General features: G+C 60.6%; 51 protein-coding genes (2 of these 51 only partly in view). 33 read left to right on the forward strand and 18 right to left on the reverse strand.

Translation table 11 applies throughout. From position 1 onward, the window contains the following. A protein-coding gene (locus PW792_02600; GenBank protein MDE1160817.1) for a glycoside hydrolase family 75 protein crosses the window boundary here: on the forward strand, positions 1–451 show its 3' portion. It extends 233 nt beyond the left edge of the window; the window shows 451 of its 684 coding nt (coding positions 234–684); its start codon lies off the left edge, out of view; its stop codon occupies positions 449–451. A gap of 114 nt (positions 452–565) precedes the next feature. Further along, positions 566–1,615 (forward strand): aldo/keto reductase, encoded by a 1,050-nt coding sequence (locus PW792_02605; protein ID MDE1160818.1) that lies wholly within the window; start codon positions 566–568, stop codon positions 1,613–1,615. Positions 1,616–1,844: 229 nt separating this feature from the next. Here PW792_02605 and PW792_02610 read toward each other — a convergent pair whose 3' ends face one another. Beyond that, complete coding sequence (locus PW792_02610; GenBank protein ID MDE1160819.1) at positions 1,845–3,083, reverse strand: MFS transporter; 1,239 nt, start codon at positions 3,081–3,083, stop codon at positions 1,845–1,847. Between the two features lie 281 nt (positions 3,084–3,364). Here PW792_02610 and PW792_02615 point away from each other — a divergent pair, with 281 nt between their 5' ends. Then, positions 3,365–7,069: an alpha-amylase family glycosyl hydrolase gene (locus tag PW792_02615; GenBank protein MDE1160820.1), complete on the forward strand. Its 3,705-nt coding sequence runs from the start codon at positions 3,365–3,367 to the stop codon at positions 7,067–7,069. 75 nt (positions 7,070–7,144) lie between these two features. Here PW792_02615 and PW792_02620 read toward each other — a convergent pair whose 3' ends face one another. Together PW792_02620 and PW792_02625 are read right to left on the reverse strand one after the other, a co-directional pair. Next, positions 7,145–7,903: an SIMPL domain-containing protein gene (locus PW792_02620; protein MDE1160821.1), complete on the reverse strand. Its 759-nt coding sequence runs from the start codon at positions 7,901–7,903 to the stop codon at positions 7,145–7,147. Between the two features lie 4 nt (positions 7,904–7,907). Next, complete coding sequence (locus PW792_02625; protein ID MDE1160822.1) at positions 7,908–8,093, reverse strand: hypothetical protein; 186 nt, start codon at positions 8,091–8,093, stop codon at positions 7,908–7,910. Between the two features lie 80 nt (positions 8,094–8,173). On the opposite strand from PW792_02625, the gene PW792_02630 reads away from it, so the two are divergent. The 4 genes from PW792_02630 to PW792_02645 all read left to right on the forward strand — a co-directional run bounded on the left by PW792_02630 (position 8,174) and on the right by PW792_02645 (position 12,323). Beyond that, positions 8,174–8,524 carry a hypothetical protein gene (locus PW792_02630; GenBank protein ID MDE1160823.1) on the forward strand — a complete coding sequence of 117 codons (351 nt, stop codon included), beginning with the start codon at positions 8,174–8,176 and terminating at the stop codon, positions 8,522–8,524. Between the two features lie 163 nt (positions 8,525–8,687). Continuing rightward, on the forward strand, positions 8,688–8,972 hold the full coding sequence (locus tag PW792_02635; protein MDE1160824.1) for a hypothetical protein: 285 nt from the start codon (positions 8,688–8,690) through the stop codon (positions 8,970–8,972). Between the two features lie 130 nt (positions 8,973–9,102). Next, the gene (locus tag PW792_02640) at positions 9,103–9,474 is read left to right on the forward strand and encodes a hypothetical protein (GenBank protein ID MDE1160825.1); all 372 of its coding nucleotides are present in this window, start codon (positions 9,103–9,105) and stop codon (positions 9,472–9,474) included. A 158-nt stretch (positions 9,475–9,632) separates the two neighbouring features. Next, positions 9,633–12,323: a TonB-dependent receptor gene (locus tag PW792_02645; GenBank protein MDE1160826.1), complete on the forward strand. Its 2,691-nt coding sequence runs from the start codon at positions 9,633–9,635 to the stop codon at positions 12,321–12,323. Between the two features lie 49 nt (positions 12,324–12,372). On the opposite strand, the gene PW792_02650 is transcribed toward PW792_02645, so the two are convergent. After that, complete coding sequence (locus tag PW792_02650; GenBank protein ID MDE1160827.1) at positions 12,373–13,647, reverse strand: hypothetical protein; 1,275 nt, start codon at positions 13,645–13,647, stop codon at positions 12,373–12,375. Positions 13,648–13,702: 55 nt separating this feature from the next. On the opposite strand from PW792_02650, the gene PW792_02655 reads away from it, so the two are divergent. Then, positions 13,703–14,305, forward strand: a complete 603-nt coding sequence (locus tag PW792_02655; protein ID MDE1160828.1) for a cupin domain-containing protein — start codon at positions 13,703–13,705, stop codon at positions 14,303–14,305. 67 nt (positions 14,306–14,372) lie between these two features. Here PW792_02655 and cysS read toward each other — a convergent pair whose 3' ends face one another. Both cysS and PW792_02665 read right to left on the reverse strand, forming a co-directional pair. Further along, positions 14,373–15,866, reverse strand: a complete 1,494-nt coding sequence (gene cysS / locus PW792_02660) for a cysteine--tRNA ligase (GenBank protein MDE1160829.1) — start codon at positions 15,864–15,866, stop codon at positions 14,373–14,375. Positions 15,867–16,039: 173 nt separating this feature from the next. After that, positions 16,040–17,212 carry a tRNA (adenosine(37)-N6)-threonylcarbamoyltransferase complex transferase subunit TsaD gene (locus PW792_02665; protein ID MDE1160830.1) on the reverse strand — a complete coding sequence of 391 codons (1,173 nt, stop codon included), beginning with the start codon at positions 17,210–17,212 and terminating at the stop codon, positions 16,040–16,042. Positions 17,213–17,253: 41 nt separating this feature from the next. Here PW792_02665 and PW792_02670 point away from each other — a divergent pair, with 41 nt between their 5' ends. From PW792_02670 to PW792_02695, 6 genes are all read left to right on the forward strand, one after another. Continuing rightward, on the forward strand, positions 17,254–18,645 hold the full coding sequence (locus PW792_02670; protein MDE1160831.1) for a CCA tRNA nucleotidyltransferase: 1,392 nt from the start codon (positions 17,254–17,256) through the stop codon (positions 18,643–18,645). Next, positions 18,642–19,988 carry a pectate lyase gene (gene pelA, locus PW792_02675; protein MDE1160832.1) on the forward strand — a complete coding sequence of 449 codons (1,347 nt, stop codon included), beginning with the start codon at positions 18,642–18,644 and terminating at the stop codon, positions 19,986–19,988. Before PW792_02670 ends, pelA begins: the two co-directional genes overlap by 4 nt. Then, positions 19,985–21,295 carry an NAD(P)/FAD-dependent oxidoreductase gene (locus PW792_02680; GenBank protein ID MDE1160833.1) on the forward strand — a complete coding sequence of 437 codons (1,311 nt, stop codon included), beginning with the start codon at positions 19,985–19,987 and terminating at the stop codon, positions 21,293–21,295. The genes pelA and PW792_02680 overlap by 4 nt, the downstream gene beginning before the upstream one ends. Positions 21,296–21,438: 143 nt before the next feature. Next, a complete protein-coding gene (gene fdhF, locus PW792_02685) occupies positions 21,439–24,486 on the forward strand; it encodes a formate dehydrogenase subunit alpha (GenBank protein MDE1160834.1) in 3,048 nt (1,015 codons plus the stop codon). A gap of 9 nt (positions 24,487–24,495) precedes the next feature. Next, on the forward strand, positions 24,496–24,969 hold the full coding sequence (locus PW792_02690; GenBank protein MDE1160835.1) for a DUF1641 domain-containing protein: 474 nt from the start codon (positions 24,496–24,498) through the stop codon (positions 24,967–24,969). A gap of 113 nt (positions 24,970–25,082) precedes the next feature. Beyond that, positions 25,083–26,099: a radical SAM protein gene (locus PW792_02695; GenBank protein MDE1160836.1), complete on the forward strand. Its 1,017-nt coding sequence runs from the start codon at positions 25,083–25,085 to the stop codon at positions 26,097–26,099. A gap of 53 nt (positions 26,100–26,152) precedes the next feature. Here PW792_02695 and PW792_02700 read toward each other — a convergent pair whose 3' ends face one another. Then, positions 26,153–27,679, reverse strand: a complete 1,527-nt coding sequence (locus tag PW792_02700) for an ankyrin repeat domain-containing protein (GenBank protein MDE1160837.1) — start codon at positions 27,677–27,679, stop codon at positions 26,153–26,155. 212 nt (positions 27,680–27,891) lie between these two features. Between PW792_02700 and PW792_02705 the strand changes: the two genes are divergently transcribed. Continuing rightward, positions 27,892–28,317 carry a hypothetical protein gene (locus tag PW792_02705; protein ID MDE1160838.1) on the forward strand — a complete coding sequence of 142 codons (426 nt, stop codon included), beginning with the start codon at positions 27,892–27,894 and terminating at the stop codon, positions 28,315–28,317. 2 nt (positions 28,318–28,319) lie between these two features. Here the strand turns inward: PW792_02705 and PW792_02710 are convergent, their stop codons facing one another. Both PW792_02710 and PW792_02715 read right to left on the reverse strand, forming a co-directional pair. Further along, entirely contained in the window at positions 28,320–28,694 is a 375-nt protein-coding gene (locus tag PW792_02710) for a hypothetical protein (GenBank protein ID MDE1160839.1), read from the reverse strand. Between the two features lie 86 nt (positions 28,695–28,780). Beyond that, complete coding sequence (locus PW792_02715; GenBank protein ID MDE1160840.1) at positions 28,781–29,449, reverse strand: thioredoxin domain-containing protein; 669 nt, start codon at positions 29,447–29,449, stop codon at positions 28,781–28,783. A 119-nt stretch (positions 29,450–29,568) separates the two neighbouring features. Here PW792_02715 and rmuC point away from each other — a divergent pair, with 119 nt between their 5' ends. From rmuC to PW792_02745, 6 genes are all read left to right on the forward strand, one after another. Continuing rightward, positions 29,569–31,107, forward strand: coding sequence for a DNA recombination protein RmuC (gene rmuC, locus PW792_02720; GenBank protein ID MDE1160841.1), 1,539 nt, complete (start codon positions 29,569–29,571; stop codon positions 31,105–31,107). 421 nt (positions 31,108–31,528) lie between these two features. Beyond that, positions 31,529–31,765, forward strand: coding sequence for an acyl carrier protein (locus PW792_02725; protein MDE1160842.1), 237 nt, complete (start codon positions 31,529–31,531; stop codon positions 31,763–31,765). A gap of 33 nt (positions 31,766–31,798) precedes the next feature. Beyond that, positions 31,799–33,049 carry a beta-ketoacyl-ACP synthase II gene (gene fabF / locus PW792_02730; protein MDE1160843.1) on the forward strand — a complete coding sequence of 417 codons (1,251 nt, stop codon included), beginning with the start codon at positions 31,799–31,801 and terminating at the stop codon, positions 33,047–33,049. 70 nt (positions 33,050–33,119) lie between these two features. Continuing rightward, positions 33,120–33,392: a nucleotidyltransferase domain-containing protein gene (locus PW792_02735; GenBank protein ID MDE1160844.1), complete on the forward strand. Its 273-nt coding sequence runs from the start codon at positions 33,120–33,122 to the stop codon at positions 33,390–33,392. Beyond that, positions 33,389–33,613, forward strand: a complete 225-nt coding sequence (locus tag PW792_02740) for a DUF86 domain-containing protein (GenBank protein MDE1160845.1) — start codon at positions 33,389–33,391, stop codon at positions 33,611–33,613. Before PW792_02735 ends, PW792_02740 begins: the two co-directional genes overlap by 4 nt. A 137-nt stretch (positions 33,614–33,750) precedes the next feature. After that, on the forward strand, positions 33,751–34,584 hold the full coding sequence (locus tag PW792_02745; GenBank protein ID MDE1160846.1) for an alpha/beta hydrolase: 834 nt from the start codon (positions 33,751–33,753) through the stop codon (positions 34,582–34,584). Positions 34,585–34,669: 85 nt separating this feature from the next. Here the strand turns inward: PW792_02745 and PW792_02750 are convergent, their stop codons facing one another. Beyond that, positions 34,670–35,425 carry a YIP1 family protein gene (locus PW792_02750; protein ID MDE1160847.1) on the reverse strand — a complete coding sequence of 252 codons (756 nt, stop codon included), beginning with the start codon at positions 35,423–35,425 and terminating at the stop codon, positions 34,670–34,672. A 90-nt stretch (positions 35,426–35,515) separates the two neighbouring features. Between PW792_02750 and iscX the strand changes: the two genes are divergently transcribed. Both iscX and PW792_02760 read left to right on the forward strand, forming a co-directional pair. After that, the gene (gene iscX, locus PW792_02755) at positions 35,516–35,737 is read left to right on the forward strand and encodes a Fe-S cluster assembly protein IscX (protein MDE1160848.1); all 222 of its coding nucleotides are present in this window, start codon (positions 35,516–35,518) and stop codon (positions 35,735–35,737) included. Between the two features lie 109 nt (positions 35,738–35,846). Continuing rightward, entirely contained in the window at positions 35,847–37,514 is a 1,668-nt protein-coding gene (locus PW792_02760) for a lipid II flippase MurJ (protein ID MDE1160849.1), read from the forward strand. Between the two features lie 19 nt (positions 37,515–37,533). On the opposite strand, the gene PW792_02765 is transcribed toward PW792_02760, so the two are convergent. Next, positions 37,534–38,640, reverse strand: coding sequence for an FtsX-like permease family protein (locus PW792_02765; GenBank protein ID MDE1160850.1), 1,107 nt, complete (start codon positions 38,638–38,640; stop codon positions 37,534–37,536). 63 nt (positions 38,641–38,703) lie between these two features. After that, positions 38,704–40,194: a hypothetical protein gene (locus PW792_02770; GenBank protein ID MDE1160851.1), complete on the reverse strand. Its 1,491-nt coding sequence runs from the start codon at positions 40,192–40,194 to the stop codon at positions 38,704–38,706. A 135-nt stretch (positions 40,195–40,329) separates the two neighbouring features. Between PW792_02770 and PW792_02775 the strand changes: the two genes are divergently transcribed. From PW792_02775 to metK, 3 genes are all read left to right on the forward strand, one after another. Beyond that, complete coding sequence (locus PW792_02775) at positions 40,330–41,367, forward strand: hypothetical protein (GenBank protein ID MDE1160852.1); 1,038 nt, start codon at positions 40,330–40,332, stop codon at positions 41,365–41,367. Positions 41,368–41,453: 86 nt separating this feature from the next. Further along, positions 41,454–41,903 carry a helix-turn-helix domain-containing protein gene (locus tag PW792_02780; GenBank protein ID MDE1160853.1) on the forward strand — a complete coding sequence of 150 codons (450 nt, stop codon included), beginning with the start codon at positions 41,454–41,456 and terminating at the stop codon, positions 41,901–41,903. 290 nt (positions 41,904–42,193) lie between these two features. Beyond that, positions 42,194–43,363, forward strand: a complete 1,170-nt coding sequence (gene metK / locus PW792_02785; GenBank protein ID MDE1160854.1) for a methionine adenosyltransferase — start codon at positions 42,194–42,196, stop codon at positions 43,361–43,363. A 244-nt stretch (positions 43,364–43,607) separates the two neighbouring features. Here the strand turns inward: metK and PW792_02790 are convergent, their stop codons facing one another. Both PW792_02790 and PW792_02795 read right to left on the reverse strand, forming a co-directional pair. Continuing rightward, positions 43,608–44,774, reverse strand: coding sequence for a peptidylprolyl isomerase (locus tag PW792_02790; GenBank protein MDE1160855.1), 1,167 nt, complete (start codon positions 44,772–44,774; stop codon positions 43,608–43,610). A 24-nt stretch (positions 44,775–44,798) separates the two neighbouring features. Next, complete coding sequence (locus tag PW792_02795) at positions 44,799–45,989, reverse strand: GGDEF domain-containing protein (protein ID MDE1160856.1); 1,191 nt, start codon at positions 45,987–45,989, stop codon at positions 44,799–44,801. A gap of 364 nt (positions 45,990–46,353) precedes the next feature. Between PW792_02795 and PW792_02800 the strand changes: the two genes are divergently transcribed. The 3 genes from PW792_02800 (at position 46,354) to PW792_02810 (ending at position 50,125) form a co-directional block, all read left to right on the forward strand. Further along, the gene (locus PW792_02800; protein MDE1160857.1) at positions 46,354–47,262 is read left to right on the forward strand and encodes a transglutaminase family protein; all 909 of its coding nucleotides are present in this window, start codon (positions 46,354–46,356) and stop codon (positions 47,260–47,262) included. 461 nt (positions 47,263–47,723) lie between these two features. Further along, positions 47,724–48,818, forward strand: coding sequence for a bifunctional DNA-binding transcriptional regulator/O6-methylguanine-DNA methyltransferase Ada (gene ada / locus PW792_02805; protein MDE1160858.1), 1,095 nt, complete (start codon positions 47,724–47,726; stop codon positions 48,816–48,818). Between the two features lie 92 nt (positions 48,819–48,910). Continuing rightward, a complete protein-coding gene (locus PW792_02810; GenBank protein MDE1160859.1) occupies positions 48,911–50,125 on the forward strand; it encodes a trypsin-like peptidase domain-containing protein in 1,215 nt (404 codons plus the stop codon). Positions 50,126–50,255: 130 nt separating this feature from the next. On the opposite strand, the gene PW792_02815 is transcribed toward PW792_02810, so the two are convergent. Together PW792_02815 and PW792_02820 are read right to left on the reverse strand one after the other, a co-directional pair. After that, positions 50,256–51,026, reverse strand: a complete 771-nt coding sequence (locus PW792_02815; protein ID MDE1160860.1) for a TIGR00266 family protein — start codon at positions 51,024–51,026, stop codon at positions 50,256–50,258. Between the two features lie 79 nt (positions 51,027–51,105). Continuing rightward, positions 51,106–52,449 carry a S41 family peptidase gene (locus PW792_02820; GenBank protein MDE1160861.1) on the reverse strand — a complete coding sequence of 448 codons (1,344 nt, stop codon included), beginning with the start codon at positions 52,447–52,449 and terminating at the stop codon, positions 51,106–51,108. Between the two features lie 93 nt (positions 52,450–52,542). On the opposite strand from PW792_02820, the gene PW792_02825 reads away from it, so the two are divergent. From PW792_02825 to PW792_02835, 3 genes are read left to right on the forward strand one after another with little or no spacing between them, the layout of a single operon-like run. Further along, positions 52,543–53,151 (forward strand): cytochrome c, encoded by a 609-nt coding sequence (locus PW792_02825; GenBank protein ID MDE1160862.1) that lies wholly within the window; start codon positions 52,543–52,545, stop codon positions 53,149–53,151. A gap of 23 nt (positions 53,152–53,174) precedes the next feature. Beyond that, on the forward strand, positions 53,175–53,882 hold the full coding sequence (gene pyrH, locus PW792_02830) for a UMP kinase (protein MDE1160863.1): 708 nt from the start codon (positions 53,175–53,177) through the stop codon (positions 53,880–53,882). Between the two features lie 28 nt (positions 53,883–53,910). Beyond that, positions 53,911–55,182, forward strand: a complete 1,272-nt coding sequence (locus PW792_02835; GenBank protein MDE1160864.1) for a glycoside hydrolase family 88 protein — start codon at positions 53,911–53,913, stop codon at positions 55,180–55,182. Here PW792_02835 and PW792_02840 read toward each other — a convergent pair. Continuing rightward, positions 55,100–56,329 carry an acyltransferase gene (locus PW792_02840; protein ID MDE1160865.1) on the reverse strand — a complete coding sequence of 410 codons (1,230 nt, stop codon included), beginning with the start codon at positions 56,327–56,329 and terminating at the stop codon, positions 55,100–55,102. The two genes, PW792_02835 and PW792_02840, sit on opposite strands and share 83 nt — an antisense overlap. 151 nt (positions 56,330–56,480) lie before the next feature. Next, on the reverse strand, positions 56,481–57,218 hold the full coding sequence (locus tag PW792_02845) for a DUF4230 domain-containing protein (GenBank protein MDE1160866.1): 738 nt from the start codon (positions 57,216–57,218) through the stop codon (positions 56,481–56,483). A gap of 27 nt (positions 57,219–57,245) precedes the next feature. Between PW792_02845 and PW792_02850 the strand changes: the two genes are divergently transcribed. Next, on the forward strand, positions 57,246–57,671 hold part of the coding region annotated (locus PW792_02850; GenBank protein ID MDE1160867.1) for an aldo/keto reductase (this coding region is incomplete at its 3' end). Its footprint extends 194 nt past the window's final position; 426 of 620 annotated nt are visible.

Genomic DNA, 57,671 nt, shown 5'->3' on the forward strand with positions numbered 1-57,671 from the left:
GCAGGGGCCGAAGGATCCAGCGCCAGGCTTTTATGTTTCGCAGACGACGTTTGAGGATGAGACGCGCGCCGAGCATGACCCGACGCGGTATGTCGATGCAACGCGTATCAGCTACGTCGTTTTAGGCGATGAAGCTCGTCGGCGCGGCGCGAGGATCGGCGACTTTGTTGCGGTGTATTCACGACGCAAGAAGACGTGCGCGTATGGCGTTGTAGGGGATGCGGGGAACCCGTCGGGCGATGAAGGGTCGTTACATTTACTGCGGTCGCTGGGCTATGCGTTTCATGATGGGCGTAATGAGTCGGTGGAGGGGCGGGATATTCTGATCCGCTTTTATCCGCGATCGAATGCGAAGAGCGTATTCTTTCGCCAGCAGTCGATGCTGGATGCAGCGGCGAAGAAACGCGGTGTGAGCTGCGACTTCTCGGCGGTCATTGCATCGAAGAGGTAATCGCCCGTTGTGTTGGCGCGGAGCGTTCGTATACATCGTTGATCTTGTCATTGTTGCCTGCACGCTATGGGCGTGTGCTGAAGGCACGGAACCGACGCAAGGAGAATCCTACTCATGGAATATCGTCAACTTGGCCGCTCTGGCCTTACCGTTCCCGAACTCTGCTTTGGTACAGGAACGTTTGGTGGAAGCAATGAGTTCTTCAAGGCATGGGGAACGACGCAGGACAAAGAGGCCGCGCGGCTGATCGATGTCTGCATGGAAGCGGGTTGCAACTTCTTCGATACCGCGGATGGCTACTCGGAAGGCAACAGCGAGATTGTTCTGGGGAAGGCGATCTCGCATTTGAACCGCGAGGATGTGCTGATCTCGACGAAGGCAACGTTCCGCCAGGGACCGCAGTTGAACAACGTGGGTAGCTCGCGCTATCACCTGGTGCAGTCGCTGGAGAAGTCGTTGAAGCGGCTGAATACGGATTACGTGGATGTGTATCACATGCATGCGTTCGATGCGTTGACGCCGCCGGATGAGATGCTTTCGACGCTGGACAACTTTGTGAAGTCGGGGAAGGTCCGCTACATTGCGTGCTCGAATTACTCGGGCTGGCACCTGATGAAGTCGTTGAGCGTGAGCGAGCGTTATGGCTGGTCGAAGTATGTCGGGCACCAGGTGTACTACTCGCTTGTAGGCCGCGATTATGAGTGGGAGTTGATGCCGTTGGCGCAGGCTGAAGGTGTGGGCGCGCTGGTGTGGTCGCCGCTTGGCTGGGGACGTTTGACGGGCAAGATTCGTCGCGGACAGCCGCTGCCAGAGGGTAGCCGCCTGCAGAGCAAGATGGCGCATGACGCAGGTCCGACGCCGGACTGGGAACTGGTCTATCGTGTGGTGGATGCGCTGGACGAAGTGGCGAAGGAGACGGGCAAGACGGTTCCACAGATTGCGCTGAACTGGCTGCTTGGGAAGCCGACGATCTCGACGCTGATCATTGGTGCTCGCAATGAGGACCAGTTGAAGGCGAACCTTGCCTCGGTGGGCTGGAAGCTGACGCCGGAGCAAACGGAGAAGCTCGATGTGGCGAGCCGCGTGCCGTTGGCGTATCCGTATTGGCACCAGGTGCAGCTGAAGGAGCGGAATCCGTTTCCGGTGGAGCAGGTGTTGGTTTAAAGGGAGTAGGAAGTAGGGCGAGGCGAGGCTCAAAAGCCTCGCCTCTTTGTTTTGCTTGCTTGAAAAGGTGAGATGGTCAGTATCTTCTATCTCTGCGGTGGATACCACACCAGACCTCGGGGCCTGAAGGCCTGAAGATTTGCAGTCTAACGGCAGGGCTGAAGCCCTGCCCTACCGGTTGTGCCTTTCCGTGTTTCCCCTTGCCTAGCCTTTCCGTGGTTTCCGCCGTCTAGCCTTCGTGCAGATTCTTGCCGTGGTTCTCCGGGCCAAAGATCATGAGGACGAAGAGGGCGGTGATTACCGTGAGCTCGAAGCCTGCGAGTGCCCAGGAATAGCCGAAGTGTTCGCGCAGGAAGTTTTGTAGCGGGGATACCGGCGATGAGAGCAGAACGCCGAGTTGGTAGACGAAGCCTGCGAAGAGGCCGCGGATCGCGCTTGGCGAGAGCTCGTTCAGATGGGCAGGGATGACGCCGAACGCGCCTTGTACGCCAGCCTGCATCAGGATGGCTCCAAGGGTGATCGCGAAGACCGTTCCGCCAAACGCCCAGGAGTGCATCGCGAGCAAGCAGAGTACGAGCGCGACCATGATGCCGTAGCGGCGGCCGATGCGTTGCGAGAGCTGCCCGATGATGAGCGCGCCGACGATCGCGCCGAGGTTGTAGAGGACAGGGATGCCGAGCGAGGCCTTCATCCCCATGAGCGTCATGCCGTGCATGAAGGGCAGCGTGCGCAGGAAGTCGGGGTAGAGGTCCTGCGTGCCGTGCGAGAGCGAGGTCATGCAGGCCATGAGGAGGAGCAGGTAGGTGAAGCGTTTGCCGTTGCTTGCCAGTGCGCGGAAGATATGGCCCATCGAAGGCATCTTCGTGCGTTCCCAGGCGTTGGACTCCGGCGCGAAGAGCGTGAGCAGCACGATGAGCGCGGCGAGGACTGTGCCGACGAAGAACATGGCGTGCCAGCCAAAGCTCGGTGCGACGAACTGCATGGCTAAGGCGGCCAGCAGGTAGCCGGAAGGGTAACCTGCCTGCATGAGGCCGCTGAGGACGCCGCGTTTGGCGCGTGGGGCTGACTCCATGGCGTAGGACGCGCCGATGCCCCAGTAGCCGCCCATGCCGATGCCGTAAAGGCAGCGGCAGAGGAGGAAGAGCACGTAGGTGGGCGCGAGGCCGGAGCAGACGGTGATGGCGGAGAAGTAGATGACGCAGGCGATGAGCGGGCGTTTGCGACCGAACTTGTCGGCCAGCGCGCCGAAGAGCAGTGCCCCGACGGGACGCATGGCGAGCGTGAGTGTCATGGTCCAGAGGATGGCGCCTTTGGAGACGCCGTAGCGGGCCATGAGTTCGGGGAAGAGGAAAACGACGACGAAGAAGTCGAAGGCGTCGAGAATCCAGCCGAGGATGCCGGAGGCGACGGCGAAGGGCCAGCCGGGGGTGGTGATTTCAGGAGCGTTCGAGTCGTCGGCGAGATGCATGTGCGGAAGGGTATCGCATGGATGCAACGATGCGCAGCAGGAAAGCTTTAGAGCGAAACGTAGCTGGAGGCATCCCCGAACGGCGTAGTGTGAGTCTGAAGATCAGAAGGACGCTTTAGGATGTTGTGAAAGCGGAATCATCCTTTGCACGTGTTTTGCAGTCGTTAGCTCGCAAGCTCTGCACCCTTGTTGTGTCGACCTGTTTGTGTCGAAATGGACCGCGGCCTCTAACAGGCGCCTGTACCGTGGTCTTTCGTAATAAAAGCGCCGAGGCTTTCTTGATGGAATTTCATATTCGCCGGGATTTGCGTGACAGGCTTGCGCTGGACGACGTGTTGTTTGGCTATACGGGCAATGTAGTGTTTGCCAACGTTGCCGCGAGCCGCAAGCTGGCGCAGCAACTGAACACGGTGCGCGATGCGGAGAATGATCCTGACCGGCTGGTGAACGCGGGTGCTCTGTTTGCAATGGGGCTGATCGATGAGTTGAACCACGCGCTGATTGCGAAGTACCGGCGTGAGATGGACCCGCAGGTGTTGCGCGATGCGCTGGTGTGGCTGGCGGGCAAGATCGAAAAGACGTCTTCGCAGTCGCTGGAGAGGCTGCTGCTGAAGTTTACGGAGATCTTTCCGGGCGTCAGTGTGTATCGCGGCGAGCAGACGGCGGCGGAGTGGTTGAGCAAGGCCACGGAAGGAATGCCGAACCGTGAAGCGGCGCTCGAAGAGTTGCTGCTGCTCTGGCTGGCGAATCAGAATCCGGCGCTGAAGAGCTTCAAAGAGCTGTTTGCGGACGGCGATCTAGGGCAGGGCACGGCGTATACGCAGGTGACGGGTGGGTTCCCGGATTACTTCAAGACGCGCCCACCGGTGGCGGCGGAGCTGGGTTCCCTGCTGGATGTGCTGCGCGCGCCGATGCTGGCTTCGCCGGAGTCGCTGACAGGGCAGTTGGATTACATCCGCACGCATTGGTCGGATGTGCTGGGCGCGGATTTGAAGCGCGTGCTGCTGGCGATCGACACGCTGCGCGAAGAGGACATCGCGATCTGGATGCGGTTCAACCCGGCCAAGCCGGATTGGTATCGGCATGGTGCTCCGGGGCGTGGTGGTGAGGGCTTCGTTGGAGATGAGTACGTTGGCTTTGAAGACGAGTGGACGACGGATGCGCAGGGGCGGCGGGTGCGTCGCTACGCCGCCGGGTACCAGGCTCCGCTGAATGAGTACGAGGCGTTCTCGGCTGACCAGGCGTGGATGCCGAACGTGGTGATGATGGCGAAGAGCACCTATGTGTGGCTCGAGCAGCTATCGAAGAAGTACGGTCGGCATATTCATCGGCTGGACCATGTGCCGGAGGAAGAGCTGGCACTGATGGCCGATCAGGGCATCACGTCGTTGTGGCTGATTGGCCTGTGGGAGCGTTCGATTGCTTCGCGCACGATCAAGCATCTGCGTGGGCACACGGACGCGGTGGCGTCGGCGTACTCGCTGAAGGACTACACGATTGCGGGTGATCTGGGTGGCTATGAAGCGTACGAGCGGTTGAAGCAGGCTGCGGCGCGGCATCGGATTCGGCTGGCGAGCGACATGGTGCCAAACCACATGGGCATCGATTCACCGTGGGTGATTGAGAACCCGGAGGCGTTTCTCTATCGTTGGGAGTCGCCGTATCCGAGCTACAGCTTCAACGGGCCGGACCTTTCGACGGACTCGCGCGTGGAGATCAAGCTCGAAGACCACTACTACGACCAGTCCGACGCGGCGGTTGTGTTTCGGATTCATCACCATGGTGATGGCGCGACGCGGTATATGTACCACGGCAACGATGGCACAACGTTTGCGTGGAACGATACGGCGCAGTTGGACTACTCGAAGGCCTGGGTGCGCGAGCAGGTGATGCAGACGATTCTGCATGTGGCTCGCATGTTCCCGATCATTCGCTTCGACGCCGCGATGGTGTTGGCGAAGCGACATGTGCAGCGGCTGTGGTTCCCACTGCCGGGTGCGGGTGGGTCGATTCCTTCGCGTGCTGAGAGTGCGATGAGCGACGAAGAGTTCAACGCTCTGATGCCGCATGAGTTCTGGCGCGAGGTGGTGGACCGCGTCGCGGTGGAAGTGCCCGGAACTCTGCTGCTGGCGGAAGCGTTCTGGATGCTCGAAGGCTACTTTGTGCGCACGCTGGGGATGCATCGTGTGTACAACTCGGCGTTCATGAACATGCTGCGCGATGAAGAGAACGCGAAGTATCGCAGCTATCTGAAGAAGACGATTGAGTTCGATCCGGACATTCTGAAGCGGTATGTGAACTTCATGTCGAATCCGGATGAGCGCACGACGATCGACCAGTTTGGATCGGGCGACAAGTGCTTTGGTGTGGCGACGTTGATGTCCACGCTGCCGGGGTTGCCGATGTTTGGGCACGGGCAGATTGAAGGCTATGGCGAGCGCTATGGCATGGAGTTCAAGCAGGCCAAGATGGACGAGCGGCCGAATGAAGGGCTGGTCGCGCGACACCAGGCAGAGATTGCGCCACTGCTGAAGAAGCGTTACATCTTCGCGGAGAGCGCGAACTTTGTACTGTATGACTTCTGGGGCGATAACGGCGCGGTGGACGAGAACGTCTTTGCGTACTCAAACAATTTTTATGGTGAGCGGTCGCTGATTTTTTACAACAACAGCTATGGTTCGCGACGCGGAACGATTCACAACTCGGCAGCGTCAATGGATAAGGGGTCGGGGCAGTTGCGACAGCGGTCGCTGGCGGATGGGCTGGCGTTGCCATGGGACGATGCGTTGTTTGTGGCGTATCGCGATCATACGAACGGCCTGGAGTACATCCGCCGTGCCAATGATTTTCATCGCAATGGTATGACGCTGGATCTGCGCGGCTATCAGTATGCCGTGTTGCTGGATTGGCGTGAGCTGCGGTCGACGGCGGAGTATCCGTGGGAGCCGCTGTGCGATTCGCTGAACGGTGCGGGCGTGTACTCGCTGGATGAGTCGCTGAAGCGGCTGCGGCTGCGGCCGTTGCATGAGGCGATGCGTGCGGTGCTGGCTCCGACGGAGCTTGAAGCACTGGGGATGCTGGCAGAAGAAGAGTGCGCGAAGCCGATGAGCGGTGAGTTAGAGAAGGATGTTCGTGTGGTGGCGTTTGCTGCGCGCGCTAAGGCGTTCTTCGAGCAGGTGAAGGTGTATCTGCCGGGCGCAAGTGTGGCGAAGGGCGAGAGCTGTGAGGCCTTGCTGGCTGCGGCATTACGTTTGCCGACGCTGGAGCGCGGCTTCTCGACGGCGTGGCCGAGCGTGACGCGTAAGGTAGTGCCTTCGGAAGAGCGCAGCGTGCTCGCATGGGCACCGGTTCTGGCATGGGTGCTGCTGCATAGTGCTCCGCTGGGGGCAAGCCCTGTGGTGGCGTTCGATTCGCTGGGGCTGCGAGAGGCGTTGGCTGAGGTATTCACCGCAGTTGGGCTGGAAGGTGAACGCGTCTGGCAGGCGGCGGCGATGGTTCGGTTGCTCCTTGCGACGAAAGCCAATGCGGTTGCAAGCGAGACGTTCTGGCAGGATGGCGATGTGCGTTGGCTGGTCGGTGCGAATGAGCACGACGGCGTGACGTATGTGAACCAGGAGCGCTTTGAAGAAGTCTTGTGCTGGCTTGCTGTGCCAGAGCTTGTTGCTGGACAGGTCGCCGCTGCGGAGACGTTTGTTACCGGTGCGGCAAAGGCGATGAACGCCGCTGGCTACGACGCCAAGGCGTTCCTGCGAGGGGAGGCTGTGGCTGTGCCGGTGACGTCGGTTGCGAAGAAAGCGGTTGCGAAATCAGCGGCGAAGAAGGCTCCGGCAAAGCGTTCGACGAAGGTGGCTTCAACAGACGTTGGGACGACGAGCGAAGACCCAAAGGCAGAGACGCTCGCAGCGAAGAAGCCTGCGGCGAAGAAGACCGCAACGAAGAAAAGCGTGGCAAAGAAAGCTGCCGTGAAGAAGCCGAAGACGAGTTAGGGCGGATGCTTTCGCTGAAGAAATGGAACGGGGCGCAGCATATTGCTGCGCCCCGCTCCATTTCTCGGTCGAGGGTTAGTTGATTTCGAAGACAGCGTAGACCGTGGCTGAGGTTTCGATCTGACGCGGGTTGATCGCGAGTGGAGCGGGGGCTGCGGCGAAGGAGCGACTGGCCATTGCGAGGTTCATGACCTTGGGCATCGGACGAACGGGCTCGGCGTCGACAGAGTTGTTGGCATAGAGCAGCACGCCGAGTTTTACGTTGAGGCCGGTCGCCATCGCTTCGGCTTGCGAGTGCGCTTGCTGCAAGGCCTTTGTGGCGGCTGCGGCCTGCGCCGCGTTTGGGTCGCGGAGGCTCCAGTCGATGCTGCCACCTTCGTTGGCCCCTGCCTTGGTAGCGAGATCGAGCACGCGGGCCCCATCGTCGGCTTTGGCGCGCACGGTCCAGCTTTGGGTGACCTGCCAGGCGCGGGCGAGCTTCTCGGTGGGAGAGAGTTTTTCCAGTTGGTAGGGCTGTGTTTCGGCTACCTGCTGGTTCGCGCTTTCGATGTCTGCGGAAGCGACACCGGCCTTCTTCAGCGCGTCGATGATGGCGTTTGAGGTGCGCGAGGCGCTGGCGTAGGCGGCGTCCTTGTCCGGGCCGTAGGCGATGAAGCCGATGTGGACGGTGGCGACGTCGGCCATCTGCATGACTTTCGCCGTGGAGTTGATGGCGATGGAGCGTGTGGTGCGGTCGAGCTTGAACTCCGGCTGTTGCGCGGCGAGCGGAAGCGCGACGGCGACTGAGAGTGCGATGGTGGCGAGTGTGGCGCGGAGTGTCTGCGTGAGCTTCATGGGGTTAGTCCTCCCGGCTCGCTTTTTCAAGAATGTTGGCGAGCGTTTGCTTGTGCTTCGGTTGCTGAGACTCTTTGTCGCGGGTGTTGGGAAGCACGCGTTCGGAGGGCGGGGTGCCGAGTCGTTCGCGGGCGTTGGCCTTTACAGCTTTGACCGCGGTAAATTGTGCGGGACGTTTGCGTTTCGCCATAGCGTGCTTGAGGGTATCGCGAATTGTGTTGAGGCGACAGGCGTATTCTGGGTTCGACGAAGAGAAGAGGGCCTGCTCGCATGGATGAACGCGGATTTTTTGACGAAAAGCTGATGCCCAAGAACCATGTGCTGACCTGTCCGCACTGCCTGCAGCAGGAGGAGTACCAGGTGACGTGGCTGGTTCGGCGCAAGCGCCAGCAGCCACCGCAGGGGGCAGATTCCGAGACGATGGCGAAGTTTCGGAAGGCGCAAAGCTACATGGTGCGGCGTGATGACGTGATCGGCTGCAAGAATGTGCGCTGTCGTAAGCGCTTTGAAATCGAAGGGATACAGTCCGTGGCCTACATGCAGGAGGCTGCGACGGGGACCGTGGAAGACCGTGCGGCGAGGCTGAAGGCCGCGTTCGGCCGACGGAACGCCGGGGGCTGAGCGGGGGAACCACGATAGTAAACATCCGGATGAAGTGCTGGTTGAAGTGTTAGGGAAGAGTAAACAGCGTTTCGGTCCGGGCCGGTGAGTGTGGTGTAATGGAGAGGTCGAGGCTGCGCCGAGCGCGTGCCTCATTCGAACGCACAGGAGCATTTGCAGACCGATGGCCAATCTGAACATTCCCGCCGAAGAGCGCAACCTGGTCCCCGCAGAAGTGGCGCAGCTTGATCGTCGCCGCCGTCGCGGACAGCTTCTGCTGGTGATGGGCTTCCAGTTCGCACTGGTTACCATCTTCCTGACGCTGTGGAGCGGACAGGATCTGACGTACTCGCCGGGCTGGGTTCACCCGATGTTTTATTGGAACTGCATCGTAGGGATTGCGTCGGCGACGTGCCTGATCTCGGGCATCAAAATGCGCCGCGGCCTTCCGGAGTTCTTCAGCTACTAAGCCGCAGGAGGCGTTTGCCTCTGAAGCTTCAAGAAAAGCTCGCCCTCACTCCGGCGGGCTTTTGTTTTACAGAAATTGCGACTTTCTCCAGCCACGGAACGTCTGTGTCTGGAACGAGCTTTTTATTTCTATGCAGCGATATCTCTTTCAGCAGGGCGAACTTCGGACGCCGCAGCCCATGTGGCTACGGTGCCTGACGATGTTTGCGCTGGTGATGATCGCTGTCATTGGTACGGTGCAGGCTGTACATATCCACGGCGATCTGTTGCCACACGCCAAGGCGGAGCTTCATGCTCCGGCGCTTTCGTCGCAGATGCTTGGCGGCGAAGAGCGCTGCCCGTTGTGCGTGGGTATGCACATGACGATGCCGACTCGCGCTATCCAGTACATGGTGGTGGAGTTGCTGGCACCGACGCTGCTGGTGGAGCAGGCGACGATTCGCCGCGCGACGCTGTGGCATTCTGCGTGGTGGAGTCGGCCTCCACCTGTGCAGGCAAGCTAACGCTTCAACGAAGGGTTCTATATAGACATCAAGCCGTTGCGTTTTGCAACGACGTGGTGGTGCACCCTTTGCTTCACGCAGTTCCTGCGCGGTCGTTTGCCGACGCCATGAATGCTGCTCGCGTTTTCTCTTTTTGCCCGTACATAGTGAGGCTTTCCATGCATCTTCCTTCGCAGAAGACGATCTTTCGTATCGTCTCCGCAATGTTTCTTTTCTTCATCGCCATCGTTGGCGTCCAGGCGCAGGGCAACTCCGGCAGCCTGAACGGAACGGTTGTGGACCCGAGCGGCGCAGTTGTTCCCGGCGCGACCGTTACGTTGCAAAACACTGTTACCGGCTACTCCCGCAAGACGACCTCGGATGCTTCGGGCTCGTTCCTGCTGACGAACATCCCGTTCAACTCCTACATCGTGTTGGCGAAGGAAGCGGGCTTTTCTGCTGGCCGCGAAGAGGTGCAGATCAACTCGGCCGTGCCGAAGTCGTTGAAGGTAACGCTGCTGGTGGCATCGGACACGACGACCGTAACGGTGGACGCACCGGTGGATCTGGTGGAGAACGATCCTCACTTCCACACGGACATCGATCGCTCGATGCTGGAGCGTATGCCGATTGAAAGCGCGACGTCTGGTTTGAGCGCGATTGTGACGCAGGCGTCGCCGGGTGTGGCTGCGGATTCAAACGGCCTGATGCACGGGCTTGGCGACCATGCTGAGAACTCGTTTTCGATTGATGGACAGCCGATTACGGACCAGCAGAGCAAGGTGTTCTCGAACCAGGTTCCGGCAGCGGCGATTCAGTCGCTGGAAGTGATTGGTGGTGCGCCTCCCGCAGAGTACGGCGATAAGACATCGCTGGTTGTGAAGGCAACGACGCGCTCGGGACAGGGTGTTACCACGCCAACCGGTAGTGCAACGCTGGGCTATGGTTCGTTCGGTTCCAGCAGTGCGGCGTTCGATGTGTCTTACGGCGGCAAGAAGTGGGGCGAGTTCTTTGCGGTGGACGGTCAGCAGACCGGACGCTTCCTGGATGCGCCAGAGTTTGCCGTGATGCACGACAAGGGCAACGAAGCGAACGTCTTCGATCGCTACGACTACCAGTTCAATAACAACGACTCTATCCACATCAACTTCCAGTACACGCGCTCGTGGTTCCAGACGCCGAACTCGTTTGCAAATCTGAATGTGCTGGATGCGAATGGTAACAACGTAGGCGACACGGATCAGAAGTCCAAGATCGGCACGATCAACTTCTCGCCGACGTGGACGCATGTGATCAACAACGATAGCGTGTTCAACCTGGGTGTGTATGTCCGTCGTGACTCGTACAACTACTACGGCAGCAAGAACCCGTTGGCGGATTATGCCGAGGACCAGCAGCAGGAGGCCGTAAATCAGGCTCGCTCGTTGCTGAACTGGGGGACGCATGGCGATGTCTCCTATGTGCACGGTGTTCACAATGCGAAGATCGGCGTGTCGTATACACAGACCTTGCTGGATGAGCACGACAACCTCGGCATCGTTGATCCGACGTTGAATGATCCGACGAGCTCGACGTATAACCCCGACCTTGCGGGCTATGACCTTACGCGTGGTGGAGGGTTTTACAACTGGAACGGCCACACGGTCGTAAAGCAGTTCGCGGCCTATGCTCAGGACGCGATCACGCTGCGCGACTGGCAGTTCAACTTCGGCATTCGTGGCGATGTGTACAACGGCCTGACGATTCAGCGTATGCCTGAGCCGCGCGCGGGCTTGTCGTACACGTTCAAGAAGTCCGGCACGGTGCTGCGTGCAAGCTATGCGCGTACGCAGGAGACACCGTTCAACGAGAACCTTGTGTTGTCGTCGAAGGGCTGCGCCGATCCGGTGATCTACGGCATCTTCCAGACGATCAGCGGTTGCAACTCTCAGAGCGTGACACCGTTCAACCCTGGCTTCCGCAACGAGTTCCACGCAGGTCTGCAGCAGGCTATCGGCAGGCACTTTGTGATGAACGCCGAGTACATCTGGAAGTACACGCACAACGCGTATGACTTCAGTGTGCTGGGTGCGACGCCGATTACGTTCCCGATCGAATGGCACAACTCGAAGATCCCGGGCGTTGCTCTTTCGGCAACTCTCACGGATGTGAAGGGTATCAGTGTTCGCTTCAACGCTTCGAGCGTGGCTGCGCGCTTCTTCAACCCGCAGATCGGTGGCGTGGGTGCAACGCCGGTGAGCACGAACGTGGGCATCTCCAATGGCTTTGCTCCGTTCCGCATCGACCATGATGAGAAGTTCAACCAGACGACGAATATCCAATACAACATGCCGTTCCGCAAGAGCCTTTGGTACTCCATGAACTGGAAGTACGATTCGGGTCTGGTGGCTGGCGCAACACCTTGCTACAACCCCAACGGCGTGAACACGGACTGCGATCCGTCGACGGCGATTACGATCAATGGCCAGCCGGGCATTGATCTGAGCGGGCTTTCGGCTGATCAGCAGTTCCAGGCTGGGCTGTCGTGCAATGGTGTTGCGGCTACACCGACACAAGGCATCATGACGAACGGTCTGGCGCAGTGCCCGGTGGCTGAGTTGAAGTCGTCGCTGCTGAAGCTGCCGGCGATCAACACGGAGGATGCGGACCACAATCCTTCGCGTGTGCAGTCGCGCAACCTCTTTGACATGGCGCTGGGCGATGACGATATCGCTCACTTCGGCAAGGGCGCGCGCTACAAGATTGCAGGGCACGTTACTGCGATCAATGTCACGAACAAGTATGCGCTGTACAACTTCCTCTCAACGTTCTCGGGCACGCACTACGTGACACCGCGAACGGTGACGGGTGAGTTGTCACTCCGCTTCTAACGCTGAGAGAACACCAACAACAAAGCCCGCCAGTGATGGCGGGCTTTGTTTATTGGGGGGCCGCTATGAGGTCGGGGGCGACGAGGGGAATCCCAAGCCCGCGGTCGAAGCTGACGGGGGATTGTTCGAGGGCGCGGATGATCTCTGGCGAGTTGGAGGTGAACTGCCAGCAGACGGCGTCGCTGGCAACGACGGTGCAGACGGTGGCGAGTTCCATCTCATGGCCGCGGAAGTCGCCTTTGCGAAGCTGGCCCTGGAGGAGAAATGCGTCACGCGCACCGATTTTGTACGCGATGGGTTTCCTTGTTTTGCCGCCGCGTTTTTTGTAGCCTTTGCCGATGCCTTCGATGAGTCCGTGCAGGGTCGCGGTTGTGGGTTCCAGGTGGCTGCACTGAAGGTCGATGGCGAAGACAAAGAGGTTGGAGTGGGAGTCATCTTCCAGGTCGTCGGCGCCAAGTAGCGAGTGCATGCAGTGGAGCGCTTGCTTGTCTTTCTCCTCTGCGATATCGGTGTTGGTTTGCAGGATGGCTTCAACGCGTGGCTGCGCTTTGGCGAAGGTGCCGGGGTAGGTGTACTCGATGTGCCGCTTGTCGTCGTGGAAGGTGATGGAGGGCAACAGGTTGAAGCGGCTGACGTCTTCGGGGATGGCTGCGGTGGGGGCGTCTTTGCCGAAGGTGAGGGGAAGGGCTGCGAGCCGACGGACCTTGCTGGCGCTGGACGATATGAAGACCATGCAGGTGAGGTCGAGGTTTGTGGGCAGGCACATGGCTTCGCCGAAGAGGATGCCGTGGTTGGCCTGCGAGTAGACGTTGCCCGTGGTGATGCCCGCGGTGCGTGTGCCGAGGGTGTAGTCCATCGGCGAGGCCATGGTCTCTTTGCCGTTGCCGTGCAGCATGTTTTTGAGCAACATGCCGCTGGTGGAGCGAACACGATCCTGTGTGAGGGGATGCTGCTCGAAGCACTCGCCGTTGTAGCGATAGAGGAAGATGCGGCGAACGGAGATGGCGTCGAAGGCGTAGAGCTGCAGTTGGACACAGGGCTTGCCTGCGGCGGATTTGCTCTTGCTGTTGCTGTTGATCCTGGCGAGCAGGTCGGTGCGCGAGCGAATGCCGTCGGGCAGGTCGAAGCTGAGGTCGGCTTCAGGGAGCACGACGTGGCTGGGACCGAAGGTTGGTTCGGTCACCTCGTCCAGCTTGTCGTCGTGCTTTTCTGCTGGAGCCTGGATTGCCGGGGTCTGGATCGCCGGAGGCGCAGCAGGGCTGGTTTGCTGCGGCGCAGGCAAGGGGGAAAGCAGGAGTGCAAGGGCGCTGAACAGAAGCATCATGAGAGTGTTTGAGCATAGTAGCACCGCGACCTGCTAGGCTTTTGCTGTGTTGATCTTGCGAAGATTCACCGCCGTTGGCGCGGCCTTATTGCTGAGTACCGGAACGCTGGCGCAGGATGTGAAGCCTGCTGTCTCGCCGCTGACTCGTACGGAACAGATTATTCAGGCGCTGGACCTTCATCCGCTGGCTCGTGAAGGCGGGCTGCGCGGCGTGATTGGGCGGACACTGCCGGAGGCGGTGATCGAGGGCAAAGCGATGGCGGTGGAGAGCCGTAACTACGCGATGCTGACCCGCTTGTACCCTGCGCACTACCTGCATCGGCTGGAGTCTGAGGAGACGCACATCTTGGTCGAAGGCGGGCCGGTGGAGGTCTTCATCCTGTGCCCGAGCGGGCACATGGAGCAGGACCGCATGAGCCGCAACTTTACTGCGGGCGAAGATGCCGTGGTGCCTGTGCCGGCTGGTTGCTGGCAGGCAGAAAGGCTTGCTCCGGGCGTGGATTATGCGCTGATGGTGAGCACGCAGGCGCCGGAGTGGCGCAGCGATCGGGTGCGCGTGGGCGCCGGGCCGGATTGGGTGCGACGCTATACGGGCAAGGCTCCGTGGGCGACGCCGGAGCTGCTGCGAGAGCTGATCGGACCGAACTGGCAGCCATAGAAGATACGAGCAGCAGAAAGGCCGCAGAGCGATTGCTTTGCGGCCTTTCTGCTGGCGTTTGGAGAGCTTACTTGCGCTTCCAGCGCACGCCGTCTTTGCCGTCCTCAAGCACGATGCCCTTTTCGAGCAGTTCGTTGCGGATGGCGTCGGCGCGGGCGAAGTTGCGCTGACGCTTGGCCAGCGTGCGTTCGGCGACGAGGGCGTCGATATCAGCGTCGGTGAAGGAACCCGCACCGAACTGTGCGAGCACTTCGGGGGACGCTTCTTCGAGGCGGCCCTCGCTTTCGGCCCATGCCAGGGCTGCTTTGGTGAGCTCGGCGTCGTGGTCTTCCAGCACGGCGAAGATGGCATCGAACTTCGCCAGCAGCGCGAGCGTGGCGTCGGCGTCGGCGCGGGTCAGCTTGCTGGCGTCGGCTGCAGCGTTGACGATGCGCAGCACGTCGAAGATCGCGGCGCGCGCTTCGGCGGTGTTCAGGTCGTTGTTCAGCGCTGCGGTGTAGTTCTCTTCGCCCTTGCGGATCGCGTCGGCGATTGCGGTGTCGGCTGCGGGAACGTCCTGCCAGGTACCGGTGAGCACGCGCTGGTAGAAGTTGCGCAGGCGCTCGATGGCGTTGGTCGATTCGGTGAGGCCGTCGAAGGTGAAGTTGAGCTGGTGGCGGTACGGCACCGAGAGGAGAAGGAAGCGGATCGCGGAGGCGCGATGGCCCTTCAGCAGCAGGTCGCGGAGCGTGTAGAAGTTGCCTTCGCTCTTCGACATCTTCTTGCCTTCGACGAGCAGGAAGCGGACGTGGAACCAGTGGCGTGCGAAGGGCTGGTGTGAGGCGCACTCGCTTTGGGCGATCTCGTTCTCGTGGTGCGGGAACATGAGATCTTCGCCGCCTGCGTGGAGGTCGAAGGAGTCGCCGAGGTACTTCATCGCCATTGCCGAGCACTCAATGTGCCAGCCGGGGCGGCCGTCGCCGAGCGGCGTGCTCCAGGAGGTTTCGCCGGGCTTGGCGGCCTTCCAGAGAGCGAAGTCGCGGGCTGCGTCCTTGTCGTACTCATCGACGTCGACGCGAGCGCCGTCTTCGATGCCTTCGAAGTCCTTCTTGGAGAGCTTGCCGTACTCGGGGAACTTTGCGATGCGGAAGTACCAGGAGCCATCCGGGCCTTTGTAGGCGATGTCTTCGCTGGCAAGCCGTTCGATGAGCGCGACCATATCGTCGATGTGCTCGGTCGCGCGTGCGATGGCTTCGGGGCGCTCGACGCCGAGAGCGTCCATGTCTTCAAAGAACGCCTGTTCGAACTTCGCAGAGTACTCCGCGATGGGCTTGCCTGCGGCGGTGGCGTTGCGGATGATCTTGTCGTCCACGTCGGTGACGTTCATGACGTGGCGCAACGTGAGTCCGCTCAGCCGCGCAACGCGGCGCAGCACGTCGACGTGGAGGAAGGTGCGGAAGTTGCCGATGTGGCCGTAGTCGTAGACGGTGGGTCCGCAGCAATAGAAGCGGAAGGTCTGACCGTCGGTGGCGAAGAGCGGCTCGATTTTGCCGGAGAGAGTATTAAAAAGTTGAACGGGCAAGGTCACAGATCTTTCGCTTGGACTTGGGGCGCGGCATACGCGCGGATCGTGTCTTATTCTAGCGGTTCGCGGCGTATCGACCTACCGCTGGCCGCCATATCGGGATTTTTGAATGCCTCTGCGGACGCCAAGTGTTTGCGGTGGTCGTCTGGTGACGGAACAAGGTACAAGCTCTACCCCAGCCGCAGTTGCGGTGTTGGTTCGAGCGTGTCGGGGGTGAACTGGGAGCAGAGGAGCTTGGGCCATGCGGCGGCGGCGATCATCGCGGCGTTGTCGGTGGAGAGGGCGATCTGTGGGAACGCGATAGGAAGCTTGCGCTTTGCGGCTTCTGCGGACATCTCGGCGCGCAGGGCGCTGTTGGCGGAGACGCCGCCGGAGACCACGATGGAGCGCGCGCCGAAGTGCTCGGCGGCTGAGAACGACTTGCGCAGCAGGTTCTTGACGACCGCGTGCTGGAAGCTGGCGATGAGGTTCAGCGTGGGCTGGTCGAACTCGGCACGGACGGCGGCGAACGCTTCGGGGTCGGAGGGTTTCTGCGTCAGCAGGCCGCGCTGGCGCAGGCTCTGTTCGCGTTCGGCGATGCGCGAGCCCATGTGGTGGAGTTCGGTGTAGCGGCGAACGGCGGTTTTGATGCCGGAAAAGCTGAAGTCGAAGCGCACGTCATCGTCTACGCCTGCGAGTTTGGGAGCGGTCTTGCCGCTGGCCTTCTGCTTGATCTGCGCGAAGGGGAAGAGCGTGCGGTCCGGCGTACCAAGTTTGGCGAGGGCATCCATCCAGGGGCCGCCGGGGTAGGGCAGGCCGAGCAGCTTGGCGACCTTGTCGAAGGCCTCGCCTGCGGCGTCGTCGACGGTGCGGCCGACGTTGCGATACCGCCAGAGACCGTCGATGTTTTCCGCGAGATAGAGGTGCGTGTGGCCGCCGGAGACGACGAGTGCGAGCAGCGGCGAGGCTTCGGTGAAGCTCGCGCCTGCCTCCATCAGCACGGCGTGGATGTGGCCTTCGAGGTGGTTCACCGCGATGAGCGGGCGTTGCGTTGCGAAGGCGAGGGACTTGGCAAAGGTGATGCCGACGAGCAGCGCACCGGCGAGGCCGGGGCCTTCGGTGACGGCGATGGCGTCAAGGTCGGCGTAGGTGACGCCTGCAAGATGCATGGCTTCGCGCACGACAGGGACGATGGCGCGCAGGTGCTCGCGGCTCGCCAGTTCGGGGACGACGCCGCCGTAGTTCACATGCACTAGCTGCGAAGCGACGACGTTGGAGAGCACTTCGGTTCCTGCGCGGACGATCGACGCCGAGGTCTCGTCGCAGGAGCTTTCAATGCCGAGAATGAGTTTGCTTTCAGCCACCGTGATCTATCGTAGCGTTTGAAGGCATCAGAGTAGAAACGATGGCTCGTTTGAACGATTCCGGATACCGTGCCGCGCTTGCGGTGGTGCAGCGGCTGCAGCGCGAAGGCTTTCAGGCCGTGCTGGCGGGCGGCTGCGTGCGCGATCTGCTGCTGGGCGTGCCGTCCAAGGACTTTGACGTTGCCACAAGCGCGCGACCGGAGCAGGTGCAGCCGCTGTTTGCGCGGACCGCGACGGTAGGAGCCCACTTTGGCGTGGTGCAGGTGTACGACGACGTAGACGGAGAGCGCGTGCAGACGGAGGTTGCGACGTTTCGGCATGACGTCGGCTACTCCGATGGCCGGAGGCCGAGCGAGGTGCGCTACTCGATGACTGCGGAAGAGGATGTGGCGCGGCGTGACTTCACCATCAATGGCCTGCTGCTGGACGTGATGCGGTTTGAAGCGGGGGAGCCGGTAGAGGCTTGCGTGCTGGATTACTGCAAGGGAATCGCTGATCTGCGTGCCGGTGTCGTGCGTGCGATTGGCGATCCGGTGCAGCGGTTTGAAGAAGACAAGCTCCGTTTGCTGCGTGCTGTGCGCTTTGCCGCGCGGTTTGCGTTTGCGATTGAGCCGCGAACGTTTGCGGCGATGCAGGCGGAAGCCGCAAACATCGAGATCGTGTCGAAGGAGCGCATCTGCACGGAGCTGACGCGGATTCTGACGCAGGGCCAGGCGCGGCGCGGGCTTGAGCTGCTGGATGAGTCGTTGCTGTTGCAGCATGTGTTGCCAGAGGTTGCCGCGATGCATGGCGTGGCGCAGCCGCCGCAGTTTCATCCCGAAGGCGATGTGTGGGTGCATACGCTGATGCTGCTGGAGCATCTGCCTGCCCATGCGAGCGCGACGCTGGCGTGGGGGATGCTGCTGCATGATGTCGGCAAGCCCGTGACCTTTACCCCGCCGGACCCTGCAAAGCCAGGAGACCGCATCCGCTTCAACGGCCATGCCGAACGCGGCGTGGAGATTGCTCGCGAGATCTGCAATCGGCTGCGCATGTCGAACGAGGAGAAGGAGCAGATTCTCGCGCTGGTGAAGCACCACATGCAGTTCGGTGATGTGGAGAAGATGAAGGCTTCGACGCTGAAGCGCTTTCTGCGACTGCCGCACTTTGACGAACACCTTGCGCTGCACTATGCCGATGCGACGAGCTCGCACGGTGCGATGGGAGCGTATGAGTATGCGAAGCAGCACTTTGAGCAGAGCGAAGAAAAGGAGTTGCGGCCTACTCTGCTGATCGGCGGAGCAGAGTTGATCGCGATGGGTATGAAGCCCGGGCCGCAGTTCAGCAGGATTCTGGTCGCGGCGGAAGATGCGCAACTGGAAGGGCGTTTCTCGACGCGTGAGGAAGCGATAGAGTGGGTTCGCGAGCATTTCAGCTCCGGAGAAACTGCGTGATTCGTTGTCGAACCCTGTTGGTCTTTGCGTTGCTGTCTACAGCGGCGTTTGCAGAACGTATCGGAACGAGCGAGCCTGCGCCGTCGCTGACGGCAGGGCGGGTGAAGACTGCGGCGGTGCACGATAAGTCTGCGTGGCTGGCGTACCTTGCGCGCAGTGAGAAACAGATGGCAGCGGACAAGGCCGCGCTTGCAGCCGAGCGCGTGGGGTTGGCCGCCGTGCCTGCGCTGCCGACGGAAGGATCCTCGGCGCGGTCGATTCCAATGGACAGGCCGCGGACGTTTTATCGCACGGCTGAGGCGAAGTATCTGGGTGAGATCATCGTCAGCTTTCAGACGCCTGCAGGTGGATGGTCGAAGAATTTGAAGATGGGTGAAGCGCGTTTGCGTGGGCAAAGCTATGCGCCTTCGAACCTGGCCCCGGTGCCAGAGGCTCCGGATGATTTCGATGCTCCGCACGACCCGCAGTGGCATTACGTGGGCACACTGGACAACGATGCGACGTGGACCGAAATACGGTTTCTGGCACGGCTGTGTGCAGCTTTGCCAGCGGCAGAGAGCGCAGTGTTTCAGCACAGCTTGGACCGCGGTGTGGAGTATCTGCTGCACGCGCAGTATCCCAACGGCGGATGGCCGCAGGTGTGGCCGCTGGAGGGTGGGTACCACGATGCGGTGACGCTGAACGACGATGCGACGATGGAGGCCGCGGAGCTTCTACGTGATGTCGCTGCAGGGTCCGTTCGCGCGAAGGGCGAGGCTCTTGAGCAGTACGAATTTGTGCCAGCAACGCTTCGGCGCGAGGCAGCGGCAGCGGAGCAGCGCGCATTGCAGTGTCTGGTTGCGTTGCAGGTAAAGGCTGGGTCGCCACGTGTGTTGACGGTGTGGGCGCAGCAGTATGATCCGCTGACGCTGGAGCCGGTGAGTGCGCGCAACTTTGAACCTGCGGCGTTGAGCGCGGGCGAGTCTGCGAGTGTGGTGCGCCTGCTAATGGACGTGCCGAAGCCTTCGCCGGAAGAGGTCGTCTCGGTGGATGCGGCGATGGCTTGGTTTGAGGCCAACCGTATCGTGGGCGATGCGTTCGTAGGCGGAAGGCATACGCCGGGCGGGCGGCAGTTGGTGTCGCGAGCAGGCAGTGTTGTGTGGCCGCGCTATGTGTCGCTGACGACAGGCAAGCCCCTCTTCAGCGATCGCAATAAGGGGTTGTACTCTTCGCTGGCTGATATCTCTGCCGAGCGGCGCAACGGCTACGGATGGTACGGAGATGGGCCGCAGGCAGTGATTGCGGCATATCCCGCGTGGGGCAAGCGTGTGGGTGACAAGCAGGTAGCTGAGGGGAAACGATGAGTTTTGATGCGGATGCGATCGTGCTTGGAGCAGGCATGGCGGGGCTTGCTGCTGCGCGTGCGCTGGCTGAGCGCAACCTGCGTGTGTTGGTGCTGGAAGCCCGAGAGCGCGTGGGTGGGCGCATTCTGTCGCAGCAGGTAGAAGGCGATGTGATCGAGCTGGGGGCAGAGTTTATCCACGGCCGCGCGCCTGAACTGTGGGCGTTGATCGAAGAAGCGGGTGTGGAGACGACCGAGCGTGGTGGCGTGATGTTGCGCCAGGCTGAGGGCGGCTCGCTGCGTGAAGAGGATGACCATGACGAGGAGTTCTTCGCTCCGCTGGCGGCGCTGGAAGAGTGGAAGGGCGAGGATGTTTCGTTTGCCGAATGGGTGGCTGCGAGTAATTTGCCGGAGTGGCAGAAGCCGGTGCTGACGAGCTACGTCGAAGGCTTCAACGCAGCGGACGCGGAGAAGATTGGCGTGGTCTCGCTGGGGATTCAGCAGAAGGCGGAAGAGGCGAGCGAAGGGGAGCGGGCGTGGCATGTTCGAGGCGGCTACGTACAGTTGCCGGAGTATCTGGCGAAGCGTTGTGCCGTGCTGGGAGTAGACGTTCGTTTGACCTGCGAAGCCCTGGCACTTCGCTGGCGTGCCGGGCATGTCGAGGTCGAAACGAACCGCTGCGGCTTGCTGACGGCACCGCGTTGCATCGTGGCGCTGCCTCTCGGCGTGTTGCAGCGAGTGAACGATGTTTCCGGAATGCGTATGGCCCCGGAGCCGGAGGCGATTGCGCAGGCACGGCAGCTTTGCATGGGCAGTGTGGCGCGAGTGGTGCTGTCCTTCCGGTCGGCGTGGTGGCAAACCTCGCAGGCAGCTTCTCGGGAGTTGCTGGAGCAGCTTAGCTTTCTGTTCACCGACGACGGCCCGCCGAACGTTTGGTGGACACCGCATCCTGAGCCGCAGGCGCATCCGACGATCACGGGATGGGTCGGCGGGCCGCGCTCTGCGGCGCTGCTCGGGCACAGCGTGGAAGAGCTTGCGGACGAGGCCTGTGCGCAGCTTGCGGAGGTGTTTGCGGTGGAGGCGAGCGTGGTGCGCGGAGAGCTGATCTCTGCCACGATGCACGACTGGACGGCGGATCAATATGCCTGCGGAGCGTATAGCTACGTTCCGGCGGGGGCTATCGATGCGCCTGGACGGATGTGTGAGCCGGTGGCGGAGACGCTGTTCTTTGCCGGCGAGCATACGGATGTGACCGGGCATTGGGGGACGGTCCATGCGGCGTTGCGGACGGGGTTGCGGGCCGCGGCGCAGATGCTGGGCGAAGCATAGTTCCTGCGGAACGCAGCGCGGCTGTGCTACTGTCCAGAGCAGGGAGCTGTGTTGGTTAGCAGAAGGTTCCCTTCACCTGCGCGAAGAGCGGTGAGTTTGCGCAGGCGTTTGTTTGGCTCGTCACTGCATCCAAAGGATCAGGTATGGCAAAGCACAGCAAGCCGCTCATGAATACGCCCCGGGTGTTTGCCCCGGATACGACCCTCAACATCGATGGAATGAGCGTGGCCGCGCAGGTAGGCGAGCCGCTGATTGAGGCGATCAATCGTGCGGCAGCGATGCGCGAAGCGACGTCGATTCCGCAGGTCTGCTATCTGAAGCCGATGGGTGCAATCGGTTCCTGCGATACGTGCATGGTGGAGTTGAACGGCGAACTGGTTCGCGCGTGCGAGACGCCTGTTGCTGCGGCCGCCAAGGTGCTGACCGCGAGCGACCGAGCGGATATGGCGCAGCGTGAAGCGTTTGATCGTATCCTGGTGAACCACGATCTTTACTGCACGGTCTGCGACAACAACAACGGCAACTGCACGGTCCACAACACGACCTCGGAGTTGCATGTAAAGCACCAGACGGTGCCGTTTACGCCGAAGCCGTATGAGAAGGACATGTCGAACCCCTTCTACCGCTACGATCCGGGCCAGTGCATTTTGTGCGGGCGTTGCGTGGAGGCTTGTCAGAACGTGCAGGTGAACGAGACGCTGACGATTGACTGGACGCGTTCGAAGCCGCGCGTGCTGTGGGATGGCGGCGAGAAGATCGATGGCTCAAGCTGCGTCAGCTGCGGACACTGCGTCACCGTATGCCCATGCAATGCGCTGATGGAAAAAAACATGCTGGGTCGCGCGGGGTATCTGACCGATCTTCCCGAAGGCGCGCTGAACGAGATGATCGCGTCGGTGAAGGGTGTGGAACCTTCGACCGGGTATCCGCCGATTCTTGCGCTGAGCGAGGTGGAGTCGCAGTTGCGTCCACAACGCGTGAAACGTACGAAGACAGTGTGTACGTACTGCGGTGTAGGCTGCTCGTTCGATGTCTGGACGCGTGATCGCGAGATCCTGAAGATTGAGCCGATGCATGGCCCGGCGAACGGTATTTCGACGTGCGTGAAAGGCAAGTTCAGCTGGGACTTTGTGAACTCGAAGGAGCGTTTGCATAAGCCGCTGAAGCGCGTAGGCCACACGTTTGTCGAGATTGAGTGGGACGAAGCGATCGCGTTGGCGGCAGAGAGGTTTGGGGCGATCAAGGCCGAGCATGGGCCGGATTCGCTGGGCTTTATCGCGAGCTCGAAGTGCACGAACGAAGAGAGCTATCTGATGATGAAGCTCGCGCGTGCAGTGATCGGGACCAACAACGTCGATAACTGCTCGCGCTACTGCCAGACGCCTGCGTCGAAGGGGCTATCGCGCACGATGGGCATTGGCGGCGATACAGGATCGATCGCCGATATCGAGATTGCGGATCTGGTGATCGTGGTGGGTTCGAACACGAGCGAGAGCCATCCGGTGCTGGCGACGCGCGTGAAGCGTTCGCATAAGCATCGCGGGCAGCGGCTGATGGTTGTCGACATTCGCAAGCATGAGATGGCTGAGCGAGCGGACCTGTTCGTTTCGCCAAACCCTTCGACGGACGAGGTCTGGCTGCAGGCGGTGACGAAGTACATCATCGACACGGGTCGCCATAACCAGGCGTTCATCGACAAGTGGGTGGAGAAGTGGCCGGAGTACAAGCAGTCGCTTGAGCCATACACGCTGGAGTACGCCGAGCAGGTGACGGGTGTACCCGTAGCAACGCTGAAGCAGATGGCCGAAGAGATTGTGGCGGCAAAGAACGGTGTCTGCGTGCTGTGGGCGATGGGCGTGACGCAGCACTGCGGCGGTTCGGACACCTCGACGGCAATCTGCAACCTGCTGCTGGCGACGGGCAATGTAAAGAAGCCTGGCGCAGGTGGGTACCCTCTGCGTGGGCACAATAACGTGCAGGGCGCGAGCGACTTTGGCTCGATGCCGGATGTGTTCTCGGGTTATCAGAAGGTCGATAACGCGGAGATTCGTGGCAAGTTTGAAGCGGAGTGGGGCGTGTCGTTGCCAACGACTGTCGGCCTCGACAATCGCCAGATGATTCATGCGATCTTCGAAGGCAAGTTGAAGGCGATGTACATCAAGGGCGAGGACACCATCACCTCGGACTCAAACGCGAACGAGGTGGAAGAGGCGTTCGGCAAGCTCGACTTTATGGTGGTGCAGGACATCTTCTTCTCGGAGACGTGTCAGTATGCCGATCTCGTTTTGCCGGCTTCGCCGTCGCTGGAGAAGGATGGAACGTTCGTCAATACTGAGCGTCGTATTCAGCGTCTCTACAAGGCGTTTGAGCCGCTGGGCGACTCCAAGCCTGACTGGGAGATTCTGCAACTGATCGCGCAGGGCATGGGCGGCGCAGGTGGGTGGGAGTACACGCATCCGTCGCAGATTATGGCCGAAGCGGCGAAGCTGACGCCGCACTTTGCCGGTGTTTCCTACGAGCGGCTCGAGGGCTACAACACGCTGCAGTGGCCGGTGGCGGCTGACGGTACGGACACGCCGATTCTCTACGAAGGGGACAAGCCGTTTGCGCTGGAGAACGGCAAGGCCACGTTCTGGCCGCTGGAGTATGTGGGGCCTTCCGAGCAGATGACCGAGGAGTACAACCTGCACCTGAACAACGGGCGAGCGTTGGAGCACTTTCAGCAGGGCAACATGACGTATCAGTCGCCGGGAATCTCGGCGATCACGCCGGACACCTGGATTGAGGTTTCTCCGGAGCTGGCTGAGGAGCGTGGGCTTAGCAGCGGCCGTTTTGTCGAGCTCGAAAGCCCCTACGGGCAGATTCGCGCACGCATTTTGGTGACGCATCGTGTGCAGGGCAAGCAGATGTACATGCCGATGATTTCAGTCGTCGCGCCGGTGAACAGGCTGACGAGTTCCCACGTCGATCGCACGACACATACGCCAGCGTACAAGGAGCTTTCGGTGAAGATGACGGTCCTGCCTGAGCAGGGCGAGTCACCGTTGCCGCGCCGCAACTTCCGCTGGGGCACGCGGACGCCAACATCCGGCGTGCAGGTCGAGGTAAGGCGAGAGCAGGCCAGTTACACCGTGCCGGGTACGACCTCGCACTCGAAACTCGTGCAGATTGAAACGACAAAGTCGGCTTAGGAGAAGATCATGGCGGTAAAACTTGCATTCACTCCTGCTCCGATTGATCCGAAGACGGAGCTGATGAAGCAGCTTGAGGCTGCTCCGCGCGAACATGCGGAGGCGTTGCTGGAACTCTTCCGCACGCTGCAGACAGCGCATGACCAGGGCGTGCTTGGGCTGGCAAACGGCCTGATCGGCGGTAAGGATGCCATTGCCACGGAGGTGGCGAAGGGCATGAACACAACCGAGGGCGTGAGTGCGATCCGCAATGCGATTGCGCTGGCGAAGATCGCCGGGTCGATTGACCCCGATCTGCTGCAGCGCATCACCGATGGACTCGCGCAGTCTTCGGCCGAGGCCACGGCAGAGAAGGAGCCGCCAAGCCTCTGGCAGCTCTTCAAGCGCGCGATCAGCAAGGACGCCCGGCGTGGGATGAGCTTTGGCGTGCGCCTGCTGGTATCGCTTGGGCGGGCCACGGCCGGAGAGCCAACGGGACACTAAAGGGCGACGGTTTGGGCGCTGCGCGGTAGAATAGAGGTTGCTCTATGTCGACCGAAACGCAGTCCGTTGAGGCTACCAAGCCCGCCCCCGGTGAAACACCTTTTCAGCGCAAGATGACCGCTCGTCGCCGTCTTATCGCGGCCTCGCGCCGCTTTCGCGAACTAGGCTCCATTGCGAGCGCGATCGCTTCGACCGCGCACCCCTACATGGCGCACATTGTGCCGATGCGTCGCTGCAACCTTGCGTGCACCTACTGCAACGAGTTTGACGATGTTTCGAACCCGACGCCAATCGACGAGATGCTGCGCCGCATCGATCATCTGGGCCGTCTCGGCACGTCGGTGATTACGATCTCCGGCGGCGAGCCGCTGCTGCATCCTGAGCTCGACCAGGTGATCGCGCGCATCCGCAAGACCGGCGCTATCGCCGGCATGATTACGAACGGCTACCTGTTGATGCCCGATCGCATCGAGCGCCTGAACAAGGCTGGCCTCGACCACATGCAGATCTCCATCGACAACGTGATGCCGGATGATGTCTCGAAGAAGTCGCTGAAGGTGCTCGACAAGAAGCTGCAGATGCTCGCCGAGCACGCGGACTTTCACGTGAACATCAACTCGGTGGTCGGCGGCGGCATCTCGAACCCTGAGGATGCGCTGCAGATCTCGCAGCGCGCGCTGTCGCTGGGCTTCAGTTCGACGATCGGCATCATCCACGACGGCTCCGGCCAATTGAAGCCGCTGGGTGACCGCGAGCGCAAGGTGTGGGACAAGGTCCGCCAGCTTACGCGCCGCAGCTACTCCCGCTTCAATCACTTCCAGGAAGCCATCGCGAACGGTCTGCCGAACGACTGGCGTTGCCGCGCAGGTTCGCGCTACATCTACGTCTGCGAAAACGGTCTGGTGCACTACTGCTCGCAGCAGCGCGGTTTCCCGGGCGTGCCGTTGGCGGAGTACACGACCGAAGACGTCAAGCGCGAGTTCCTGACCGAGAAGTCCTGTGCTCCGAACTGCACGATCTCGTGCGTCCATCAGGTCAGCTACATCGACCACTGGCGCGCGCCGCAGCACACAACGATCACCCCCGGCGGTCACGGGCATGGTGAATCCGAGCTGGTACAGATTCAGTAAAGTTTTCACGAAACAAAAAATGCCCTGAAGCGCACGCTTCAGGGCATTTTCTTTTATGCGGTGGTGGTTGCTTCGTGTCTGCGGATCACCTCAAGCACCGCTTCGGTGGCTTCCAGCGGTCGTGCGGGGCGGGGGATCTGTGCGCCTGCGGCCAGCAGGGCTTTCGCCACGCCGACGTAGTCGCCGGTGTCGCGATGCCAGCCGTGGAGGGAGCCGTGCAGCGCCCACGCCAGCGGGCTGCCGCCGTGCTCGCTCTCGAAGACGTTGACCGGTGCGCCATGCTCGAGTAGCAGCCGAACCATCGGCAGATTGCCGTGCCACGCAGCGTAGTGCAGCGCCGTCTCGCCATTTTCGAGCGGCACGTCTGTGGGCCACTTGCGCTCGACGAGCAGACGCGCGGCGTCCGTGTTGTTGCGGACAACGATGCCGATCAAGCGTCGCGCAGAGAAGCCGCTCAGGCGCGGAACGCGGCCCGGCATCTGGTCGAGGATCTCGTCCATCAAGCCGGTGTCGCCCAGCTCTGCGGCGACGACCAGGCGAAGCCACGGCGCACTGCGCTTCATCAGCAGGGCGAAGCACTCGGTGTGGCCGTACTCGTGGGCGATTATGTGCGGCGACTTCGTTGGACCGAAGGTGAACTGGTAGATGACGCCGCCTGCTCGTGGATTTTTCTTCGGGAAGTAGCGGTCGCTGACGGTGACTCGCACGTTCTCGGGGTCTGCGTCGATCAGTCGTTCCAGCAGGGCGAGGTCGCCGAGGCCAGCCGCCATCAGCATGTCCGGGGGCGCCCCTTTTGTGAGCAGCAGGCGGACGATGTTCTGCCGCGTCCGGTCGGCGGCCATGTACTGCGCCGCCGTGGACTCGTGGTCGATATCGCGCACATCGACCGCCGCGCCGTGCGCCAGCAGCAGTTCGGCAACCTGGAGATTTGCGGCGAAGTGGAGCGGCAGTTGTCCGTCGCCGCCGCGAGCATGAACGAGCGCGGGGTCGGCTGCGAGCAGGCTGCGTAATTCGTCTACCTTGCCGAGTCTGCTTGCCGAGTGAGCATCGAGTGTCGCTCCACGGGCGATCAGGTGGTCGGCCAGTTCGGGCTGCGCCCAGTCGAGCACGCCAAAGCCGCCCGCCCACCAGCGCGAACGTACGTTGGGGTCGGCACCGGCGTCGAGCAGGGTATCGACCAAGGCGCGGTTTTGATGGTGCACGGCGATCTGCAGTGGGGTTTGCTCGAAGTCGAGACCGGGTAGCGAGTCGTTCAGGCGCTCGCGCAACGTGGGTTGCTGGGCCAGAAGCTGGGAGACGGCTGCTGCGTCATTGGCGCGAAGCGCTGCGACGAATGCTTCAACTGGATCGCCGGTAGCGATGGCAACGTGCAGCTTCAAAGCCGACCAGGTAGCAAAGCCGTACTCTGCGGCAACGGTATGCAGGGCATCGGCGAGCTTTGGTGGCTCTGTGGTGATGTGGGCGTCCTGCAGGCGGGCACGCGCGTCAGGCGCACCTTGCTGTGCGGCTGTGAGCAGCTCGCGGGCCTGTTTCTTCAGGTGCTCAAGGTTGGGGTGTGCGGAAAGTTCGCGGGTAGGCATGGATCACACTCCTTCGGTGTTGCTGCCCTGGGTCCGCTTACCGGGCGAGAAGAGAGTGGGTGCTGCCATACGGTGGTGCAGGGAGGTGGGATCATCCCTTTCCGCGGACGGGGTGCACCCTCAGTGTGCGTACCCAGCCTAGCATTACGAGGCGGCTTCAGAGAATTATTCGTGCTATGGCACAATGGGAGCGCAACTCAGGAGACGTTTTCATGGATACCCAGAGGCTTGCGCGCGTTGTCGCGCTGCTACCGCTGATTGCGGGGGTTGCTGGCTGCGCGGCTGTTTCGTCGACCACGGTCGATTGCACCGGCAGTACCATCTTCAGTGTCAGCCCGACCACGGCCACGCTCGATCACCTCGCCCCGGCGGTGCAGAATCAGGTGCAGTTTCAGGGTGCGATCACGCATAGCGCGGTGCAGGGGTGCGCAGAACCGGCGTTGGCGCAGATCGAATACGCGACCTGGTCGAATCCGGACCCCAAGAATATTCAGATCAGCAGTTCGTTCGACGTGACCAACGGCATGGCAAGCTGCCTTGGTGCCACCGGTACACCGGTGACGCTCACGGGCGTCTTTAGTAAGACTTCGATGGCGACACCGGACAACAAAGCCACCGTAACGTTGACCTGCAAGTAGACCTACGCGCGGCGGAAGAGCACGTAGGCTTCGCCGGTGACGGGCATCGCCGCGAACTCTTCGCGCCATGCGGGATCGAGCCCCGGCAAATGCTGTGTAAGCTGTGGTGCAAACTCGGCAAAGCCGGTATCGTCCTCGGTGATCAGCAGAGCTGCTTCGGTGATGTCGGTCAGCACTTCGAGGCGAAGCTGGGCCACGCCGAAGACATCGTCTTTATGCGCGAGGATCGCGGTGATCGACGACCACGGCACACGCACGTAGACAGCCTCTTCGCCTTCCATCTCGGCAACGGTCAGGGCTTCGGCGTCGGCGGATACATCGGGCGGAAGCTGAGGAGCGTCGTCGCCATTGAAGAGCTTGTTCCAGAAAGCGGACATAGATGGAAGAGTACATCGTCGTGTGACGCGAAAGTGAAAAAGGCACCGATCTCTCGGTGCCTTTATGTTGCGATGAAAGCGTTCGGCTACTTCTTCGTCGTGTGGTGGACGGGAGCGGCCGATTCCTTGGCCGCCATCTCGTTGGCCTGGTCGATCGCGTTGTAGAGCTGCGAGACGTCCTTCACCTGGATCCAGTGGTGGGCGGTGGCGACGATGATGGTCGGGGTCTCGCTGATGCCAAGCTTTTCGCCGAGGTGGTAGTCGGCGTCGATCTCAGCCTGCAGCTTGCCGTCCGGGTCAACGACGAAGGGAAGCTGCTTGCCACCCTTCTGCATGAACTGGCGGGTAAAGTTTTCGAGGTCGTCCATGGACGAGATGCGGAACTGCGAGGCGAAGACCTCGCGGCGGTACTCGAGCGCGAAGTCAGGCGAAATCTTGTCGTGCATGTAGCGCGCGTAGAGCGCAGCCTTCTTCGACCAGACGTGCATGTTCAGCGGGAAATCACGTTCCACGATGGGAATGTGGTAGTGCGCAAGGGCTGCGTGAACGATGGGGAAGGCGTGTCCGCAGGCCGGGCACTCCAGGTCTTCCCACTCGAGGATTGCGACCTTGGCGCCGGCTGGCGGCTTCAGCATTGAGGTGTCGTGGAAGTTGGACACCTGGTTGGGCGGCACGGAGGTCTGCGCGATAGCGGCAGAGCCAGCAACAGCGGCAGCCCCGGCAAGGGCAAGCGACAGGACGGCGGCGGCGGACATTCGAAGCATACGCATTGGACGCGGACTGAACCCTTCGGCGAGCAAATGTGCTCTGTCTCAATTCAAACACAGGTTTTTCGCCCGCGATGCGTTATCCTCTGGAGCGAAGGAAACACGAAATGCCTGTTGCTCTGATAGCCCTCCAGATTCTGACACTTATCGTTGTAGTGCTTGTGCTGTTGCGGAAGCCCGCTGCGCCGACGGCTGCGGTGGACCCTCGGCTTGACCTGCTGGCGGGGGCCGATTTGCCTGGTCAGATGGCCCGGCTGGACGCAAAGTTCGCGGCTACAGATGCGCATCTGCGCGCGGAACTGGCGGCTCTGCGCACGGCTTCGGCGGAAGAGGCTGCGCGGGCGCGGACGGCAGCGGAGTCGGCCAGCAGCCAGCTTCGGGCAGAGGTGTTGGGCAGTATCCAGGCGCTGGGCAAGACGCTCAACGAGGGGCTGGACAGCTTCCGTGCCGATAACAAGACGGATGCGCTTGCGCTGAGGAAGGACGTCGAAAACCAGCTCGGTGCATTGCAGCAGCGGCTCATTGCGTTTACTTCAGAGACGACGAAGCATCTGAACGACAGCCGGGAGGCTTTGCACACGCGGTTGACGGAGCTTTCCGCGGCCCAGACCAGCGAGCAGGGCAAACTGCGCGACGCCATGCAGGCGCGTCTGGACAAACTGAATCAGGACAATACGGCCAAGCTCGAGGAGATGCGGCAGACGGTGGACGAGAAGCTGCAGAAGACACTGCACTCGCGCCTGACGGAGAGCTTTGGCGCGGTCACGGAGCAGCTTGCCTCGGTCCACAAGGGGCTGGGCGAGATGACAACGCTGGCGACCGGTGTGGGCGATCTGAAGCGCGTTCTGTCGAATGTGAAGTCGCGCGGCATCGTCGGCGAGTTCTTCCTCGGTCAGCAGCTTGAGCAGATGTTTTCGCCCGACCAGTACGTGGTGAACGCGCGCATTAAGGCAAACACGCAGGAAGCCGTGGAGTTTGCGCTGAAGGTGCCGAACGGAGCGGATTCGACCGTGCTGCTGGCGCTGGATTCGAAGTTTCCGGTGGAGGATTGGGAGCGTCTGGAAGACGCCTACGATAATGGCTCCGACGACGACCGGAAGAAGGCCAGCACGGCGTTCGAGCGAGCGATCCGGAACGAAGGCAAGCGGATTAGCGAGAAGTACATTGACCCGCCAAACACGCTGCCGTTCGCGATCATGTATCTGCCTACGGAGGCGCTCTACGCCGAGGTCATGCGTCGGCCGGGGCTGCACGCGGAGGTGCAGCAGCAGTGCAACGTTGTGATCGCAGGACCGTCAGCGTTCTCTATGATTTTGACTAGCTTCCAGCTCATCTACCGGCAGGCCAAGTTCAAGGAAAATCTGCACGATGTGCATCAGGTTTTCATGAAGGCGCAGGATGAGTTTGGGAACTTTGCGAAGCTGATGGAGACCGTCGAAAAGCAGGTCGGGACGGTTCAAAACACCATCGGCAAGATTCGCAGTAAAACGACTACCGTGAACCGGGCGTTCCGTAAGGTCAATCAACTCGATCTTGGAACGCCGCTGGCGGGAGATAGCGTCAGCCAGAATGTGTTGTCGCTACTGGCGGCGAATGAGGAAGAGGATCAGGCAGAAGAGTCGTCTGAGCCTGATTTGTCTTTGTAGGGTTTAGGCTGCTCGCTGGGTTTCGATGGCTCGGGATTCGTCGAAGCGGCACGCACGAAAGGTCACGCGTCGGCATTCGACACACTCCCAGGGGAAGATTCCCAGCTTGCTTAGCAGGACTTGTTGGAACCAGCCCCTGCGATTAATTCTTCGCAGTACTCCATGGGGCTTGCAATGGCGGCATAGCAGTTTCATCTCAGTAGATCCTCGGTTTTATGGCCCGTAAACAGTTTTATCCTTTTTCGCGGGGGAGCTGTTAGTAGAAAAGAGTCAGGGTGCGAGACTTTTGTGCCATGGGCAGAATTCATCGGGCCATCTTTACACCGCGATGGCGCGTGGGTATGCTTGAACGCTGAGGCATTCCTCAAACGCACTGTGGCGGCAACCAGCCCCGCAGGCAAGATATAGGAGATCGGATTACATGGCAGCCGTTGACGAAAAGGTCAAACAGATTATTGTGGAACAGCTTCAGGTGGACGAAGCCGAAGTGACGCCTGGTGCGAGCTTCCAGGAAGACCTGGGCGCTGACTCGCTGGACGTAGTCGAGCTCGTAATGCAGTTCGAAGAGGCTTTCGACATCCAGATTCCTGATGAAGATGCCGAGAAGATCAAGACCGTTAAAGACGCGGTCGATTACATCGAAAAGAACAAGAAGTAACCAGCTGCAACACGCGGCACAAAGGAACTCAGGATGCAGCGACGCGTCGTCGTTACCGGCCTCGGCTTGATTTGCGGGGTCGGAAAAACCGCGCCCGAGGTGTGGGAAGGCCTTATGGCCGGTAAGAGCGGTATGGCTGAAATTAAGGCCTTCGATCTCACCGGTCACCCGGTCCGCTTTGCGGCAGAAGTGAAGGATTTCGATCCTCACCTCTTCGTGGACAAGAAGGAGGCCCGAAAGATGGGCCGCTTCATCCACTTCGCTCTGGCAGCTGCGGACGAAGCCATGAAGCAGTCGGGCCTTGTTGTGGACGAGTCCAATGCGGATAACGTTGGCGTACATATCGGCTCAGGCATCGGTGGTTTCGATGTGATTGAGCGCGAGCACACCAACCTGATCAACGGCGGTCCTCGTAAGATTTCGCCGTTCTTCATCCCGGCTTCGATCGTCAACCTGGCCGCTGGCCATGTGTCGATCCGATATGGGGCGAAGGGCCCGAACGAAGCGACGGCTACGGCCTGCACTTCGTCGGCGCACTCGATCGGCGATGCGTTCCGCATCATTCAGCGTGGCGATGCTGACGCGATGATTGCGGGTGGCACGGAAGGCGCGATCACCCCCATGGGTGTTGGCGGCTTTGCGGCCATGAAGGCACTCTCGACGCGTAACGAAGATCCAACGCGTGCCTGCCGTCCCTGGGACAAGGACCGCGATGGCTTTGTCGTGGGCGAAGGCGCTGGCATTCTGATTCTGGAAGAGCTTGAGTTTGCCAAGGCTCGCGGCGCGAACATCCTGGCCGAGGTTATCGGCTATGGCATGAGCGCGGACGCGTTCCACATGACCGGCATGGCTCCTGAGGGGGAAGGCTGCTTCCGTGCGATGAACAACGCGCTGAAGTCGGCAGGAATCTCTCCGGACAAGGTCGATTATGTGAACGCTCATGCGACCTCGACGCCGCTGGGCGATGCCATGGAGTCGCAGGCCATTGAGAACGTCTTCGGCGAGCGTGCCAAGAACCACACGCTGCTCGTTTCGTCGACGAAGTCGATGACCGGCCACCTTCTGGGCGGGGCAGGCGGTCTTGAAGCAGGCATCACGATCATGGCGATGCAGCACCAGACGGCTCCTCCGACGATGAACCTGGAGAACGTCGATCCGGTCTGCCGCTTGAACTATGTTCCCAACAAGCCACAGGCTGCGAAGATCGATTACGCGCTGTCGAACTCGTTTGGCTTCGGCGGAACGAACGGCTCGCTGGTCTTCAAGCGTTGGGGCGCGGAATAAGCTCGTACGCTGTACGGTGACGTAAAGTGAATCGGGATTACGAGGCGACTCATGGAACCTTCCGATTTCGTTGAACTCAAAACGCGAGGCAATCAGGCGTGTGGTGGAATCCCACCGCGCCTGTAATGCCCGCGTTTTTGGTTCTGTCCTTCGTGGGCAGGACACGGCGGAGAGCGATCTCGATCTCCTCATCGATCCCACGCCGGAAACGACGCTGCTGGATATCGGTGCCATCCGCTCTGAACTGGCAGTGCTTCTTGGTTTCCCGGTGGATGTGGTGACTCCGGGGGCTCTGCCAGAAAAATTCCGTCATCTCGTGCTGGCCGAAGCCAGACCGGTATGAACGGCCAGCGTCTGGCTGACTACCTTGGCCACATTCCTGACTTCGCAGCGAGCCATTCCAATCTGCCCTTGCTGGCGGCCTATGAAATGAGGAATGCCATCGCACACGGATACTTCGCCGTGGACTTTGACATTGTCTGGAAGACGATTCAAAACGATCTTTCAGATCTTCAACAGCAGGTAGAACGTTTGAAGCATGAACTCGCAAAGAGCCTGGAGTAGGGCTTCATCGACTTTTCAAATAGCATCGAGCCACCGGGCCTGACAGTAAATGTCGGGCCTTTTGCTTTTTGCATCAGAGTTTGCAGAGGCGCTCGCACGAGTTGCATCCACCCATCTGTAAGAGGAGACAATCGCACATGGCATTTCTCACCGTTGGCAAAGAGAACAACGCAGACATCCAGATTTATTACGAAGACCGCGGCACCGGGAAGCCGGTGTTGCTGATCCACGGCTGGCCGCTTAGTGGTGCTTCCTGGGAGAAGCAGGTTGCTGCTTTGCTGGCGGCGGGCTATCGCGTCATCACCTATGATCGCCGCGGCTTTGGCCGTTCGTCGGCCCCGAGCGAGGGCTACAACTACAACACGTTGGCGGAAGACACCTACAAGCTGATTGAAGCGCTGGACCTGAAGGACCTGACGCTTGTTGGCTTTTCCATGGGCGGCGGCGAAGTGGCGCGCTACCTCGGCAAGTACAACGACGGACGCGTGACGAAGGCCTGCTTCATGGCGTCGATCGCCCCTGCGCTGCGCAAGGACGGCAGCAACCCCGAGGGTGTACCCGCCGAGGTCTTCGAGGGAATCAAGCAAGGCATTGAGAAGGATCGCTATGTCTTCCTGGAAGGCTTCCTGAAAAACTTTTACTCGAAGAAGCTGGTGGGTGGTACGGACATCTCCGATGCTGCGATTCACGCGAGCTTCAATGTCGCGGCGGCTTCGTACTACGTTGGCATGTTGACCTGCGTGGACGCCTGGTTGGAAGACTTCCGCGAGGACCTGAAGCAGGTGACGATTCCGGTGCAGGTCATCCACGGTAACGACGATCAGATTCTGCCCATCGACGCCACCGGCAACCGTATGCCGGCGTTGATCCCGACCGCGAAGCTGCATGTCGTGGACGGCGGCCCACATGGCTTGAACTGGACGCATGCGACGGAAGTGAATGAAGTACTGCTGAAGTTTCTCGCAGAGTAAGCAGCGTGTTCCTCCGTCATAGGTGGCAATGAGTAAGGCCCGACGCTTTGTCGGGCCTTACTCGTTCTGCTTGAGAGGGAAAGGGCTAGCCCATCACGGCGGCCCAGCCAACGCTGACGAGCAGGATAAGCGCCCACCAGCCGAGTACGATGATCGCGGTCTGTCCCTTGGTTTTCTTGCCGATCACCGCGAGCCCGATAATCATCAGCGCCAGCATCCACAGGCTGAAGATGTCGAAGTAAGAGCCAAAGCTCTGCAGCCACTTGGGTGAATCGGTGAGATAGTAGCCGAGGTTCGTACCGACCGGGTTCTTGATGTCGAAGTTGTCGACGCCGACCCCCGCCCAGAGCAGGATGATGCTTAGCAGTGTGATGAAGATTTTGGGCAGCCCGGCATAGGTCAGGACGGCGAAGACCTGCCAGAACTTCGTCTCCGCGCCGAGACCGAAGTTCACGCTCATCCAAAGCACGACCGTCATCACAACCATGATGATGAAGAACATCACGGGCATGGCGTAGCCGATGTAGGTGCTGATCGTTCCGGCCATATGGATCTGCTTGGCCTGTGTCTCGGGCGGCAGCTGGTCGAAGCGATCTGCGGAGCTTTTGCTCGCGTGAATCTGCTGTTGCGCTACCGCCTCCCAGCCGACTTTCTTGCTGACGGTGAAGGTGAAGATCCACGAGAGCAGGCAGGTGAGTACAAAGGGCACCCACCAGCTTGAGGAGCGGCGGATATCCATGAAGGTCTTCGTCGGTGCGATGAAGGTATCGACCAGGCGTTCGACTTCGGAAAGGCCGACTTCCGGCGTGGTGTCGGGCAGGGGCGTGGCAAAGTCAGACATTGCGCTGAGTCTCCTAAAAAATCGTGAAGGTGAGGTAGAGGAAGTGTACTCCGCTTCGCCGTTACACTGAGAAAGAAAGGAGCGAGAACTATGCCCCGCGAAATTGAATGGACGGACACCGAAGAGATCGGTATCCAGCTGCAGGAGATGTATCCCGACACCGACCCCTACTCCATCCGCTTCACCGACCTGCATAAATGGGTGGTGCAGCTTCCCGGCTTCGTCGGCGATCCCATGAAGTCCAACGAAGGCCTGCTCGAAGCCATCCAGACGGCCTGGCACGAGGAGTACGAGGACGCGAAGAACGCGTAGTCGCTTCATCTGCCAACAACCCTTCTCGCCGCAAGTTGTTCCGTGCTGCTTGCGGCGTATCCGTTTCAGCACGAGGGCTTTGGCGAGCAACCTGAGACAATGGTGGTCGATGTCCAAGCCTGTTTCAACTTCGGGAGCCGAGTTAGCCGCTGCGCGAGAGCTGGAAGTCGCCCCTGACCTTCTCGACCCTGCGTTGGGGCCGCAACAGCAAGCCATTGCGGAGAGTCCTGCCCGGCCAGGCCGGGGAAAGCATACGCATACGGTGGCCTCGGCCGCGTTGCTGCTGATGGCTTCCAACCTGCTTTCTGGTCTGCTGGGGCTGCTGCGCACGAAGTACATCAACCACGTCTTCGGCGCGGGCGCGGCGACGGACGCCTACAACGCCGCGTTCCAGTTGCCGGACATGATCAGCTACTTCCTCGTGGGTGGCGTCGGTTCGGCCACGCTGGTCACCATGCTCACGCGCTTTCGCGAGCGCGGCGATGAGCGTGGCGAAGACGAAACTCTTTCGGCCGTTTTGAACGCGATGCTGATCGTGCTGGTGGTAGCGGTTTTGATCGCTGAGCTGCTGGCGCCTGTGTACACACGGGTTGCGTTTCCGCGCTTTGATCCTGAGCGGGCAGCGCTTTGCACGTCGCTGACGAGACTGCTCCTGCCCGCGCAGATCTTCTTCTTTGCGGGCGGAGTCTTCAGCGCTCGCCTGCTGGCGCGAAAGATCTTCATCTACCAGGCAATCAGTCCTCTGATCTACACGCTGGGCATCATCGTCGGCGCGTTTCTCTTCTCTTCGAAGATCGGCGTGTACTCGCTACCGGTGGGCGTGCTGGCGGGCGTGATGCTTGGCCCGGGGCTGCTTTCGATCGTCGGCGCGTTCCGCACGGGCTTGAAGTACACGCCCGGCTGGACGCTGTCGCACCCTGCGTTCCGCGAGTGGCTCCGGCTGAACCTGCCGCTCATGCTCGGCTTTACCGTAGGCATGGCGGACAAGTGGATTCTCGCGTACTTTGCCTCGGCGGACGTCGGCGGCATCTCTCGGCTGACGGTTGCGAAGAGCCTCTTCAACGCTCCGCTGACCGTGGTCGGCGCGGCTGCCGGCGCAGCGTCGCTGCCGTTCTTTGCAAGTCTCTACGCCCAGGGCAAGTCGTGGGAGTTTTCGTCGTCAGTGGCCCGCTCGGTATCGCGGCTCATGGCGTTTGGAACGCTGCTCGGCGCGTGGATGATCGCGCTCGCGCCGTGGCTGCTGGACCTCTTCCGCGGTGGTGGTTTCCATCGCAAGGATGCTTCGGAGACTGCGCTCTACTTCGTTGTCTTCTCGGTGACACTGGGGATCTGGTCGGCCCAGGGCATCTACGCCCGCGCCTTCTACGCGGCCGGTAACGCCCGCACTCCACTGATCGCGGGCTCGATCATCACGGTGATCAGCCTGCCGGTGTACTGGCTGCTCTTCAAGACGCACGGCACGCTGGGACTCTCCATCGCCAGCGATCTTGGCATGACGTCGTACACCGTCGTGTTGGCAGCTCTGCTGCATCGCAAGCGACTGGTTTCGCTCGGGCACGTGGAGTGGTGGGAGCTTCTGCGGACGCTGCTGGCCTCCGCCGCGACTCTCGGAGCAATCAACCTGGTGACGCACAATATGTCGCGCCCACACTCGCACCTGGATGACGTCGGCGTCGTGCTTGCGGGTACGGTCGTCTGGGTTGTAGTGGGCTTCGGTGTCCTGGTTGCCGCCAAAAGCAAATTGCCGCGGCAGATACTGCGCCGCGGCAAAGCTTAGATCGATTTTGTCTAATGTCTTATTCGTAGGAGAGCGCGTCGATAGGATCTTTACGAGCGGCCTTCCACGCCGGGTAGAGTGCTCCGAGTAGCGCGCCCGAAAGTGCAATGCAAACGGCTGCTGAGACCCATCCCGGAGTGATCGAGAAGCTCTGGGTGGGGAAGCGTGCATGCAACACCGAGCGCAGAATATATGTTCCGGCGATTCCCAGCACCACGCCAACCACAGCTAAAAGCCCCGTCTCGCGCAGGACGACGGAGACAATGTCGAACTTGCTGGAACCCATCGACTTCAGGATGCCGATCTCTCTCGTGCGCTCCATAACGGCCGTGTACATCGACTGGAAGATCACGAGGAAGCCGATGACGATGGCGATGCCGATCACCACGCGCAGTGCGATGTTGAAGCCCGGCATACGCTCAGGGGTCAGTGAGGAAAGCAGCTCGTCCAGCGTTTGAACGCTCCAGCCCTGCAGTCCATCGGTGGCTAGCAGCTCCTTGCGTACAGCGTTCTGGTACTTCGGCGCGTCTTCTGTCTTGATATAGAACGCTGAAGCCTTGCCGGTGCTGCCGTCGAGCGAGTCCATGGTGGTCAGCTGTATGAACTTGCGCGCGCCCTTGCCGTGCTCGACAATGCCGCAAACGCGGAACTGATGGTTGAGCGCCTTGACGGTATCGCCCACCTTCAGGCCCTTGCCGCTGGCCGCCTGCAGGTCGTCGACGATCATGTCAAAGGGCTGCTGGAACGGGCCGCCTGACTTGAAGACGAACGGCCGCAGGTCGTTGAAGCTCGCATAGTCGATGCCGTAGATGTTCTCGAGCGAAGCACCCATTGTCAGCTTGATGTTGATCGGTGCGACGACCTGCACATGCGGCAGGGCGCGCAGCACGTTGGCGATACGAACGTCCGCAGAGGCTGCGGACGTATTCATCAGCGCGGTGGAGGCACCGGGGTGCGTCAGCATATCGCCGCCGATGCCCGTGGTGCCCATGCGCGAGTTGTCCAGGATGCCGAACATCACGCCGGAGATCGAAAGGATCATCACAACTTCAATCGCGACGGCGAGGGCACTGATAACAGAGCGCAGGGGACGGTGGATGAGATTGCCGACAATAAGCTTGTTCATGAATTTCTTTCTCGATAACAGCGATAACAGATAGTGCTGCAGCAAACGGTAGTGGCTAAGCCGTTAGGCGGGTTGTGTCGTTGGCTCGGCTACCTGTTGGCGCCCAGCAATGAGTTGCCCCGCCAGCGGTGCGAGATAAGTCGTGGCCAGAATGCAAAGGATCATTGCGAGATTGGAGTACCAGATGAAGTAGATCAGGCCATTAAGGCCGCTCTCGGGTGCCATGTGCGAAAAGAACATGGCATAAAACAATCCCCAGGGTGTAGAGCGTATGTCTCCGGCGATGATTTCGATAACCAGGAAGTGCAGTAGCAGAAGTGGCAGCACAACCAGAGTGATTGCCTGCCAACCTGCAAGATGGTAGACCTCTGCTGGCAGGCCGAAGGATACTCCGGTAGTTTCGTCCTCTGGACCGATAGCGCCTAGTTGGCGGGCGTAATAGTTTCCGCCTGCATCTGCAGGCATGAGGGACTCCTTGTTGGGAAGCACAAGGTGCGGCAGCCAGTTGCAAAAGAGGTACCAGAGATAGTTGTAACCGATGAAGTGGCCACGCGTGGAGTAAGCGATAAGTTGGTCGTCCAAAGGCCATGTGGTGAGGCGTTCGGCCATGCCACCAACGTTTTTGCCGAAGTAGTCGCTGGTAGCAGCGAGTCTGCTTTCTTCGTCAATCTCTTGAACCTGGCGGTAGTAGCCGATGTTTTCAATCATGTTGCCCACCAGCGCGAAACGTGCCCCTGCCGTCGGCAACTCCCGACCGGCACTTCTGCCAATCTGGGCAATTGGAACCATCACCAACAGCACAAACGAGAGGAACGCTGTACATACCGCGAAGTGCACTAGACGCAACCGGAATCTGGCGAAAGCGATTCCAACGACCCAGCACACGAAAGGGGAGAACATATCCTGCTTGCTGAAGCCCTGAACCGAGTTCAGAAAGAGCAGACCTCCAGAGACGAGTACGATCCAGTTCACACAGCGTTTCCCGTTACTGGACTGAACTGCATCAATCGTTCCCAGAATGATGGCCATGTATTGCAGCAAATTCAGCCGTGAGATAGCGCCGAAGATGGTTCCTTCACCGCCTGGCAGGATGAACCCTAGAACGAACATCAGAAGGCAGACGATCAGGGCTCCTGACGCTGCTTCGTGGTAACTGAAGCGGCGCCTCAGCATGATGCGTTCCGCAATGCTCTCCGTATTGCCTACGATTTTGGTCGTGGCGATTGCGGCTAAGAGCATGATAGCCATGCAGGCGGTGTAAACAGCCATGGACAGAATGGGCATGGCGGAGTTTGTATCGGGAGCTTCACCAATACAAAGCTTGACGATGGAGCCAGAGAGCACGGTCATCGCGCCAAACCAGAAGATGAAGCTTCCAGAGGCCCGGGTAAACCCACCTGCGATATTGAAGGCCATCACCCACAGAACCACATAGGCAAAGTGAAGTACAACGTACTCCATGTGGGTATGCAGAAAAACTTGGGCAAACGCGAGAACCAGCGCGAAAGCTAGCGCCCAGTTCATCGGAATGCGGCGAAAGAGAACGATCTGCACGGTTATTCCAGTTTACGCTGACTGCTTCACGCTGTGTGATAGCCTAGCGGTGCTCAGCCCTTTAGTGCGACTATTTTGTGTTTTACTGGCTGTTTCGCGCTATTTCATTCGCTCTTCCCATACAAAGGCTGCTTCTTGTTCAAGGATCGTATACAGCGCTGGACGGTGTTTGCTCTTCTGCTGATTTCCATCGGCGCAGCCTATCGCGGCTACTTCGTCTATCACGACGAAGAGATGCTTAACGGAATCGGCAATGAGTTGGGATTGGCTGCCGGACACGGCCTGGCCCCGTTTCAATATCGCGTAGGGGTACTCTGGCCTGCGTACTTCCTTTATGAGCACGGTGTGACTTTCCGCCATTCCTTTGGGGTCTTCGACCTCATCGCGCTCACGGTAGTGCTTCTGTTGGGATATCGGCTGCTGGTTCGCAAGCCTTTGTATCGTTCGGCTTCGTTGCTGCGGCAGGTTTTTTTCAGTGTTTTGTACTGCGGCATGGCGTCGTTTCTCATCAGCTGGCAGGACCTTTACAAGAAGTTCGAAACCGCGCCGACGGCCATGCTGCTGATGTTGCTGTTGTGGCTCTTCACTTCGCGGGAAGAAGAATCGCCTGCCCGTCCCGAACGCCCCGCTATCCTCACGCTGCTCCTTGTGTTTGTTGTGAGTCTGGCTCAGGCGCTGGTGCGTGCTGAGATCGGTATGGCGGTTGGGCTTGGAGTTCTGGGGCTGCGTGTTTTCTGTCCCTGGGCACGGCTCTCGTTGTCGCGAAATCTTTCGATCGTGGCCGCGTTCGTGATGATGTTCACTGCAGGGACGACACAACTCGTGATGAGTCGCATCGTTTACCCGCACGCCCACTACCCGGCCGGGGCGTTTTTCATGCTGTTCAGCAACCTTCGTGATGTCTTTGGCACGTCGGCGTTCCTGTTGATGATGCCGCCATTGCTCTGGCTCTACTGGCGGACATGGAAGAAGCCGCTACGGGGTGATGGTGCGGGGCTGGCGTTTTTGCTGGGTTCGCTGCCGTTTCTTGGCTTGTGGCTGCTGATCGGGCGTACCGGAGAGGTGCGCATTTTCATCCCGTTTGGCCTCGCGCTTCTGCCCTATCTCTGCCAGACCTTCAGTTCGCTGATCCCTGACTCTGCCCCGCAGGTTTCTGTCGCCGATACCTTCTGAGCTTTTCTCCGCGCATCGACGCCCGATTGCACATTATTCTGTGCATGCAGGTCACGGGCCACTAGCGATGCGAATCGGAGATAGTTGTGGAGTTTGGACCCCATCTAAGAGAAGAGCGAGAGCGGCTGGGAGTGCCTTTGTCTGCCGTGGCAGACGGCACGAAGTTCTCTCTGCGTCATCTGGAAGCTCTGGAGAATGGAGACGGGGCTGCCCTGCCGGGCGGCGTCTTCAATCGCGGCCTGGTGCAAAGCTACTGCCGCTATCTTGGCATCGACGAAAGCCAATGGTTGAACCGCCTCTCCGAAACTCAGCCTGAGCGAGAGCCGCAGGAGTTTGCCGAGTTCGCTGAGGCGATCAAACGCAACCGTGTACGGGAAACGCCTCTGGTGGAACGCCGCTGGGCGGGTGTTTTGTTGATGCTGGTAGCCCTTTGCGCTATGGGCTGGGCGGCGTGGCACTTCGTCATCCAGCCACGGGTAGGCCATTTGGCCTCGCCGCTACCGCCGCAGGCGACCGTTCCAGCTTCGAACTCATAAGCCTCGCTCACAAGCGAGACGGTTTGCCGCTCAATGCATCTTCCCGCGTTTCGCCTGTAGATTCTGGCTGGTCGCTGTTGGTGTGGCGGTTACGCTGGCACAGCGAGTAAAATAAAAGGGTTCCGCGACTACCCTGAACTAGGGCAGGTTCGGAGCGACCGGAGTGTCGGCCTCCTGGAAGGCTCCTGCCTTTCTTCTTTGCCGCGCGGAAACCGGTCGTCGGGCGCCTTGTGCTGGCTTTTGTGCCGTGCACGGCGGGTCCGGCTATCTCACGGAGGAGTACCAAAGCTTTGTCTACCACTGACCGTTTCCTGTTTACCAGCGAGTCCGTGACCGAAGGTCACCCGGACAAAATTGCCGATCAGATTTCTGATGCCATCCTCGACGCCTGCCTTGCGGAAGATCCGTACTCGCGCGTTGCGTGCGAAACGTTGACCTGCACAGGCCTCGTAGTCGTTGCCGGCGAAATCACCACCAAGGCACATCTCGATATCCAGACGCTGGTCCGCTCGACGGTGAAGGAGATCGGTTACGACGACGCGCTCAAGGGTTTTGATTCCAACACCTGCGCCGTCATTTCGGCCATCAACACCCAGTCGCCTGACATCGCTCAGGGCGTGGATACCGGCGGAGCCGGCGACCAGGGCATGATGTTCGGCTATGCCACCAACGAGACCCCCGAGCTGATGCCGACGCCGATCTCGCTGGCGCACAAGCTCGCAGCCAAGCTCTCGGAAGTCCGCAAGTCGGGCCTCATGGGCTACCTCCGTCCCGACGGCAAGTCGCAGGTCACGGTGGAGTACAGCGCCGACCACAAGCCGGTTCGTGTGGACGCAGTCGTCATCTCCTCGCAGCACGCGGAAGAGATTGGCAACGACCAGATTCACGCGGACATCATGGAGCACGTTATCCAGGCCGTCATCCCGGCTGAGCTGCTTGATGCTGACACCAAGTACCACATCAACCCGACGGGCCGCTTCGTTATCGGCGGACCGATGGGCGACTCCGGCCTGACCGGACGCAAGATCATCGTGGACACCTACGGTGGCATGGGCCGTCACGGCGGCGGAGCGTTCTCGGGCAAGGATTCGACCAAGGTCGACCGTTCGGCTGCGTACATGGCGCGCTACATTGCCAAGAACATCGTGGCCGCTGGCCTCGCGGATCGCGCCGAAGTGCAGCTTGCTTACGCGATCGGTGTGGTTGAGCCGGTTTCGATCCGCATTGACACCTTCGGTACGGGCAAGGCTTCTGAGTCGCGCCTGATCGAGCTGGTTCGCGAGAACTTCAAGCTCACGCCGAAGGGCATCATCGAGAGCCTCAACCTGCGTCGCCCGGTCTTCAAGAAGACCGCAGCGTACGGCCACTTCGGCCGTACCGGAGAATCCTTCACCTGGGAAGCGACCGACAAGGCCGAAGCCCTGAAGGCTGGCGCACAGGCTGAACTCGCTGCCAAGTAAGCGACTTCGCTCAAGCAAAACAGAACGGCGAGCCCCAAAGGGCTCGCCGTTCTGTTTTGCAATCCTTTGGGCAAAGTTCAGGTTGCCATCCACACCAGGCTCAGCAGCACCACGACCCCGACTGTCGCGGCGAAGATCCGGTTCGCCTTCAGCAACATCTCTGCCATACCCTTTGAGACGCCAGCTTCGCTTCAAAGGTTGACGAGAGGTTGCGATTCGGCCAAATATTCAGCCTCCCGGCGACTCAGCGTTCGATCGTTACGCTGTGAATCGTGACCGGCGTCAGAGGCTTGTTATGCGCGTCGCGTGGTACGCGGGCGATGGCCGCTGCCACTTTGGTCGAGTCCGCGTCGCACTGCCCGAAGATGGTGAACTTTCCGTCCAGCCTGTGTTGCGGCGTCTCCGTCACGAAGAACTCGCTGGAGTTCGTGTCCGGGCCCGCATTCGCGTAGGCAAGTCGGCCGGGCCGGTCAAAGGAAAGGCCGGGAACGACTTCGTTGGCGAAGCGGAAGCCGATCGAGCCATCTCCCGAAGCGTCGCCAGGCATATCGCTCTGCTGCACCATGAAGTCTGGGATGACTCGTGCAAAATGCAGGCCGTCGTAGAAGCGGTGGCCCTTCATAACGGCCTTCGTTCCGGGATGCCGCCACGCTTTGGTGCCTTCGGCGAGGCCGATGAAGTTCGCCGTAGCGTTCGGCGTTTCCTTGAAGAGTTTGCAGCGCAGCGTTCCTTCGCTGGTGGCGATAACGGCTGTAGGCCCGGTCGGCTGCGGAACAGGGATCTCGGAGCCGGGGATCGGCGGGTAGATCCAGGGCTGCACAGGCACGTTGGCCGTTAGCGGAGGAAGCGGCTCGCCGGTCTTGACGAGCAGGGCTTTGTTGATCATCACGGGCAGTGGCGGTCGGTTCCCCGCCATCAGCATCTTGTGCGAAATCGCTTCGACCTTCGTCACGCTCGCGGCATCGCAAAGCCCGATCGGCGCCAGTCGTCCCTTGGCCTCCTCGTCGCCGTGCTCAAGAATCATGAACTTTGTGCCGGTAATGCTTCCACTGGCTTCCACCATGCCGAGGACCCCCGGCTGGTCGAGCGTAAGGACGTTTTTCTCTGCAGGGAAGGGCTTCGGCGGACCGCCGACATACGTGGGGCGATCTCCGCTTACGCCGTCCGTGACGCCGATCATGGGGGAGCCGTCGTAGGAGCCACCCGTGACCAGAGATGTAAACTGCGCAACAGCCAGTGGAGCTTCGTTCTCAAAGAGCCTGCAGCTCAGACGTCCTTCGCTGGTGTCGAAGAGCACGGTGGCGCCGGTCGGCTGTGGAGCGGCATGCGTTTTCTTGTGGGCGGCTTTCTGCGCACTCGCCAGGGCGGGAACAAGGGCGAAGGGAAGCAGCGCTGCAGCGAAAAGTCTCATGGCTCGATGCTATAGCGAACCACGCTACATGGCGCTTAGCGGAAGTTCTCCCAGGCTGGGAGCGATCAGCACGCGGTTACGTCCTGCGTTCTTGGCTTGGTAAAGGCCACGGTCGGCGCGGCGGAGAAGGCTTTGGATGTCATCGCCGTTCTGGTACGTGGCCAGACCGATGCTCGCAGTCAGGCGTACGCGAGACTGTTCCTGTTGTTCGATCGGCGAAGCCGTCATCTCAACGTTCTCCACGTTGGTGCGGATGCGTTCGGCAACGATATACGCGGCAATATGGTCCGCATTGGGCAGGAGAGCGGCGAACTCTTCGCCACCCCATCGAGCCAGCACGTCGGAGCCTCGAGTCGCGTTCTGCATGGCTTCAACGGCAGCCACAAGGGCTGCGTCGCCCACAGAGTGGCCAAAGCCATCATTGATCTTTTTGAAGTGATCGAGATCGACCATGAGGATGGAGAAGGTGGTTCGTTTGCTGTTCAGGTTGCTGACTTCACGTTCGCAGGCGTCAAGAAACATGCGGCGGTTGTAGAGCCGCGTGAGCGGATCGGTGCCGGCCATGTACTCCAGTTGCGAAGAGAGCTGCGTTGTCGACATCCAGAAGTAGCCGAAGGCCAGGCCGAGGGCAACCGCGATATACAGTGCGTAGGTAAAGTTATAGATCAGGATGTCCCAGCGGCCCTGATGCAGGTGCCTGGTAGCGATAAGCCCGGCCCGGATGATGTTGAAGGTCGCGAAGAAGAGCAGGATGAAGGCGCAGAAGTACGCCGGTGGCTTCTCGTGGCGACGGGCGGTCTTCAATAAAAACACCCCGGTTGCCAGGCATTGTGTTGCGATGATCAGACTCACGGCGATAAAACGCAGCACCATGAAATGCGCGTTCAAGATCTGGGCGACATCGGCCGCTGCCGTCAGCGCCAGAAGAATGAGGGAAACTCTGGAAAGCCGCTTGTGGCTGCCCATCATCTCCATTACAGCAACATGGAGCAAGGCAAATGCGATCAGAGCCAGGCAATCAGCGGGAATGATGGGCCAGTTGGGCAACTGTCGCGGCATCAGCATGAAGATGGCGCAGAGGAATCCCGTGGCGAACGCAGCGGTCAGCCAGCGCAGACCTCGCAACCTCCGGTTCGTGGCGGAGACAACACACAGGCAAAGGCCACCCATGCCGAGTATGGCTGCGCCAAACTGAATAATCGTTATGGAATCCATGGGATGCGTCGTTCTCCAGGACCAGAAGTCCGTGCCAGTCTGCTCGAGAGATAGTCGGCGAATGAATTCCTGCTTCCATCAGCAGTGGGTCTGCGTCTTCTCAGCAAAACGGTGTTTCCGATAGAGGTACTCGGAGATGAAAGCGGGCCCGTAGATACGTCATAATGCGGCGATAACAGCGAGTTGCCACCCATCCTACTCCTGCAGAGGAAGGCGCATCCATACGAAAATGATCGTTTCTCAACAGATTTTTGGTCTGATTTCACAAGGAAGGCAAGGATTTCATCGCATACGCGGTTCGGCCGGGCAGCGTTGCGCTTCTTTCTTTGCATCACAGACTAGGAACGCCCTTCAGGAACCCTTTGTGCTGATCAAATCTGAGTTCGATATCCAGTTTCATCTGCCTGCTCCTACGCCGATGATCGCCTTGCTCCACGTCCATCCTTCCGTGGAACCACGGTTGCTAAGCCGGGAAACGCTTACGGTGGAGCACTTTCCGGTGTCAGGCGCCCCTGTCACGATTGGCTGCGAGGAGTATATCGACAGCTTTGGCAACCGGTGCGCGCGTTTCAGCGCCCCTGCCGGTGGCATCCGGTTGTCCGGCTCGCATCTTCTTTCTGCACCGGAAACACCTGATCCGCAAGGCTTTGGGCTCGGGCTGGAGCCTGTCGACAAGCTTCCGTCCGAGACGCTGCAGTATCTGCTGGCGTCCCGCTACTGCCAGGTCGACCAGTTCGGCGGCATCGCTCAGGACCAGTTCGGCGGCTATGCGCCGGGGTGGGAGACGGCGGCGGCGATTCGTGACTGGGTGCATGGCAAGGTGACGTTCAACTACGGTGCCGCGCGTTCGACGAAGACGGCCATGGATGTCTTCACCGAGCGGATTGGCGTCTGCCGTGACTTCCAGCATCTGGCCGTTACGTTGACCCGGTGCATGAACATTCCAGCGCGCTATGTAACTGGATACCTTGGGGATATACGGCTTCCAGCCGCAGGCGCAGGAGACTTCTCCGCGTGGTATCAGGTGTGGCTTGGGGGGCGCTGGTGGGATATGGATGCTCGCCACAATGCGCCCCGGCTGGGGCGTACGTTGATGGCTGTAGGGCGGGATGCGGCCGATGTGGCCATCACAACCAGCTTCGGAGTGGCCGATTTGAAACGTTTTTATGTCGAATCGTACGAGGTCGATGAGCAGGGAAAACCGGTCCCTTTGCCCTTGGCCCGGCCGAATGAATCGATCGCGGTGCAGGAAGGCGAAGTCCAGTCGCGCTAGTCGAGGGAGGCGAGTGGGCTTCACCTCCGAGGAAAATTAAGGGTTTTTCTGCAGACGCAAAAAGACCGTCTCTCCAGGGGAGAGGACGGTCGGGGAGGCTGCTCGCCAGGGGGAGGCTGCGGCGGTGTTATTCGCCGTCTGCGCTGCCGGCGCGGCCAGCTACGAGGCAGGGAGCAAGAATCATGAGAAGGAAAGCGGCTGCGGTGAGCATAGCGTGCATGGTGTTCTCCTATGCAGGGAACGGCGTTCCCTGTTGACTCTTTGATCATCTCTCCGGAGCAGGAAAGCTGTAAGACAACGAAGGTTGAGGGGCCACGGACGAAGGTCGTGGTATCACCTAACGCTTTTGTGGCATCTGGCTGGCGTAGGAAGACGAAGAGTGTTTGCCCGCAATTGGCGGAGTGCGCATTTTGGCTGCCGGTTGAACGATACTAAGTATGTTGTCCATGGCGCAGTCACCTATGTCCTCATCCTCTATGTCCTCCTCTTCGAAGAACGCAAAACATATCTTTGCCGGGCTTGCCTGGCAGCAGGTTCTGGCTCGCGATGCGAGCGCAGACGGACAGTTTGTCTATGCCGTGAAGTCCACCGGTGTGTACTGCCGCCCCAGCTGCCCGAGCCGTCGCCCGGAGCGCCGCAACGTCAGCTTCTTCTCGACGCCGGCAGCGGCGGAAGCAGCAGGCTATCGCGCCTGCCTGCGATGTGAGCCGCAGCGGGTGGAGCTGCGGGCTGATCCGCAGGCCGAAGCCGTGGAGCGTGCGTGCGCGCTGCTGACGACGGGTGAGCGCATCGAGCTTGATGATCTGGCTACGGCGGTTGGGCTGGGCAAGTTTGCCCTTCTGCGGGCTTTTCAGCGCATCCTCGGCGTTTCGCCGGGTGAGTACGCGCGAACGACGCGCCGTGAACTCTTCCGCGATCGTGTGCGGACACCGAAGAAGACGGTTACAGAAGCGATCTACGATGCGGGTTTTGGTTCAACGAGCCGAGTGTATGAGCAGGCTGCGGCTACCTTCGGGATGTCTCCGACGGCGATGAAGGATGGTGGTCGGGGCGAGTCGATTCGTTGGTCGACGGGCGAGTGCTCACTGGGCACGCTGCTGGTGGCGGCGACCGACCGTGGGCTTTGCGCGGTATCGTTTGCCAACTTTGAGGGTGAGGCTGTGGCGGAGTTGCGCGAGCGCTTTCCGCAGGCCGTGATTCGTCGCGACGACGAGCAGCTTGGCGAGATGCTGCGCACCGTGCTGGCGTATGTCGAAGAGCCCGGTGCGGCGTTGCAGATGTCGTTCGACATCCGGGCGACGGCGTTTCAGCAGCGTGTGTGGGAGGCCCTGCTGGCGATTCCTGCGGGTGAGACGCGGACCTACGCCGAACTGGCCGAGAGCATTGGCGCACCGAAGTCCGTGCGTGCGGTCGGAACGGCTTGCGGAGCGAACCCGCTGGCGGTAGTGATTCCGTGCCATCGCGTGGTGGGTGCGGGTGGCAAGCTGACGGGCTATCGCTGGGGAACGGAGCGCAAAGGTGCGCTGCTGGAGCGCGAGGGTGGCCGCAAAGAGTAGGGCCGGTTTAGACGCAGGATGAACGATCGCGGCACGAACTCGTAGAATTAAAGAAGACAGCGCCCCTGCGCCGATGGTGGTTTGTTTCGCTCATGAAGCTGCGTCCTGTTCTGGTTGTTCTGGTAATTCTGACTGGTTTTTATCTGCTGACCACGCGTCTGATGCCCGTGGGAGCGCTGGCGGGCTGGGTTCACGGTAGCCATCCCGGCGATGGAACGTCGACGACGGCGATCTCCGGGCCGATGGGCACGTTTGGCCTGACGCAGGCGGATGCCGCTCCGGCGTTCGACGCAGAAGAGCAGCAGAACATTGCGGTCTACAAGAAAGCGCTGCCGAGCGTGGTGAACATTACCTCGACGGAGGTGGCGTATGACTTCTTCTATCGCCCGGTGCCGCAGCAGGGCCAGGGGTCGGGCTTCATCCTGAACAAGGATGGCAACATCCTGACGAACAACCACGTCATCGACAACGCGCAGCTTGTCGAGGTGACGCTGTGGAACAAGAAGAAGTACAAGGCGAGCGTGATTGGCGTGGACAAGAACCACGATCTTGCTTTGCTGAAGATCAACGGCGCTCCTGATCTGCAGCCTGCGACGCTGGCCTCTGGCAACAGCCTGATGGTTGGCCAGCGGGTGTATGCGATTGGCAATCCGTTTGGCTTTTCGGGCACGATGACGCGCGGCATCATCTCGGCGATTCGTTCGGTGCAGATGCCTAGTGGCAACAAGATTGAGGACGCGATCCAGACGGATGCGAGCGTGAATCCGGGTAACTCCGGCGGGCCGTTGTTGAACTCGCGCGGCGAGGTCATCGGCATCACGACGATGATTGCGACGAACCCCAACGGCAATGCGGATCAGTCGGCAGGCATTGGCTTTGCGATTCCGATTGCGACGGCGAAGGCGGTGCTGGATGACTTTGCGAAGTATGGCCGGGCGCGACGTCCGTCGCTGGACATTGTGACGCTGCCGATCGGACCCGATATCGCCGAGCAGATTGGTCTGCCGGCGGATTACGGCATCCTGATCGAGCGCGTTCTGCCGGGCGGAGCGTCTGAGCAGGCAGGGCTTCGCGGCGGCACGCAGCGCGCGTACATGGGCAACACGCCGATCATGCTGGGCGGCGACCTGATCGTGGCCTTTGACGGCCAGCCGATCACGAACGCGCAGGACCTTTCGAACGCGTTGAACAGCAAGCACGCAGGCGACAACATTACGCTGACGGTCTTCCGTGGGCGCCAGCGGATTGCGGTGCATGTGACTCTGTCGGAGGCCAAGCAGGTGATTGGCGGAGGGCAGAGGGTTTAGGGAGTTCTCAGTTCTCAGTTGACTGTTGTCCGTTGGGGATGGGGCTGGCGAATGAATTGCCGCTATATCGAAGTGGGGCGCAGCCTGATGGCTGCGCCCCATTTCAGTTCCTGCTCCCTACTCCCTGCTTCTACCGGTTGTTGTCGAAGAGCGAGCCTGCGATTCCTCCGATAACGGCGGCGGTGCCCATGCCACGGAGGTTGCGGCTGTTGTCGTCGTGGGAAAGGTAAGGCTCGAGGGCGTGGGCGAGGTTGACGAGCGGAAGCGTTTGCAGCCAGACTCGGCCTGGGCCGGTGAGCGCGGCGAGGAAGATGCCGTCGCCGCCGAAGAACATGTTGCGAATACCCTGGACACGCGTGATGTTGAAGCCGACCGAGCTTTGGAAGGCGCCGACATGGCCGGGATGGACGCGGAGCACTTCGCCGGGTTGCAGGTCTTTGACGACGACCTCGCCTGCGAGTTCGAGCCAGGCGGTGCCGTGGCCGGAGACCTTCTGCAGCAGAAAGCCGTCGCCGCCGAAGATGCCCGCGCCGAGTGACTGCTGAAAGCCGACGCCGAGCTCGATCTGCGAGGTGGCGCAGAGGAAGCCGTGGCGATGGATCATCATCTCCTGCCCGGGGGCGATTTCGACGGGGAGAATGTGGCCGGGGACCTTGGTGGCGAAGGCGACTTCGCCGGGGTAGCCCTGCGGGGTGTACTCGGTCATGAAGAGCGTGCCGCCGCCTGCGATGCGCTTGATGGCACCGAAGATGCCGCCACCACCGGCGAGCTGCGTGTGCGTGCTCATGGCGATGGTCTGGGACATCCAGCTCAGCTCGCCGGCTTCAGAGATGACGCTCTCGCCGGGCTGCAGAAGCACTTCAAGGACAGGCATGGTGGTGCCGATGATTCGCGATTGCATTCGTTTTACTCCTGCGGGCTGATTGTGTTGCGGCTCGCACACCATGCTACGCCGGGGGTGTGGGAAAAGTTCCGTGCAGCTAGAACGGCGGCCACTCGAAGGCGATCAGTTTTCCGGCCTGGGCTGGGTCGATCTTGACGCCTGCTTCGGTAAGGGCTTTGGCGAGTACGGGGTCTTTGCCGTCGGCAATGTCGGCGGCAGAAGGAAGAGCGAGTTCGTCCGGGAAGACGCCAGCATTTTCTATCGAGTGGCCGTCGGACATGATGATGTTGTCGACTGTGATGTGGGTGCCGAAGCTGACGAAGATGGAGTCGCCTACTTTGCCCTCGAAGTACTTGGACTCCATCAGCTCCCCGGCGCTGCGGTCGCCGATGACGGTGCCCCGATGTTCGAGCTGGATGATGCGTGCGAAGGCCTCTGATGCGGAAGCGGACTGGGCATCGATGAGGACGATGAGTTTTCCGTCGTAACGGCCGAAGTGCCCGGTCGGGGAAAACCTCTTTTTGGTCGATTTACGGCCGACTTCGGTGTACATCTCAACGGGATGGTCGAAGAGGTGCTGCACCATCGTTTTCAGAATTTCAACGTCTCCGCCGCCATTGCCGCGTAGATCGATGACGAGCGTGCCAGCTTTATGCGCTTTGGCGAAGACGGTATTGATGACGTCATCGGACGTTTCAAAGCTTGGCATGTGCCAAAGCACGGCGTTGTCGTAAACGATGTACTGGTGTCTCTGCCAGTGGGCGTAGTTCTGCGCGTCGATCCGATCTTTCCAGTTGTTCACGCCACCTGCGTCGTCGAAGTTTCGAAAGGCTACGCCCTGCTTGAATTGGGCCTTCACTACTTCGGTGCGATGTTTGCCGTTTGTGTCCGCGACCTCGATCTTCAACTCGGGTGTATGGATGAGTGTGTCGAAGGTGTAGGTGAGCAGGTCGTAGCTCTTACGGCGGGCAGAAATTCCGTTGATGCTTACGATGCGGTCGCCGGGATGCAGCTTTGTGGACGCATCTGAACCCGGTCGCGTGTCTGTAACGAAGACCGCTTCGCCGATGACGTCCATCGCAAAGCCTCGGTCCATCTTGTCGATTCTGTCCGGAGGGATGAAGGTGGTGTGCGAGTCGTTCAGCGTGGAGACGAAGGTTGCAAGCAGGAAGTAGGCTTCGTCCGGGTTATGTACGTTGGTCAGCAGCTTTTCCGTGCGGGCCATGTTTCCGGCCAGATCGACGCCGTGGAAGGTCGGGTCATAGTAGTTGTGCTGCAGGTTGGCGTAGATCTGGTGGAGCATCATGCGAGCGCGGTCGGCCTCGTAGGCGTCGACTTTCTGGGCGGGCTGCTGCGCTGCGGCTATGCAGGAGAGGGTGAGCACGGCCGTGGCAAGGCGGCGCAGGCCTGAGGTTCGTAGCCAAAGTTTCTTTGAGGGCATGGGCGGAGCCAATTTTAGCAAGGCGAGGAACCTTGAAGGCTAATGCTCGCGCACAGGGTCGCGGCCTAGACTCTGGGTAAGGGAGTGCTTGCCATGGCGACGCGTAAAAAGAGTTCCGGTTCCGGCTTTGGCAAGTTCTTGCTTGGGTTTCTGTGCGCGGCGGTGATCGCTGCTGGCGGTGCGTGGTGGTATCTGCACCGGGGCAAGCCGATTACCTATCTGCCTTTGAGTGAAGAGGCGCCTGCTGCGGTGGCTCCGGTGAGGCCTGTGGCGAAGAAGGCTGTGCCGCATCAGGCCGTTGCGCCGTCGTTTGAGTCGCTGGGGAAGGTGTCACCGGACGAGTCTGCGGCGGGGCCGGTGAAGACGATTCCTGCACCACCGTTTGCGGCGAGTGAGGATGCGTTTGAGGCTGGAGCGGTGACGTATCGCAAGCGCTGTGCGGGTTGCCACGGAGCGCCCGGGCATGATGCTCCCAATGGGCTTGCTCTGCCGACACCCGCGAAGCAGTTCTTCCGCGCCGGTGGGCTGGGTGCGAAGTCTGCAGGGGCGATCTATGTGGCGATTCGCGATGGCAATCACAAGGCCGGGATGCCGGCGTACAGCGGCGTTCTTCCTGATTCGTCGATGTGGGACGTAGCGTTGTTGTTGAAGGCAGCAAATCAACCTTTGCCTGATCCGGTGGTCTCGAAGCTTGGCAAATAGCTGCGTGCGATACTGACGACAGTATGTTTAAGCGTGTATTGCTGAAAATTTCCGGTGAAGCGTTGGCTGCCGGTCGCGGCTTTGGTGTGGATGCGGTGTTTATTCACCAGGTGGCTGCAGAGATCGCGGACGTTGCGCGTAGTGGCTGCCAGGTTGGCGTCGTTGTGGGTGGCGGCAACTTCTTCCGCGGTGTGGCCGAGCAGGCCGTTGGCATGGACCGCGTTGCGGCTGATCACATGGGAATGCTTTCGACGGTGATCAACGCGATTGCGTTGCAGGATGCCATTGAGAAGGCCGGGCTGCCGACACGCGTGATGAGCGCGATCGAGATGCACGAGGTCGCAGAGCCTTACATTCGCCGCCGCGCGATTCGTCATTTGGAGAAGGGCCGCGTGGTGATCTTTGCTGCCGGTACAGGCAATCCTTACTTCTCGACCGATACGGCTGCAAGCCTGCGTGCGATGGAGATTGGCGCGGACGTGCTGCTGAAGGCGACCTCGGTGGACGGCATCTACTCGGCTGATCCGAAGAAGGACCCAGACGCGACGAAGTTCGAGACGATCAGCTACATGGACATCATCAAGCTTGGTTTGAAGGTGATGGATACCTCGGCTGTCAGCATGTGCAAGGACAACGGGATGCCGATGATTATCTTCTCCATGCGTGAAACAGGTAACATTCTCCGCGTGGTGAATGAAGAGAAGCTGGGTACGCTTGTGACGGCGGAGTAGCTGCTCGAAACTTTGAGGAGTGGAAGTTATGCATAAGGCCGTTTGGGCGCTGGCGATTCTATCTTCGGCTGCACCAGCGGCCTTTTCGCAGACTGCTGTAGCTGTCGATCCCCATGCTGCGGGCGCGGCGATGGCCGCGACGGTGCAGACGAAGTGGCCTGCAGCGGTGATCCCAGAGGCGCACAAGCCCGGTGCGATGACCTACGAGGTGGGCACGCTGTTGGACGGCATGGCCGCGATGGCGGAGGCGACCGGAGACCCGAAGGACTTTGCGTATGTGAAGGCGGCGGTCGATCGCTGGGTGATGCCGGATGGCACGGTGCGCTCGGGGGCGAACAAGCCGTTCTCGGCCAGCAACCATGCTCTGGATGACTTTGAACCGGGGCGTGCCATTGTGTATGTCTGGCGACGGACGCATGATCCTCGCTATCGCAAGGCCGCTACGGAGATGATCGACGGGCTGAAGCCGCAGCCGCGCACGCCTGAAGGTGGCTACTGGCACAAGCAGATTTATCCGCAGCAGATGTGGCTTGACGGAGCGTACATGGCGGAGCCGTTCCGCGCGTCGTACGCAGCGGAGTTTGGCCCGGCGAGCGAGTTCGACGATATTGCCAAGCAGTTCATGCTGATGGCCGAGCATACGTATGACCCGAAGACGGGTCTGCTGCGGCACGGATGGGACTCGGCACACACGCAGCCGTGGGCGGATAAGACGACCGGGCAGTCGCAGGAGGCGTGGGCGCGTGCGATGGGCTGGTATGTGATGGCGCTGGTGGATTCGCTGCCGTACTTCCCCGCAGAGCACCCGGCGCGACCGGCGATGATTGCTCGCCTGAAGCAGTTGATGGATGCGGTGGTGAAGTATCAGGACCCGCAGACGGGTTTGTGGTGGGATGTGCTCGACAAGGGATCGCGCGAAGGCAACTTCCGCGAGACCTCGGCGAGCGCGATGTTTGTATACGCGCTGGCCAAGGGCGTTCGGTTGGGATACCTGCCGAAGAGCGATCTAAAGCCTGCACACTATGCGTGGAACGGCCTGGTGAAGACCTTTGTGACGAAGGAACCCGATGGCAACGTCGTGTTGCACGGCACGGTGAAGGTCAGCGGGTTAGGCGGCAAGCCTTATCGTGCGGGTGACTATGCGTACTACATCCACGAGCCGGTAGGCGACGATGATGCCAAGGGCGTCGGCGCGTTTCTGCTGGCTGCCAGCGAGATCAGCCGCGCGCCGTCGCAACCGCAGAAGCATCGGCCGAAGCACTCTTCTGCCGGGCACGATGCCGCTCCCACCAAGCCTTAATGACAAGCTGCATGGGGTGTTCTACCCAGCGGCGTACGGCCATAGCAAACGCAACGACGAAGACGTAGCTGATCCACGGATCGAGCTTCGCAACGTGCAGCCTCTCCGGCACTTTGTACTGGTGGATGAGCATGAAGACGTTGAAGTGCAGCAGATAGAGGCAGTACGTCGAGGTGCCGACGGCAACCAGCGGGCGGATGGCGAAGACGCTGGCTAGCGGGCTGGGGCCCGAGAGTCCGAGGATGATGAGCGCGAAGAGCGGTGAGAGCAGACCGCCGTGGATCATGATGTACGGCAGTTTGTCGGCCAGGTGGTAGGCGACGAACCAGACGGCAGTGAAGCCGATGAGGCCAGCGATCATGCGTCCGCGAACCTGAAACTTCAGCGCGTCCTGCAGGCGGCCTAGCGTGAGCCCTGCGAGGAAGGTGCAGAGGTAGGGCAGCGGCGTGAACTTGAGGAACTGAATCCAGAAGCCGCCGGAGTAACGATCGGCCATGCCCGGCAGGTGGTCCGGGTTGAGCCAGATGTAGAGCATGTGGGGAATGAGTCCGACGGCCCACAGGCCAAGCGCCATGGCGGTCAGCTTGCTGGCGGAGCGCGGCCACTGTAGACGCATCAACCACGGGAAGAGGATGTAGAGCGCGACCTCGCAGCTCAGGGTCCAGGTGACGGTCATCCAGAAGGTGGCGAGGTTGGGGAAGAAGCCCTGAATGAGCAGCGGTGTAGCGAGGGTGCCTTCCCAGAAGTCCTTCAGCGAGCGGACGTGGAACTCGGTGAAGAGCATGGGGATGCTGACGATCATGGTCAGCAGATAGACGGGGTAAAGCCGCGAGAAGCGCGCGACCCAGAAGTCCAGCGCGTTGAGCGGCTGGGGGCGGTCGGCGTAGTTATACGCGAGGATGAAGCCAGAGATGAGAAAGAAAAAGCTGACGAAGACGTAGCCGATGTCGATCAGCGGATAGAGCGAGAGCCACGGATGGGCGTTCCAGCGCAGCCCTGAGGGCGTGAAGTGGAAGAGCACGATGGTGAGCGCCAGCAGCGTGCGCAGGCCGGTGAGGGCAGGCAGAGCGGGCTTGCGTGCGAGTTTCGGCTTAGGCTGGAGTGCGGCTGCGGGTTCGCCGGTCGAGGTCGGAGCGTAAGTATTCATGCAGAAGTAAAGGGCCGTGCTCCTGGTTAGACGTGCATGGAGCTGCGCAAAGATTCAGCCTATCGCAATTCGGCGGCGCGAGATCGAGGGTTTCGCGCCGTAGGTTTAGGGTTTCGGGACTTTGCGGTTGTATCGAGGCAGAGAGCCTGCGCTAGCGGATCTCGACGTGGCTGAATCCGAGGCCGTGGAGCAGGGTGCTTAGCGTGGCCCGGGCGTTCTTGCTGGCGGCGTCGAGGATGCCGTCGCTGAGAGCGGCTTCCTGCAACTGAGCCTGCGCCTTTTGCCGGGTGATGCTCTCAAGGTTCGGGTCGGCTCGGACGAGCAGGCCCGTGGAGCGTTCGTAGACGCGGGTGTGCGCGTTGTCGATGGAGGTGAGGAAGACTTCGCTGGGCGGTAGCGTGATGTGTACGGAGCGGCCATCGCTGGACTCGGTGATTTGCACGTCCTCTGGCTTCAGCTTGGAGAGGTCGACGCCGGCGATGGTCTGTCCGTGGACGATGAGCAGCAGGCGGTCGCCTGCGAGGGCGTCGGGCAGCAGCGGGGAAGACTCATTGCCTTCGACGATGGTATCGAGCGAGTAGACGACGGACTCCAGGCGATTGAGGCCCTGGATGCGTTCGACGACGGTGGGAGCGGTGATGAGGTTGATGGGCCTGCCGGTGATGAGCGAGGCGAGCTTGCCCGCGAGGCCGGAGCGCGCGTGGTGTACGAAGGCTCCGAGCAGGGAGGCTCCGAGGAGGACGGCCAGCACGATGCCGAACATGATTCCTGTGCCGCGTCGATTGCTGCGATAGTTGTCGTATCCCGTGCTCATGGTCTCAGTGTATCGATGCTCGGGAAGAGACAACCGGCTGCCTGCGGCGTGGCTCTTATGTTGCAGGCGATCCATTCTTGTTCCGTATACGTTCGGAGATACATGCAGACGGTTACTCATCCTCTTGCCTCGCGCTTCACCGCGCCGATGACAAAGCTCGGCTTCGGTTGCGCTCCGCTTCTTGGCCGGGCATCGCGAAAGGAGTCTCTGACGGCACTTTCGCTGGCTTACGACGCCGGCATTACGTTCTTTGATACGGCGCGTTCGTATGGCTATGGGCAGAGCGAAGGTCTGCTGGGAGAGTTTCTTGTAGGCAGGCGCGACCGTGCGGTGATCTGCACGAAGTTCGGAATCTCTGCGGCGCAGAGGAACTGGAAGCAGCAGTTGCGACCGCTGGCCCGGGTGGCCGTGCGGATGGTTCCGTCGCTGCGGCAGGCGGTGCAGCGGCGTGCCGGGAACCAGTTTCAGGCTGGTGGATTCTCCGTGGCCGATCTCCATGCGTCGTTCGAGCGCAGTCTGCGTGAGTTG

The organism is Acidobacteriaceae bacterium (assembly GCA_028283655.1).
GTDB lineage: Bacteria > Acidobacteriota > Terriglobia > Terriglobales > Acidobacteriaceae > Granulicella.

Bases quoted from the DNA above. Each gene is read 5' to 3' on its own strand.
- PW792_02635 (MDE1160824.1), top strand. From the start codon at position 8,688: ATGGCCAATCTGAACATTCCCGCCGAAGAGCGCAACCTGGTCCCCGCA.
- PW792_02650 (MDE1160827.1), bottom strand. From the start codon at position 13,647: ATGATGCTTCTGTTCAGCGCCCTTGCACTCCTGCTTTCCCCCTTGCCT.
- PW792_02750 (MDE1160847.1), bottom strand. From the start codon at position 35,425: ATGTCTGACTTTGCCACGCCCCTGCCCGACACCACGCCGGAAGTCGGC.
- PW792_02670 (MDE1160831.1), top strand. From the start codon at position 17,254: ATGGCTCGTTTGAACGATTCCGGATACCGTGCCGCGCTTGCGGTGGTG.
- PW792_02820 (MDE1160861.1), bottom strand. From the start codon at position 52,449: ATGCCCTCAAAGAAACTTTGGCTACGAACCTCAGGCCTGCGCCGCCTT.
- PW792_02795 (MDE1160856.1), bottom strand. From the start codon at position 45,989: ATGGATTCCATAACGATTATTCAGTTTGGCGCAGCCATACTCGGCATG.
- rmuC (MDE1160841.1), top strand. From the start codon at position 29,569: ATGCCTGTTGCTCTGATAGCCCTCCAGATTCTGACACTTATCGTTGTA.
- PW792_02825 (MDE1160862.1), top strand. From the start codon at position 52,543: ATGGCGACGCGTAAAAAGAGTTCCGGTTCCGGCTTTGGCAAGTTCTTG.
- PW792_02715 (MDE1160840.1), bottom strand. From the start codon at position 29,449: ATGTCCGCCGCCGCCGTCCTGTCGCTTGCCCTTGCCGGGGCTGCCGCT.
- PW792_02725 (MDE1160842.1), top strand. From the start codon at position 31,529: ATGGCAGCCGTTGACGAAAAGGTCAAACAGATTATTGTGGAACAGCTT.
- PW792_02620 (MDE1160821.1), bottom strand. From the start codon at position 7,903: ATGAAGCTCACGCAGACACTCCGCGCCACACTCGCCACCATCGCACTC.
- PW792_02815 (MDE1160860.1), bottom strand. From the start codon at position 51,026: ATGCAATCGCGAATCATCGGCACCACCATGCCTGTCCTTGAAGTGCTT.
- PW792_02810 (MDE1160859.1), top strand. From the start codon at position 48,911: ATGAAGCTGCGTCCTGTTCTGGTTGTTCTGGTAATTCTGACTGGTTTT.
- PW792_02760 (MDE1160849.1), top strand. From the start codon at position 35,847: ATGTCCAAGCCTGTTTCAACTTCGGGAGCCGAGTTAGCCGCTGCGCGA.
- PW792_02615 (MDE1160820.1), top strand. From the start codon at position 3,365: ATGGAATTTCATATTCGCCGGGATTTGCGTGACAGGCTTGCGCTGGAC.
- fdhF (MDE1160834.1), top strand. From the start codon at position 21,439: ATGGCAAAGCACAGCAAGCCGCTCATGAATACGCCCCGGGTGTTTGCC.
- PW792_02710 (MDE1160839.1), bottom strand. From the start codon at position 28,694: ATGTCCGCTTTCTGGAACAAGCTCTTCAATGGCGACGACGCTCCTCAG.
- PW792_02645 (MDE1160826.1), top strand. From the start codon at position 9,633: ATGCATCTTCCTTCGCAGAAGACGATCTTTCGTATCGTCTCCGCAATG.
- iscX (MDE1160848.1), top strand. From the start codon at position 35,516: ATGCCCCGCGAAATTGAATGGACGGACACCGAAGAGATCGGTATCCAG.
- PW792_02690 (MDE1160835.1), top strand. From the start codon at position 24,496: ATGGCGGTAAAACTTGCATTCACTCCTGCTCCGATTGATCCGAAGACG.
- PW792_02745 (MDE1160846.1), top strand. From the start codon at position 33,751: ATGGCATTTCTCACCGTTGGCAAAGAGAACAACGCAGACATCCAGATT.
- fabF (MDE1160843.1), top strand. From the start codon at position 31,799: ATGCAGCGACGCGTCGTCGTTACCGGCCTCGGCTTGATTTGCGGGGTC.
- PW792_02605 (MDE1160818.1), top strand. From the start codon at position 566: ATGGAATATCGTCAACTTGGCCGCTCTGGCCTTACCGTTCCCGAACTC.
- PW792_02765 (MDE1160850.1), bottom strand. From the start codon at position 38,640: ATGAACAAGCTTATTGTCGGCAATCTCATCCACCGTCCCCTGCGCTCT.
- PW792_02625 (MDE1160822.1), bottom strand. From the start codon at position 8,093: ATGGCGAAACGCAAACGTCCCGCACAATTTACCGCGGTCAAAGCTGTA.
- ada (MDE1160858.1), top strand. From the start codon at position 47,724: ATGTCCTCATCCTCTATGTCCTCCTCTTCGAAGAACGCAAAACATATC.
- PW792_02700 (MDE1160837.1), bottom strand. From the start codon at position 27,679: ATGCCTACCCGCGAACTTTCCGCACACCCCAACCTTGAGCACCTGAAG.
- PW792_02630 (MDE1160823.1), top strand. From the start codon at position 8,174: ATGGATGAACGCGGATTTTTTGACGAAAAGCTGATGCCCAAGAACCAT.
- PW792_02610 (MDE1160819.1), bottom strand. From the start codon at position 3,083: ATGCATCTCGCCGACGACTCGAACGCTCCTGAAATCACCACCCCCGGC.
- pyrH (MDE1160863.1), top strand. From the start codon at position 53,175: ATGTTTAAGCGTGTATTGCTGAAAATTTCCGGTGAAGCGTTGGCTGCC.
- PW792_02790 (MDE1160855.1), bottom strand. From the start codon at position 44,774: ATGAGACTTTTCGCTGCAGCGCTGCTTCCCTTCGCCCTTGTTCCCGCC.
- PW792_02740 (MDE1160845.1), top strand. From the start codon at position 33,389: ATGAACGGCCAGCGTCTGGCTGACTACCTTGGCCACATTCCTGACTTC.
- PW792_02845 (MDE1160866.1), bottom strand. From the start codon at position 57,218: ATGGATCGCCTGCAACATAAGAGCCACGCCGCAGGCAGCCGGTTGTCT.
- PW792_02840 (MDE1160865.1), bottom strand. From the start codon at position 56,329: ATGAATACTTACGCTCCGACCTCGACCGGCGAACCCGCAGCCGCACTC.
- PW792_02680 (MDE1160833.1), top strand. From the start codon at position 19,985: ATGAGTTTTGATGCGGATGCGATCGTGCTTGGAGCAGGCATGGCGGGG.
- PW792_02640 (MDE1160825.1), top strand. From the start codon at position 9,103: ATGCAGCGATATCTCTTTCAGCAGGGCGAACTTCGGACGCCGCAGCCC.
- PW792_02705 (MDE1160838.1), top strand. From the start codon at position 27,892: ATGGATACCCAGAGGCTTGCGCGCGTTGTCGCGCTGCTACCGCTGATT.
- PW792_02695 (MDE1160836.1), top strand. From the start codon at position 25,083: ATGACCGCTCGTCGCCGTCTTATCGCGGCCTCGCGCCGCTTTCGCGAA.
- PW792_02835 (MDE1160864.1), top strand. From the start codon at position 53,911: ATGCATAAGGCCGTTTGGGCGCTGGCGATTCTATCTTCGGCTGCACCA.